Origin of the sequence: Aquabacterium sp. J223, assembly GCF_024666615.1 — a bacterium.
In the GTDB taxonomy this organism is placed as follows: Bacteria; Pseudomonadota; Gammaproteobacteria; order Burkholderiales; family Burkholderiaceae_C; genus J223.
In genome coordinates this window covers 778,001-833,470 of record NZ_CP088297.1, presented here as the reverse complement: position 1 = coordinate 833,470, position 55,470 = coordinate 778,001, and the positions used below count along the sequence as shown (strand labels likewise).

Annotated in this window: 50 protein-coding genes, 2 pseudogenes and 1 riboswitch (2 of these 53 only partly in view); of the genes and pseudogenes, 16 read left to right on the top strand and 36 right to left on the bottom strand. The window is 72.8% G+C overall.

The genetic code is table 11. The annotated features are described in order from the left end of the window. Positions 1 to 1,960, bottom strand: partial view of a cyanophycin metabolism-associated ABC transporter gene (locus LRS07_RS04020; protein ID WP_409450592.1) — the 5' portion only. 404 nt of this gene lie to the left of the window's left edge; only the first 1,960 of its 2,364 coding nucleotides appear in the window; its start codon is at positions 1,958 to 1,960; its stop codon lies beyond the left edge, outside the window. A gap of 178 nt (positions 1,961 to 2,138) precedes the next feature. Between LRS07_RS04020 and LRS07_RS04015 the strand changes: the two genes are divergently transcribed. Both LRS07_RS04015 and cphA read left to right on the top strand, forming a co-directional pair. Continuing rightward, positions 2,139 to 4,388 carry a cyanophycin synthetase gene (locus tag LRS07_RS04015; protein ID WP_260500722.1) on the top strand — a complete coding sequence of 750 codons (2,250 nt, stop codon included), beginning with the start codon at positions 2,139 to 2,141 and terminating at the stop codon, positions 4,386 to 4,388. A gap of 32 nt (positions 4,389 to 4,420) precedes the next feature. Then, a complete protein-coding gene (gene cphA, locus LRS07_RS04010) occupies positions 4,421 to 7,006 on the top strand; it encodes a cyanophycin synthetase (RefSeq protein WP_260500721.1) in 2,586 nt (861 codons plus the stop codon). A gap of 48 nt (positions 7,007 to 7,054) precedes the next feature. Here cphA and LRS07_RS04005 read toward each other — a convergent pair whose 3' ends face one another. Genes LRS07_RS04005 through LRS07_RS03980 form a run of 6 tightly spaced genes read right to left on the bottom strand, consistent with a single transcriptional unit; the run spans position 7,055 to position 12,607 of the window. Continuing rightward, complete coding sequence (locus LRS07_RS04005) at positions 7,055 to 8,239, bottom strand: class I SAM-dependent rRNA methyltransferase (RefSeq protein WP_260500720.1); 1,185 nt, start codon at positions 8,237 to 8,239, stop codon at positions 7,055 to 7,057. Positions 8,240 to 8,259: 20 nt separating this feature from the next. Further along, positions 8,260 to 9,210, bottom strand: coding sequence for a tyrosine recombinase XerC (locus LRS07_RS04000; RefSeq protein ID WP_260500719.1), 951 nt, complete (start codon positions 9,208 to 9,210; stop codon positions 8,260 to 8,262). Positions 9,211 to 9,217: 7 nt separating this feature from the next. Next, complete coding sequence (locus tag LRS07_RS03995; protein WP_260500718.1) at positions 9,218 to 9,907, bottom strand: DUF484 family protein; 690 nt, start codon at positions 9,905 to 9,907, stop codon at positions 9,218 to 9,220. 15 nt (positions 9,908 to 9,922) lie between these two features. Further along, positions 9,923 to 10,780 carry a diaminopimelate epimerase gene (dapF, locus tag LRS07_RS03990; RefSeq protein ID WP_260500717.1) on the bottom strand — a complete coding sequence of 286 codons (858 nt, stop codon included), beginning with the start codon at positions 10,778 to 10,780 and terminating at the stop codon, positions 9,923 to 9,925. 10 nt (positions 10,781 to 10,790) lie between these two features. Further along, positions 10,791 to 11,729 (bottom strand): lysophospholipid acyltransferase family protein, encoded by a 939-nt coding sequence (locus LRS07_RS03985; RefSeq protein WP_260500716.1) that lies wholly within the window; start codon positions 11,727 to 11,729, stop codon positions 10,791 to 10,793. Continuing rightward, positions 11,726 to 12,607 (bottom strand): lysophospholipid acyltransferase family protein, encoded by an 882-nt coding sequence (locus LRS07_RS03980; protein ID WP_260500715.1) that lies wholly within the window; start codon positions 12,605 to 12,607, stop codon positions 11,726 to 11,728. The genes LRS07_RS03985 and LRS07_RS03980 overlap by 4 nt, the downstream gene beginning before the upstream one ends. 211 nt (positions 12,608 to 12,818) lie before the next feature. On the opposite strand from LRS07_RS03980, the gene metK reads away from it, so the two are divergent. Further along, positions 12,819 to 14,003: a methionine adenosyltransferase gene (gene metK, locus LRS07_RS03975; protein ID WP_260500714.1), complete on the top strand. Its 1,185-nt coding sequence runs from the start codon at positions 12,819 to 12,821 to the stop codon at positions 14,001 to 14,003. Positions 14,004 to 14,057: 54 nt separating this feature from the next. Here the strand turns inward: metK and LRS07_RS03970 are convergent, their stop codons facing one another. Beyond that, positions 14,058 to 14,738 carry a P-loop NTPase family protein gene (locus LRS07_RS03970; RefSeq protein ID WP_260500713.1) on the bottom strand — a complete coding sequence of 227 codons (681 nt, stop codon included), beginning with the start codon at positions 14,736 to 14,738 and terminating at the stop codon, positions 14,058 to 14,060. Between the two features lie 137 nt (positions 14,739 to 14,875). Next, positions 14,876 to 14,950: riboswitch (S-adenosyl-L-homocysteine riboswitch) on the top strand. Positions 14,951 to 15,044: 94 nt separating this feature from the next. Here LRS07_RS03970 and ahcY point away from each other — a divergent pair. Genes ahcY through metF form a run of 3 tightly spaced genes read left to right on the top strand, consistent with a single transcriptional unit; the run spans position 15,045 to position 18,095 of the window. Beyond that, complete coding sequence (gene ahcY / locus LRS07_RS03965) at positions 15,045 to 16,478, top strand: adenosylhomocysteinase (protein WP_260500712.1); 1,434 nt, start codon at positions 15,045 to 15,047, stop codon at positions 16,476 to 16,478. Positions 16,479 to 16,485: 7 nt separating this feature from the next. Then, positions 16,486 to 17,244: a TlyA family RNA methyltransferase gene (locus tag LRS07_RS03960; protein WP_260500711.1), complete on the top strand. Its 759-nt coding sequence runs from the start codon at positions 16,486 to 16,488 to the stop codon at positions 17,242 to 17,244. 14 nt (positions 17,245 to 17,258) lie between these two features. Next, positions 17,259 to 18,095, top strand: a complete 837-nt coding sequence (gene metF, locus LRS07_RS03955; protein WP_260500710.1) for a methylenetetrahydrofolate reductase [NAD(P)H] — start codon at positions 17,259 to 17,261, stop codon at positions 18,093 to 18,095. Positions 18,096 to 18,101: 6 nt separating this feature from the next. Here the strand turns inward: metF and LRS07_RS03950 are convergent, their stop codons facing one another. Further along, the gene (locus LRS07_RS03950; protein WP_260500709.1) at positions 18,102 to 18,734 is read right to left on the bottom strand and encodes a 5-formyltetrahydrofolate cyclo-ligase; all 633 of its coding nucleotides are present in this window, start codon (positions 18,732 to 18,734) and stop codon (positions 18,102 to 18,104) included. A 36-nt stretch (positions 18,735 to 18,770) separates the two neighbouring features. On the opposite strand from LRS07_RS03950, the gene LRS07_RS03945 reads away from it, so the two are divergent. Beyond that, complete coding sequence (locus tag LRS07_RS03945) at positions 18,771 to 19,184, top strand: TfoX/Sxy family protein (RefSeq protein WP_260500708.1); 414 nt, start codon at positions 18,771 to 18,773, stop codon at positions 19,182 to 19,184. Here LRS07_RS03945 and LRS07_RS03940 read toward each other — a convergent pair. Then, positions 19,108 to 19,473 (bottom strand): DUF2917 domain-containing protein, encoded by a 366-nt coding sequence (locus tag LRS07_RS03940; protein ID WP_260500707.1) that lies wholly within the window; start codon positions 19,471 to 19,473, stop codon positions 19,108 to 19,110. The genes LRS07_RS03945 and LRS07_RS03940 overlap by 77 nt on opposite strands. Before the next feature lie 109 nt (positions 19,474 to 19,582). Here LRS07_RS03940 and LRS07_RS03935 point away from each other — a divergent pair, with 109 nt between their 5' ends. The 4 genes and pseudogenes from LRS07_RS03935 (at position 19,583) to LRS07_RS03920 (ending at position 24,743) form a co-directional block, all read left to right on the top strand. Further along, entirely contained in the window at positions 19,583 to 20,545 is a 963-nt protein-coding gene (locus LRS07_RS03935; protein ID WP_260500706.1) for a LysR substrate-binding domain-containing protein, read from the top strand. A gap of 134 nt (positions 20,546 to 20,679) precedes the next feature. Next, entirely contained in the window at positions 20,680 to 22,734 is a 2,055-nt protein-coding gene (locus LRS07_RS03930) for a lytic transglycosylase domain-containing protein (protein ID WP_260500705.1), read from the top strand. 10 nt (positions 22,735 to 22,744) lie between these two features. After that, complete coding sequence (locus tag LRS07_RS03925) at positions 22,745 to 23,410, top strand: glutathione S-transferase (protein WP_260500704.1); 666 nt, start codon at positions 22,745 to 22,747, stop codon at positions 23,408 to 23,410. A gap of 105 nt (positions 23,411 to 23,515) precedes the next feature. Next, positions 23,516 to 24,743: pseudogene (locus LRS07_RS03920) on the top strand (multifunctional CCA addition/repair protein). 15 nt (positions 24,744 to 24,758) lie between these two features. On the opposite strand, the gene LRS07_RS03915 reads toward LRS07_RS03920, so the two are convergent. The 25 genes from LRS07_RS03915 to LRS07_RS03795 form a co-directional block, all read right to left on the bottom strand. Beyond that, on the bottom strand, positions 24,759 to 24,950 hold the full coding sequence (locus LRS07_RS03915; protein WP_260500703.1) for a DUF2905 domain-containing protein: 192 nt from the start codon (positions 24,948 to 24,950) through the stop codon (positions 24,759 to 24,761). Positions 24,951 to 24,970: 20 nt separating this feature from the next. Further along, positions 24,971 to 26,587, bottom strand: coding sequence for a GMC family oxidoreductase (locus tag LRS07_RS03910; RefSeq protein WP_260500702.1), 1,617 nt, complete (start codon positions 26,585 to 26,587; stop codon positions 24,971 to 24,973). Next, positions 26,584 to 27,354, bottom strand: coding sequence for an alpha/beta fold hydrolase (locus LRS07_RS03905; RefSeq protein WP_260500701.1), 771 nt, complete (start codon positions 27,352 to 27,354; stop codon positions 26,584 to 26,586). Before LRS07_RS03905 ends, LRS07_RS03910 begins: the two co-directional genes overlap by 4 nt. Positions 27,355 to 27,434: 80 nt before the next feature. Beyond that, positions 27,435 to 28,391: an acetamidase/formamidase family protein gene (locus LRS07_RS03900; protein ID WP_260500700.1), complete on the bottom strand. Its 957-nt coding sequence runs from the start codon at positions 28,389 to 28,391 to the stop codon at positions 27,435 to 27,437. 34 nt (positions 28,392 to 28,425) lie between these two features. Next, complete coding sequence (locus LRS07_RS03895) at positions 28,426 to 29,319, bottom strand: carbohydrate ABC transporter permease (RefSeq protein WP_260500699.1); 894 nt, start codon at positions 29,317 to 29,319, stop codon at positions 28,426 to 28,428. Positions 29,320 to 29,329: 10 nt separating this feature from the next. Further along, positions 29,330 to 30,256 carry a carbohydrate ABC transporter permease gene (locus tag LRS07_RS03890; protein ID WP_260500698.1) on the bottom strand — a complete coding sequence of 309 codons (927 nt, stop codon included), beginning with the start codon at positions 30,254 to 30,256 and terminating at the stop codon, positions 29,330 to 29,332. Beyond that, positions 30,253 to 31,662, bottom strand: a complete 1,410-nt coding sequence (locus LRS07_RS03885) for an extracellular solute-binding protein (protein ID WP_260500697.1) — start codon at positions 31,660 to 31,662, stop codon at positions 30,253 to 30,255. The genes LRS07_RS03890 and LRS07_RS03885 overlap by 4 nt, the downstream gene beginning before the upstream one ends. 31 nt (positions 31,663 to 31,693) lie before the next feature. Next, positions 31,694 to 32,878, bottom strand: coding sequence for an ABC transporter ATP-binding protein (locus LRS07_RS03880; RefSeq protein WP_260500696.1), 1,185 nt, complete (start codon positions 32,876 to 32,878; stop codon positions 31,694 to 31,696). Beyond that, positions 32,878 to 33,954 (bottom strand): ABC transporter ATP-binding protein, encoded by a 1,077-nt coding sequence (locus LRS07_RS03875; protein ID WP_260500695.1) that lies wholly within the window; start codon positions 33,952 to 33,954, stop codon positions 32,878 to 32,880. Before LRS07_RS03875 ends, LRS07_RS03880 begins: the two co-directional genes overlap by 1 nt. A 186-nt stretch (positions 33,955 to 34,140) precedes the next feature. Continuing rightward, positions 34,141 to 34,860 carry a phosphoribosyltransferase gene (locus tag LRS07_RS03870; RefSeq protein WP_260500694.1) on the bottom strand — a complete coding sequence of 240 codons (720 nt, stop codon included), beginning with the start codon at positions 34,858 to 34,860 and terminating at the stop codon, positions 34,141 to 34,143. Beyond that, positions 34,847 to 35,995, bottom strand: a complete 1,149-nt coding sequence (locus LRS07_RS03865) for an oxamate carbamoyltransferase subunit AllG family protein (protein ID WP_260500693.1) — start codon at positions 35,993 to 35,995, stop codon at positions 34,847 to 34,849. The genes LRS07_RS03870 and LRS07_RS03865 overlap by 14 nt, the downstream gene beginning before the upstream one ends. Then, positions 35,995 to 36,765 (bottom strand): ABC transporter ATP-binding protein, encoded by a 771-nt coding sequence (locus LRS07_RS03860; RefSeq protein ID WP_260500692.1) that lies wholly within the window; start codon positions 36,763 to 36,765, stop codon positions 35,995 to 35,997. Before LRS07_RS03860 ends, LRS07_RS03865 begins: the two co-directional genes overlap by 1 nt. After that, positions 36,762 to 37,511, bottom strand: a complete 750-nt coding sequence (locus LRS07_RS03855) for an ABC transporter ATP-binding protein (protein ID WP_260500691.1) — start codon at positions 37,509 to 37,511, stop codon at positions 36,762 to 36,764. Before LRS07_RS03855 ends, LRS07_RS03860 begins: the two co-directional genes overlap by 4 nt. Beyond that, positions 37,508 to 38,500, bottom strand: coding sequence for a branched-chain amino acid ABC transporter permease (locus LRS07_RS03850; RefSeq protein ID WP_260500690.1), 993 nt, complete (start codon positions 38,498 to 38,500; stop codon positions 37,508 to 37,510). The genes LRS07_RS03855 and LRS07_RS03850 overlap by 4 nt, the downstream gene beginning before the upstream one ends. Beyond that, a complete protein-coding gene (locus LRS07_RS03845) occupies positions 38,497 to 39,357 on the bottom strand; it encodes a branched-chain amino acid ABC transporter permease (protein WP_260500689.1) in 861 nt (286 codons plus the stop codon). Before LRS07_RS03845 ends, LRS07_RS03850 begins: the two co-directional genes overlap by 4 nt. After that, entirely contained in the window at positions 39,357 to 40,571 is a 1,215-nt protein-coding gene (locus LRS07_RS03840) for an amino acid ABC transporter substrate-binding protein (RefSeq protein ID WP_260500688.1), read from the bottom strand. Before LRS07_RS03840 ends, LRS07_RS03845 begins: the two co-directional genes overlap by 1 nt. Before the next feature lie 60 nt (positions 40,572 to 40,631). Further along, positions 40,632 to 41,462: a phytanoyl-CoA dioxygenase family protein gene (locus LRS07_RS03835; protein WP_260500687.1), complete on the bottom strand. Its 831-nt coding sequence runs from the start codon at positions 41,460 to 41,462 to the stop codon at positions 40,632 to 40,634. 14 nt (positions 41,463 to 41,476) lie between these two features. After that, a complete protein-coding gene (locus tag LRS07_RS03830) occupies positions 41,477 to 42,688 on the bottom strand; it encodes an amino acid ABC transporter substrate-binding protein (protein WP_260500686.1) in 1,212 nt (403 codons plus the stop codon). A gap of 22 nt (positions 42,689 to 42,710) precedes the next feature. Next, the gene (locus tag LRS07_RS03825) at positions 42,711 to 43,154 is read right to left on the bottom strand and encodes an SRPBCC family protein (RefSeq protein ID WP_409450591.1); all 444 of its coding nucleotides are present in this window, start codon (positions 43,152 to 43,154) and stop codon (positions 42,711 to 42,713) included. Continuing rightward, the gene (locus LRS07_RS03820; protein ID WP_260500684.1) at positions 43,118 to 43,762 is read right to left on the bottom strand and encodes a (2Fe-2S)-binding protein; all 645 of its coding nucleotides are present in this window, start codon (positions 43,760 to 43,762) and stop codon (positions 43,118 to 43,120) included. Before LRS07_RS03820 ends, LRS07_RS03825 begins: the two co-directional genes overlap by 37 nt. Next, entirely contained in the window at positions 43,759 to 44,571 is an 813-nt protein-coding gene (locus LRS07_RS03815; protein ID WP_260500683.1) for an FAD binding domain-containing protein, read from the bottom strand. Before LRS07_RS03815 ends, LRS07_RS03820 begins: the two co-directional genes overlap by 4 nt. Next, positions 44,568 to 46,967 carry a xanthine dehydrogenase family protein molybdopterin-binding subunit gene (locus tag LRS07_RS03810; protein ID WP_260500682.1) on the bottom strand — a complete coding sequence of 800 codons (2,400 nt, stop codon included), beginning with the start codon at positions 46,965 to 46,967 and terminating at the stop codon, positions 44,568 to 44,570. Before LRS07_RS03810 ends, LRS07_RS03815 begins: the two co-directional genes overlap by 4 nt. Continuing rightward, entirely contained in the window at positions 46,964 to 48,259 is a 1,296-nt protein-coding gene (locus tag LRS07_RS03805; RefSeq protein ID WP_260500681.1) for an amidohydrolase/deacetylase family metallohydrolase, read from the bottom strand. Before LRS07_RS03805 ends, LRS07_RS03810 begins: the two co-directional genes overlap by 4 nt. Positions 48,260 to 48,275: 16 nt before the next feature. Then, positions 48,276 to 49,058, bottom strand: coding sequence for a GntR family transcriptional regulator (locus LRS07_RS03800; RefSeq protein WP_260500680.1), 783 nt, complete (start codon positions 49,056 to 49,058; stop codon positions 48,276 to 48,278). A gap of 89 nt (positions 49,059 to 49,147) precedes the next feature. Further along, positions 49,148 to 50,266 carry a class I SAM-dependent methyltransferase gene (locus LRS07_RS03795; RefSeq protein WP_260500679.1) on the bottom strand — a complete coding sequence of 373 codons (1,119 nt, stop codon included), beginning with the start codon at positions 50,264 to 50,266 and terminating at the stop codon, positions 49,148 to 49,150. Between the two features lie 43 nt (positions 50,267 to 50,309). Between LRS07_RS03795 and LRS07_RS03790 the strand changes: the two are divergent. From LRS07_RS03790 to LRS07_RS03775, 4 genes and pseudogenes are all read left to right on the top strand, one after another. After that, positions 50,310 to 51,093 (top strand): annotated as a pseudogene (locus tag LRS07_RS03790) (SDR family oxidoreductase). Positions 51,094 to 51,107: 14 nt separating this feature from the next. Continuing rightward, positions 51,108 to 51,506 carry a dihydroneopterin aldolase gene (locus LRS07_RS03785; RefSeq protein ID WP_260500678.1) on the top strand — a complete coding sequence of 133 codons (399 nt, stop codon included), beginning with the start codon at positions 51,108 to 51,110 and terminating at the stop codon, positions 51,504 to 51,506. Continuing rightward, on the top strand, positions 51,503 to 52,510 hold the full coding sequence (gene ttcA, locus LRS07_RS03780; RefSeq protein ID WP_260500677.1) for a tRNA 2-thiocytidine(32) synthetase TtcA: 1,008 nt from the start codon (positions 51,503 to 51,505) through the stop codon (positions 52,508 to 52,510). Before LRS07_RS03785 ends, ttcA begins: the two co-directional genes overlap by 4 nt. Before the next feature lie 61 nt (positions 52,511 to 52,571). Beyond that, a complete protein-coding gene (locus tag LRS07_RS03775; protein WP_260500676.1) occupies positions 52,572 to 53,243 on the top strand; it encodes a DUF4136 domain-containing protein in 672 nt (223 codons plus the stop codon). Between the two features lie 13 nt (positions 53,244 to 53,256). Here the strand turns inward: LRS07_RS03775 and LRS07_RS03770 are convergent, their stop codons facing one another. Then, a complete protein-coding gene (locus tag LRS07_RS03770) occupies positions 53,257 to 54,201 on the bottom strand; it encodes a DUF6279 family lipoprotein (protein WP_260500675.1) in 945 nt (314 codons plus the stop codon). A 3-nt stretch (positions 54,202 to 54,204) separates the two neighbouring features. Here LRS07_RS03770 and glmU point away from each other — a divergent pair, with 3 nt between their 5' ends. Continuing rightward, positions 54,205 to 55,470: the 5' portion of a bifunctional UDP-N-acetylglucosamine diphosphorylase/glucosamine-1-phosphate N-acetyltransferase GlmU gene (gene glmU / locus LRS07_RS03765; protein ID WP_260500674.1), read on the top strand. 99 nt of this gene lie beyond the right edge of the window; 1,266 of the gene's 1,365 nt are visible here — the first part of the coding sequence; the start codon lies at positions 54,205 to 54,207; its stop codon lies beyond the right edge, outside the window.

The following is a 55,470-nucleotide window of genomic DNA, read 5'->3' as shown; positions in this document are numbered from 1 at the left end:
GCTGGCGCTCGCCGCCGGACAGGCCCTGGCCGCGCTCGCCGACCAGCGAGTCGTAGCCCTGCGGCAGCCGCAGGATGAACTCGTGCGCATGCGCGGCGCGGGCTGCGGCCACGATCTGCTCGCGGGTGGCGTCGGGCCGGCCGTAGGCGATGTTCTCGGCGATGGTGCCGAAAAAGAGGAAGGGCTCCTGCAGCACCAGGCCGATGTGGCGGCGGTAGTCCGCCACCGCGAAGCGGCGCACGTCCACGCCGTCGAGCTGCAGGGCGCCGTCGGTGGGGTCGTAGAAGCGGCAGATCAGGTTGACCAGGGTGCTCTTGCCCGAGCCGCTGTGCCCGACCAGGCCGACCATCTCGCCGGGCCGGATCTCCAGGTCCAACCCGCGGATGACGGTGCGGCTGCCGTAGCGGAAGCCCAGGCCCTTCAGGCTCAAGGCGCCCTCGACCCGCGCCACCTTCACCGGCTGCGCCGGGTCGGGCACGCTGCTCTGGTGGTCGAGGATGTCGAAGATGCGCTTGGCCCCGGCCGCCGCCTTCTGCGTCACCGAGACGATGCGGCTCATCGAGTCCAGCCGGCCGTAGAAGCGGCCGATGTAGGCGATGAACGCCGTCAGCACGCCGACGGTGATCTGCCGCTGCGACACCTGCCAGATGCCGAAGCCCCACACCACCAGCAGGCCCAGTTCGGTGAGCATGGACACCGTGGGCGTGAACAGGCTCCAGGTGCGGTTGAGCCGGTCGTTGACCTGCAGGTTGTGGACGTTGGCCTCCTTGAAGCGCTGCGACTCGCGCGCCTCCTGGGCGAAGGCCTTGACCACCCGGATGCCGGGAATGGTGTCGGCCAGCACGTTGGTCACCTCGCCCCACACCCGGTCGATGCGCTCGAAGCCGGTGCGCAGCCGCTCGCGCACGGTGTGGATCATCCAGCCGATGAAGGGCAGCGGCAGCAGCGTGACCAGCGCCAGCCAGGGGTTGATGGAGAACAGGATGACGGCGGTCATGCCGATCATCAGCACGTCGGTGGCGAAGTCCAGCGCGTGCAGCGACAGGAAGACGTTGATGCGGTCGGTCTCCGAGCCGATGCGCGCGATCAGGTCGCCGGTGCGTTTGCCGCCGAAGTAGTCGAGCGAGAGCTTGAGCAGGTGGTCGTAGGTGGCGGTGCGCAGGTCGGCGCCGATGCGTTCTGACACCAGCGCCAGCAGGTAGGTGCGGGCCCAGCTCAACACCCAGGCGAACAGGGCTGCCGCCAGCAGCCCGCCGAGGTACAGCGTCACCTTGCCGCGGTCGATGGCCTGGCCGTTCTGGAACGGGATCAGCACCTCGTCCATCAGCGGCATCGTCAGGTAGGGCGCCACGAGGGTGGCGCCGGTGGAGGCCAGCGTCAGCAGGAAGCCGGTGAGCAGCTGCCATCGGTAGGGCCGGGCGAAGCGCCACAGCCGCAGCAGCACCCAGGTCGACGGCACCGTCACCGGCTCGCGGTCGCAGGCGGGGCAGTCCTCGCTGTCCGGCGGCAGGGCGGCGCCGCAGCGGGCGCACAGGCCCTCGTCGTCCGCCTCGGCTGCCACGCCCGCCGCCCGCGCCTGCTGCACCCGCGCGAAGCGGTCGGCCAGGCGCAGCGCCTGCGCCTGCAGCGCCAGGGTGAAGCGCCAGGTCGCCAGCCGCCGGCCGTCGGAGCACAGCTCCAGGCTGCCGACCCCGGCGTGGTCGCTCAGCTTGAGCTGCAGGCCGGGGACGAGCGCCCATTCCTGCAGCGCAGAACCGTCGGCCTGCCACAGCAGCCGGCGGTCGGTGAGCAGGAGTTCGCCGTGCCCGAAACGCAACCCGGTGGCTTCCCCGAGCAGGTCAACCGACAGCGCGGCCTGGGCGTTCTCGTTCCCAAGCAGGTTCGCTTCCAAGGTCCCGCCGGCCGCCGTGTCCATCCCAAGCGGCGTCGTGATCGGGGTCTTGGGAGGGTGATGTGGCATGGGTTGACGTCGCTTTAAGCCCCCGTACCGGGGTTTTTTGCGGCCGAAGCGGCGAATTCTCGCCGATTTGGTCACGAATGATCGCCGTCCCACCCCACATCGCCGCGAAACGGCAGCGCTTGTGCCCGGGTTGACCGGGCCGGCGCCAAGACACAAGACAACCGCTGGGGACTCCCCGATGAACCCGAAGAACGACATCCAGCTGCTGCGCATCAACTATTTGCGCGGCCCCAACCTCTGGACCTACCGACCGACGCTGGAGGTTTGGCTGGACCTGGGCGAACTGGAAGAGCTGCCCTCCAACAAGCTGCCCGGCCTGAACGACCGGCTGGTGGCCTGGCTGCCGCAGCTGGCGGAGCACCACTGCGGCGTCGGTGAGCCGGGCGGTTTCCTGCAGCGCCTGACCGAAGGCACCTGGGCCGGCCACATCCTCGAGCACGTGGTGATCGAGCTGTTGAACCGTGCCGGCATGCCCACCGGGTTCGGCCAGACCCGCAGCACCACCCGGTACGGCGTCTACCGCATGGTGTTCCGCGCCCGCGACGAGCAGGTGGCCCGTGAGGCGCTGGCCTGCGGCCACGGCCTGCTGATGGCGGCGATCAACGACCTGCCCTTCGACGTCGCCGCGGCCATCGAGCGGGTGCGCGAGAAGGTGGACGGCTGCTACCTCGGCCCCAGCACGCAGAGCATCGTCAACGCGGCCACCGACCGCCGCATCCCGCACATCCGCCTCAACGACGGCAACCTGGTGCAGCTGGGCTACGGCAAGGCGCAGCGCCGCATCTGGACCGCCGAGACCGACAAGACCAGCGCCATCGGCGAGGCCATCGCCGGCGACAAGGCGCTGACCAAGCGCCTGCTCGCCACCTGCGGCGTGCCGGTGCCGGAAGGGCGGCGCGTGGCCTCGGCCGAGGAAGCGTGGGAAGCCGCCCAGGACATCGGCCTGCCGGTGGCGGTGAAGCCGCGCGACGGCAACCACGCCCGCGGCGTCAGCCTCGACCTGCGCGAGCGCGACGACATCGAGGCCGCCTACGAGCTGGCCTATGGCCAGGGCAGCAGCGTGATGGTCGAGCGCTACATCCGCGGCGACGAGCACCGGGTGCTGGTGGTCGGCGGCAAGGTGGTCGCCGCCACCCGCGGCGAATCGGCCTGGATCACCGGCGACGGCCAGTCCACCGTCGAGCAGCTCATCGCCTCCCAGATCAACAGCGACCCGCGCCGCGGCGACACCGAGGACTTCCCGCTCATGCCCATCCGCCTCGACGACCCCGAGACCTCGGTGCGCCACGAGCTGAAGCGCCAGGGCCTGGCCGGCGATGCCGTCGTCGAGTCCGGTCGCCGCGTGCTGGTCATGCGCAACGGCAACCTGTCCATCGACTGCACCGACGAGGTCCACCCCGAGGTCGCGCACCTGGCGGTGCTGGCCGCCAAGGTGGTGGGCCTGGACATCGCCGGCATCGACATGGTCTGCGAGGACATCGGCCGCCCGCTGCACGAACAGGGCGGCGCCATCGTCGAGGTCAACGCCGGCCCCGGCCTGCTGATGCACCTGAAGCCGGCGCAGGGCATGCCCCGGCCGGTGGGGCAGGCCATCGTCGACCACCTCTTCCCGGCACAGGACAGCGGCCGCATCCCCATCGTCGGCATCGCCGGCGCCAAGGGCACCGCCACCGTCGCCCGCCTGGTGGCCTGGCTGGTCCACCTGCACGGCCGCAAGGTCGGCCTGGCCTGCCAGGACGGCCTGTTCCTCGGCAGCCGCAAGGTCGAGCGCGGCCCGAGCAACGACCACGCCAGCGGCGAGCGCCTGCTGATCAACCGCGAGGTGGAGACCGCCGTGCTGGAAGCCGGCGCCCGCTCCATCCTGCGCGACGGCCTGGCCTACGACCGCTGCAGCGTGGGCGTGGTGACCGACCTCGGCGGCGCCGAGCAGCTGGCCGAGTTCGACGTGCACGACACCGAGCAGGTGGCGCGGGTGCTGCGCACCCAGGTCGACGTGGTGCTGCCGGACGGGGTGGCGGTGCTCAACGCCGGTGACGAACGCATCGCGGCCATGGCCCGGCTGTGCGACGGCGAGGTCATCCTCTACGCCGCGGACCCCGCCAACCCGGCGCTGGCCGCCCACCGCGCCGAGGGCGGCCGTGCCGCCTTCATCCGCGGCGAGCGGTTGGTCTTCGCCCAGGGCGCGACCGAGACGCCCTTCGCTTCGCTGTCGGCGCTCGGCCGGCGCCACGGCGCCGCGCGCGCCGCCCAGTGCCGGTTGTCCGTGCTGGCCGGCGTGTCGGCCGCCTGGGCGCTGGGCATCGCGCCCGAGCTGATCGCCATCGGCCTCGAGACCTTCGACCCCACGCTGCCCGAACTGGGCCGCGCCCCGGCCGCGGAAGCCGACGCCCCGGCCGACGCCCTGACCGCCGAAGTCGCCGCCGCCTGAGGCGACCGACCCGCACCGAACGCCACAACGCCATGAACATCTCCCGCGTGCGCGCCCTGCGCGGCCCCAACCGCTGGAGCCGCCACACCGCCATCGAGGCCACCGTCCACTGCGAGGCGGCCGAATGCGCGCTGGCCACCCAGCCCGGCCTGGAGGCCCGTGTGCGGGAGCGCTTCCCGCAGCTCGGCACCCTGCGCCCCACCGGCCGCGACCCGCAGCTGTCCGTCGCCCATGTGCTGGAGGCGGCCGCGCTGTCGCTGCAGGCGCAGGCCGGCTGCCCGGTGACCTTCAGCGCCACCGTGCCCACCGCCGAGGCGGGCACCTACCACGTGGTCGTCGAGTACAGCGAGGAATGCGTCGGCAGCCTCGCCTTCGAGCTGGCCGAGCAGCTGCTCAACGCCGCCAGCGCCCAGGCGCCGTTCGACCACGAGGCCGCGGTGGCGCGGCTGCGCGAGCTGGACGAGGACGAGCGCCTCGGCCCGAGCACCGGCTCGATCGTCAACGCCGCGCTCGCCCGCCACATCCCCTTCACCCGCCTGACCAGCGGCAGCCTGGTGCAGTTCGGCTGGGGCGTGAAGCAGCGCCGCATCTGGGCCGCCGAGGTCGATTCGACCAGCGCGGTGTCCGAGTCGATCGCCCAGGACAAGGACCTGACCAAGCGCCTGTTGCACGCGGCCGGTGTGCCGGTGCCGATGGGCCGCCCGGTGGCCACGCCCGACGAGGCCTGGACCGTGGCGCAGCAGATCGGCCTGCCGGTGGTGTGCAAGCCGCAGGACGGCAACCAGGGCAAGGGCGTGACGGTGAACATCACCAGCCGCGACGCGCTGGACGCCGCCTTCGCCAGCGCGGCCGAATTCGGCAGCGTGATGGTCGAGAAGTTCCTGCCCGGCGACGACTTCCGGCTGCTGGTGGTGGGCGACCAGTTGGTGGCCGCCGCGCGCCGCGACCCGCCGCAGGTCTGCGGCGACGGCCGCCACACCGTGCGCGAGCTGGTCGACCTCGTCAACGCCGACCCGCGGCGCGGCGAGGGCCACGCCACCTCGCTGACCAAGATCCGCTTCGACGACATCGCCGTCGGCCGGCTGGCGCTGCAGGGCCTGACGCCCGAGTCGGTGCCGGAGAAGGGCCAGCGCGTCGTCCTGCGCAACAACGCCAACCTGTCCACCGGCGGCACCGCCACCGACGTCACCGACGACGTGCACCCCGAGGTGGCCGCCCGCGCCATCGCCGCGGCGCAGATGGTCGGCCTGGACATCTGTGGCGTCGACGTGGTGTGCGAGACGGTGACCAAGCCGCTGGAGGCGCAGTCCGGCGGCGTGGTCGAGGTCAACGCCGCGCCCGGCCTGCGCATGCACCTGGCGCCGTCCTACGGCAAGGGCCGGGCGGTGGGCGAGGCCATGGTCGACCACCTGTACCGGCGCGGCGACGACGGCCGCATCCCGCTGGTCGCCGTCACCGGCACCAACGGCAAGACGACGACGGTGCGGCTGATCGCCCACCTGTTCGCCGCCGCCGGCAAGACCGTGGGCATGACCAACACCGACGGCGTCTACGTCGGTGGCCGGCAGATCGACTCCGGCGACTGCTCCGGCCCGAAGAGCGCCAAGAGCGTGCTGGCGCACCCGATGGTCGACGCCGCCGTGCTGGAGACCGCCCGCGGCGGCCTGCTGCGCGAAGGCCTGGGCTTCGACCGCTGCGCGGTGGCCGTGGTCACCAACATCGGCGAGGGCGACCACCTGGGCCTCAACCACCTGCACACCGCCGAGGACGTGGCCGGCGTCAAGCAGGTCATCGTGCAGAACGTGGCGGCCGACGGCTACGCGGTGCTCAACGCCGCCGACCCGCTGGTGGCGGCGATGGCGGCCCAGTGCCCGGGCAGGGTCATCTTCTTCGCCGCCGACCGCAAGCTGCCGCTGATGGCCGCGCAGATGGCGCAGGGCCTGCGCACCGTGCACCTGGACGGCGACGCCATCGTCGCGGTCGAGGGTGCCTGGCGCGAGCGGCTGCCGCTGGCCGACATCCCGATCACCCGCAGGGGCACGGTGGGCTTCCAGGTGCAGAACGTGATGGCGGCGGTTGCCGCGGCCTGGGCCGTCGGCCTGGACTGGGACACCGTGCGCCGCGGCCTGGCCACCTTCGTCAACGATGCGGACAACGCGCCGGGCCGCTTCAACGTCATGGACTACCGCGGTGCCACCGTGATCGCCGACTACGGCCACAACCCGGACGCGATGCGCGCCCTGGTGGCCGCGGTGGAAAGCCTGCCGGCGACCCGCCGCTCGGTGGTGATCAGCGGCGCCGGCGACCGTCGCGACGAGGACATCCGCGCGCAGACGGCCATCCTCGGCCGCGCCTTCGACGAGGTGGTGCTGTACGAGGACGCCTGCCAGCGCGGCCGCGCCGACGGCGAGGTGGTCGGCCTGCTGCGCGAGGGCCTGCGCGACGCGCCGCGCACCCGCCACGTCGACGAGGTGCGCGGCGAGTTCAAGGCGGTGGACCTGGCGCTGTCGCGCCTGCAGCCCGGCGAGCTGTGCCTGGTGCTGGTCGACCAGGTCGACGCGGCGCTGGCACACCTGGCCCAACGCTGCGCCGAAGCGAACGCCGCGGTCGCCGCCTGAGCGTCGTGACCCCGACCAGCGGCCCGCCTCGTGCGGGCCGCGGCGCTTTCAGGCCTGCTTGAGCAGCGCCAGCCCCTTCAGGTACTCGCCTTCGGGGAACACCAGCGTGGTGGGGTGGTCGCAGGCGCCCTCCAGGCGGGCCAGGATGGCGGCGTCGACCTCGGCGTCGATGCCGGCGCCAGCGACGATCTTGTGGAACAGGTCGGCGCCGATGCCGCCGGAACACGAGAAGGTGAGCAGCAGCCCGCCCGGCTCGAGCAGTTTCAGCGCCAGGCGGTTGATGTCCTTGTAGGCGCGCGCCGCGCGCTCGGCGTGGTGGGCGGTGGGCGCGAACTTCGGCGGGTCGAGCACGATGGCGTCGAAGCGCCGGCCGGCCTTCAGCGCGTCGCGCAGGAAGGTGTTGACGTCCGCGTCGGCCACCTCCGAGCGCGACGGCTCGAAGCCGTTGAGCGCCACATGCGCCTGCACCCGCTGCAGCGCCGGCGCCGACGAATCGACGCTGGTCACCTGCGCGGCGCCGCCCTGCAGCGCGGCGATGGCGAAGCCGCCGGTGTAGCTGTAGCAGTTGAGCACTTGCCGGCAGCCGAAGTGCCGCACCCACTCGGCGAAGCGGCGGCGGTTGTCGCGCTGGTCGAGGTAGTAGCCGGTCTTGTGGCCGTGCGCCACGTCCACCGTCAGCCGCCAGCCGTGTTCGTGCATCGTGAGCTCGGTCGGCCCGTCGCCACGCAGCCAGCCGCTGGCCGCCGGCAGGCCCTCCAGCGTGCGCACGTTGGCGTCGGAGCGTTCGTACAGCCGGGCGCTGCCGCTGAGCTTGAGCAGCGCGTCCGCGATCACCGCCTTCCAGCGTTCGGTGCCGGCGGACAGGAACTGCGCGCTCAGGGTGTCGGCATAACGGTCGACGATCAGGCCCGGCAGGCCGTCGGCCTCGCCGTGCACCAGCCGCACGCCGTCGCTGTCGATGGGCAGCCGCTGCCGCAGCGCCAGCGCGGCGGCCAGCCGGCGCTCGAAGAAGGCGGCGTCGATGCGCTCGCCTTCGTCGAAGCTCCACGCCCGCACGCGGATCTGCGAGCTGGGGCTGAACGCGCCCCAGGCGAGGAAGGCACCGTCGTGGGCCTCCACCCGCACCGTCTCGCCGGCGTCGCCGCCGCCCTTCTGGATGCTGCCCTGGAAGACCCAGGGATGGCGGCGCTGCAGCGAGCGCTCCTTGCCCTCGCGAAGCCGGATCGATTTCATCCGGCCATTGTCATCGTCGGCTACTTCTTCTTCGCCCGCGGGTGCGCCGCGTCGTACACCTGCGCCAGGTGCTGGAAGTCGAGCCGGGTGTAGACCTGCGTGGTGCGGATGCTGGCGTGGCCCAGCAGCTCCTGCACCGCGCGCAGGTCGCCGCTGGACTGCAGCAGGTGCGAGGCGAAGCTGTGGCGCAGCATGTGCGGGTGCACCGGCACCGGCAGTCCGGCCTGCTGGCCGATGGCGCGCAGCCGGGTGCGCACCTGGCTGGTCGACAACCGGGTGCCGTGCCGGGTGACGAACAGCGCCGGTTCGTCCGGCCGGGCCAGCTCGCCGCGGCAGGCCAGCCAGGCCCGCACCGCCGCCAGCGCCGGCGGCCCCAGCGGCACGCTGCGCCGCTTGCGGCCCTTGCCCAGCACGTGGGCGGTGGCGTCGTCGAGGTCGATCCAGCCGGCACCGGCCCGGTCGTTGGGCCGCAGGTCGAGCCCGACCAGCTCCGCCACCCGCAGGCCACCGCCGTAGAGCAGCTCGACCAGGCAACCGTCGCGCGCCGACAGCGCCGGGTGCAGCGCGTCGGGCACCTGCTCGGCCAGCGCCACCGCCTGGTCCACCGACAGCGCCTTGGGCAGCGGCCGGCCGGCCTTCGGCGCGCGCACGCCCTGCACCGGGTTCTGCGCCAGCGCCGGCTCGCCCAGCGTTCGCCCGTGACGGCCCCACCAGGCGTAGAAGCCGCGCCAGGCCGACAGCAGCAGCGCCAGGCTGCGCGGGCCGAGCCCGCCGGCATGGGCCTCGGCCATCCAGCGCCGCACGTGGTGCGGCTGCACGTCGGCCAAGGCGAGGGGCAGCGCCTCGGCCGCCGACTGCAGGCGGGCCAGCGCATCGGCGTAGGCCGTCAGCGTGCGGTCGGCCAGCCGCTTCTCGTGGCGCAGGTGGTCGAGGTAGCGCAGCACGCGCGGCTCGCTGGGCGTGCCGGCCATGGCGCGCTCAGGCCGCGGGCGGTGGCAGAAGCCGCGACAGCCCGGCGGCCGCGATCTCGCCGATGCGCATCAGGAACTCGGTGCCCATGTCGGCGCTGTAGCGCGTGGGGTCGGGCGAGCCCAGCACCAGCAGGCCGACCGCGTCCTCGCTGCTGCCGTGGCGCAGCGGCACCATGGCCAGCGAGGCCACCGTGGCCGCGTCGTCGAGCCAGGTCGCCGCCTCGAAGCCGGCGTTGGGGCCGCAGTAGGGCATGGTGAGGCTGGAGGCGAAGCTCTTGACGTCGTCGCTGGCGCCGACCGCCCAGGCGGCGTCGGCATGCAGGGGCGCCACCCGCCACAGCTTGAGCGCCGCCTGCGGGATGAGGAACTGGTGCTTCAGCTGGCCCACCAGCACCTCCGGCAGTTGCGCCGCGTCGGTGGTCAGCAGCAGCGACCGCGTCCAGCGGTGCAGCCGGTCCGCGATGGCCACGTTCTCCTGGCCGTTGCGGATCATCTCGACGATCTTGAACTCCAGGCCCTTGATCTTGTCGCGCAGCATTTCCATCTGCCGCTCCTGCAGCGAGACGGCCCGCTGCCCATGCGGGCTGGTCAGCTGCACCGAGGCCAGCAGCTCGGCATGGCGCTCGAAGAACCCCGGCGTGTTGGCCAGGTAGTTGGCGATGTCGTGCTCCGTGATGCCTCGCACGTCAGCAGTCATGTTGGCCCTTCGTGTTCACAGCTCGATCTCTCCTTCAAAGACGGTGACGGCCGGCCCGGTCATCAGCACCGGCGAGTGCCCGCCCGCCCATTCGATGCGCACCGCACCGCCGCGGGTCTCGACCTCGACCGCGGCGTCCAGCCAGCCCAGGCGGATGCCCGCCACCACCGCCGCGCAGGCGCCGGTGCCGCAGGCCAGCGTCTCGCCGGCGCCGCGTTCATAGACGCGCAGCTTGACGTGGCCGGGGTCGACCACCTGCAGGAAGCCCGCGTTGACGCGCTTGGCGAAGCGCTCGTGGCCTTCGATCTGCGGGCCTTCCAGCCCCACGGGGGCATGGGCCACGTCCTCGACCCGGCGCACCGCGTGGGGGTTGCCCATGGACAGCACCGCCACCTCGACCGCGTCGCCGTCGGCCAGGGCCAGCGGCCACAGCTCGAAGCCGTTGACGGTGCGCGGCGTGAGGCCGGACGCATCGAACGGCAGGTCGGCATGGGCGAAGCGGGGCGGCCCCATGTCCACCGTCACCCGGCCGTCGTCCTGCAGGTGCAGGTCGAGCCGGGCGTTGACGGTCTCGACCCGCACCCGGCGCTTGTCGGTCAGGCCGTGCTCGTGCACGTAGCGCACGAAGCAGCGCGCGCCGTTGCCGCAGTGCTCCACCTCGTCGCCGTCGATGCCGTTGAAGATGCGGTAGCGGAAGTCCACCCCCGGCGTTTGGCTCGGCTCGACGAACAGGATCTGGTCGGCGCCGACGCCGAAGCGGCGGTCGGCCAGGCGGCGCAACTGCTCGTTCGACAGCGACAGCGGACCGCGGGTGGCGTCGAGCACGACGAAGTCGTTGCCCGCGCCGTGCATCTTGGTGAAGCGCAGCTTCATGGTCCGCGGATTATCCGCCCGGGACCTCGTACAACGACGGCTGGCCTGGCGGCCGCGTCTTGAAGCGCTTGTGCACCCACAGGTACTGCGCCGGGTTGGCGCGCACCTCGTCCTCGATCCAGCGGTTCATGCGCGCCGCGTCGGCCACCGGGTCGTCGGTGGGGAAGTCGGCCCACGGCTCGCCGAAGCGCACCGTCCAGCCGGCGCCCTGCGGGTGCTCGGCCCCGCGCATGCGCACCACCACCGGCTGCACCGCCATGCCCAGCGCGCGGGCCATGCGCGAGGGCGCCAGCAGGGTGGCCGCCGGCACGCCGAAGAAGGGCACGAAGGCGGCGTCGCGCTCGCCGAAGTCCATGTCCGGCAGGTTGAGGAAGAGGTGGCCGTCGCGGATGGCGCGCATCAGCGGCCGCGCGGTCTCCCGGCGCGAGAACAGGATGCCGCCGTTGAAGCGCAGCCGGCCGCGGCGGATCGCCTCGTCGAAGACCTCGTTGCTCTGGGTCTGGTACATCGAGACCACCGGGCGGCGCTGGCCCAGCTGGCTGGCGGTGCCGGCCGCCTCCAGCCCGACGAAGTGCGGCACCAGCCACATCACCGGCTGCTGCGGATGGCGCTCGGCGAAGCCGATGTCGCCTTCGATGACCAGGTGGCGCTGCAGCCGCCCGGCACTGGCGAACCACAGCAGGCCGCGTTCGAGCAGGCTGCGCGCCAGCCATCGGAAATGGGCGCGGGCGATGGCCTCGCGCTCGGCCTCGGGCAGGTCCGGCAGGCAGAGCTGCAGGTTGCGCAGCGCCACCCGCCGCCGGGCGCCGGCCAGGCGGTAGAGCAGGCGGCCGACCCCGCGGGCCAGCGCGTCCTGCAGGCCGAACGGCAGCCAGTGCAGGCACCACAGCCCCACGATCACCACCTGCGCGGGCCAGCGGCGCAGTGCCCTCGCCACTGTCGACGTCATGCCACCGACCCGAAGATGCCGGGCAGGCCCCGCGGGTGCTTGTAGCGGTCGTAGCCCCAGAGGTACTGGCCCGGGCATTGCGCAATCACCCGCTCCATCTCGCGGTTGATGGCGCTGGCCGCGGCCAGTTCGTCGTCGGCGACCCGGTCCAGCGGTTCCGCCGGCGCCGACACGTGCAGCACGTGGCCGCGGCCACGCGGCAGCCGCTCGCACCACATCAGCACCACCGCGGCGCCGGTCTGCCGCACCAGGCGGTGCGCCAGCGTCATGGTGTAGGCCGGGTGGCCGAAGAAGGGCGCCCAGACGCCCAGGCCCTCGGGCGGCACCTGGTCGGGCAGCAGGCCGACGGTCTCGCCGGCGCGCAGGGCCTTCAGCATCTGCCGCACCCCTGCCAGCGACGCCGGTGCGGCCTTCATGCCCGGCCGCTCGCGGCCCCGGCGCTGCAGGTCGCGCAGCCAGTCCTGCCGCGCCGGTCGGTACAGCACCGTGGCCGGCGCCAGGTGGCCGAAGCGCTCGGCATAGGCCTGGGCACAGACCTCGAAGGACCCCATGTGCGGCGTCAGCACCAGCAGGCCGCGGCCGGCCGCCAGGCCCTGCTCGATCAGCGCCTCGCCATGCCAGCGGCAGCCGCCGGCCAGGCGCGCGTCGTCGTGCGGGCGCAGCCACAGCCAGGGCAGTTCGGCCAGCATGCGGCCGGCTTCGGAAATCGCCTGTCGGCGCTGCGCCGGCGTGACGCCGCCGCGGCGGGCGTTCTCGGCGAGCAGGCGGCGGTAGCCGGGCGAGGCCCACCACGCGCACCAGCCGAGGAAACCGCCGAGGGCGTGCAGGAACGGCAGCCGGCGGCGGGCCAGCCAGCGGGCGATGGACAACTGCGGCAACGGGCTTCCTATAATCTGCGGCAGTCGCCGAGTTAACTGAACAACTTGCGGGGCGACTCGAGCGGCCGGTGTGACAACCGGTCCCAAGGCGTGCAGCGATGCGGGCCTTGCAAGTACCGCTAAAGCGTTCGCCGCTTCCCGGGCAGTGCAGTCGCCTCCGGGGCCTCGGCGACGCGAGGCTCCCTCAACTGCAACCCAGGAGTTTAAGGAAGTGGCGAACGACTATCTCTTCACCTCGGAGTCGGTCTCCGAAGGCCATCCCGACAAGGTCGCCGACCAGATCTCGGACGCGATCCTCGACGCGATCTTCCAGCAGGACCCGCGCAGCCGCGTCGCCGCCGAGACGCTGACCAACACCGGCCTGGTCGTGCTGGCGGGCGAGATCACGACCAACGCGCACGTCGACTACATCCAGGTCGCGCGCGACACGATCAAGCGCATCGGCTACGACAACACCGAGTACGGCATCGACTACAAGGGCTGCGCGGTGCTGGTGGCCTACGACAAGCAGTCGAACGACATCGCGCAGGGCGTGGACCACGCCAGCGACGACCACCTGAACACCGGGGCCGGCGACCAGGGCCTGATGTTCGGCTACGCCTGCGACGAGACGCCCGAGCTGATGCCGGCGCCGATCTACTACGCGCACCGGCTGGTCGAGCGCCAGGCGCAGCTGCGCAAGGACGGCCGCCTGCCCTTCCTGCGGCCGGACGCGAAGAGCCAGGTGACGATGCGCTACGTCGACGGCAAGCCGCACTCGATCGACACCGTGGTGCTGTCCACCCAGCACAGCCCCGACCAGAGCGAGACCGCGACCAAGCTCAAGCCCAGCTTCTACGAGGCGGTGATCGAGGAGATCATCAAGCCGGTGCTGCCCAAGGAATGGCTGAAGGAGACGAAGTACCTGGTCAACCCGACCGGCCGCTTCGTCATCGGCGGCCCGCAGGGCGACTGCGGCCTGACCGGCCGCAAGATCATCGTCGACACCTACGGCGGCGCCTGCCCGCACGGCGGCGGCGCGTTCTCCGGCAAGGACCCGAGCAAGGTGGACCGCTCGGCCGCCTACGCCGCGCGCTACGTGGCCAAGAACGTGGTCAAGGCCGGCCTCGCCCGGCAGTGCCAGGTGCAGGTCGCCTACGCCATCGGCGTCGCCCGGCCGATGAACGTCACCGTCTACACCGAGGGCACCGGCGTCATCCCCGACGAGAAGATCGCCGCCCTGGTGCAGGAGCACTTCGACCTGCGGCCCAAGGGCATCATCCAGATGCTCGACCTGCTGCGGCCGATCTACACCAGGACCGCCGCCTACGGCCACTTCGGCCGCGAGGAGCCGGAGTTCTCGTGGGAGAAGACGGACCGGGCCGAGTCGCTGCGCCACGCGGCAGGCCTGAAGTAGCCGCACCGCGCCTGCCATGGACAAGGGCCGCCGCGTGCGGCCCTTTGTCATGGCTCAGACGCCCAGCGCGTCCAGCGCCTCGCCGCTGCGGTGCAGCCACAGCTTCAGCCGCTGGCGGTCGAGCAGGCCGAGGGCGCCCGGCTGCAGCGCGGCCCAGAAGCTGGCACCCTGGCCGTCGACCTTCTGCAGCAGCGCATCGGGCAGCTTGCGCAGGCGGAGGGTGCGGGCCCCGGCGGCCTCGGCACGCGCGAGCAGGCCGCTGTCGGTCAGCTGCTCGAAGCCGTCGCCGCGCACTTCGTTCAGCACCACGACCAGCGGCAGGCCGGCGTTCGGCCCGTCCAGCCAGCGCTGCAGCGGCGGCAGCGAGTCGCGCCCGCTGTCCAGCACGTGCCAGACGGTGATGCCGGCGCCGACCTCGGCCGCCACTTCGGCGACGCCGGCGTCGTGGAACCAGCGGTCGAGCGAGGCCTGCGTCTGTGCGGCCAGGTCGACCACCACGTTCAGGTCCGGGTCGGCCGCGGCGGCCTCCAGCACCCGGTCCAGGCTGTCGTGGCCGTCCAGCGGCGCGGGTTCGGCGTAGTCGGCGTAATAGCGCAGCAGCGAGCCGTGCGAGCGGTCGGTGTCGAAGCAGCGCAGCGGCTTGGCGCGGTCGATCAGGTGCTGGGCCAGCAGGCGGGCGAACAGCGACTTGCCGACGCCGCCTTTCTCGCCGCCGACGAAATGGAGGTGACTCATGGGAGGAGGGCCGGCCGTGGCCGGCCGTGCGGGGGAAGGAGGGAAGGGCGAACCGCCAAGCAAGATTCACGCAGCGGGCGCGCATCATCCCCCAGCGGCGGACCCGGCCATGCCCGCCGCTGCTAGGATGCGCACCCAGTTCCGAGGAGCGTTGCAAGGTCGCCCCCCGACCCCAGGCTCGGAACGCTTGCATGCAACGGCGCTCACCCGCATCGTCTCGTCGTGGGTGAGTGGCGGCCGCCAGGCGGCCTTCGACTGTCTCTCCCTCGGCAGGCGGCGGGTTCCCAGATCCACGGAGCCACCTTCATGAACGCTGTCCTCAAGCCGCTGCACGACACGCAGTACGCCATCGCCGACCTGTCGCTCGCCGACTGGGGCCGCAAGGAATTGACCATCGCCGAGACCGAGATGCCGGCGCTGATGGCCATCCGCAAGGAATACGCCGCCAGCCAGCCGCTGAAGGGCGCGCGCATCACCGGCTCCCTGCACATGACCATCCAGACCGGCGTGCTGGTCGAGACCCTGCAGGCGCTGGGCGCCGAGGTGCGCTGGGCGTCGTGCAACATCTTCTCGACGCAGGACCACGCCGCCGCCGCGCTGGTGGCCGCCGGCACCCCGGTGTTCGCCTACAAGGGCGAATCGCTGAAGGACTACTGGGACTACACCCACCGCATCTTCGAGTTCGGGCCCAAGGGCTCGAAGGCCGAAGGCCCGAACATGATCCTCGACGACGGCGGCGACGCGACGCTGCTGATGCACCTGGGCAAGAAGGCCGAGACCGACCCGTCGGTGATCGCCAACCCGGGCAGCGAGGAAGAGCGCGAGCTGTTTGCCTCCATCAAGGCCAAGCTGGCCGAGGACGGCACCTGGTACAGCCGCAAGAGCGCGCAGATCCTCGGCGTGACCGAGGAGACGACCACCGGCGTGCACCGCCTGAAGGAGATGAGCGCCAAGGGCACGCTGATGTTCCGCGCCATCAACGTCAACGACTCCGTCACCAAGAGCAAGTTCGACAACCTCTACGGCTGCCGCGAGTCGCTGGTCGACGGCATCAAGCGCGCCACCGACGTGATGATCGCCGGCAAGATCGCCGTGGTGGCCGGCTACGGCGACGTGGGCAAGGGCTCGGCGCAGGCGCTGCGCGCGCTGTCCGCCCAGGTCTGGGTGACCGAGATCGACCCCATCAACGCGCTGCAGGCGGCGATGGAAGGCTACCGCGTGGTGACGATGGAGTGGGCCGCCGACAAGGCCGACATCTTCGTGACCACCACCGGCAACAAGGACGTCATCACCCACGACCACATGAAGGCGATGAAGCACAACGCCATCGTGTGCAACATCGGCCACTTCGACAACGAGATCCAGGTCGCCGCGCTGGAGCAGTACCAGTGGGAGGAGATCAAGCCGCAGGTGGACCATGTGATCTTCCCGGACGGCAAGCGCATCATCCTGCTGGCCAAGGGCCGCCTGGTGAACCTGGGCTGCGGCACCGGCCACCCGAGCTACGTGATGAGCAGCTCCTTCGCCAACCAGACGCTGGCGCAGATCGAGCTCTTCACCAAGCCCGACGCCTACCAGGTTGGCGAGGTCTACGTGCTGCCCAAGCTGCTGGACGAGAAGGTCGCGCGGCTGCAGCTGACGACGCTGAACGCGCAGCTCACCGAGCTGACGCCCGAGCAGGCGGCCTACATCGGCGTGAGCCCGCAGGGCCCGTTCAAGCCCGACAGCTACCGGTACTGATCCGGCGATGCGCGCCGACCAGCTGCTGGTGCACAGGGCCCTGGTGCCCACCCGGTCGGCGGCGCAGCGGCTGATCGAGCGTGGCGCCGTGCGGTGGCGGGGCCCCAAGGGCTGGGCCGTCGTCGGCAAGGCCGGGCTGGACGTGCCGGAGGACGGCGAGGTCGAGATCACCGACGACGCGGAGCTGCGCTTCGTGTCGCGCGGCGGGCTCAAGCTCGAAGGGGCGCTGAAGCGCTGCGGCCTCGACGTCGCCGGCTTCACCTGCCTCGACCTCGGGCAGAGCACCGGCGGCTTCACCGACGCGCTGCTGCAGGCCGGCGCGGCGAAGGTGGTCGGCATCGACGTGGGCCACGGCCAGCTGCACCCGAGGCTCGCCGCCGACGCGCGCGTCGAGCCCCACGAAGGCCTGAACGCGCGCGACGTGCGCGGCAGCGGCTTCGCCGCCGCACACGCGGAGCACAGCTTCGACCTCGTCACCGGCGACCTGTCGTTCATCACCTCCACGCACGTGCTGCCGACGATGGTGGCCTACCTGAAGCCGGGCGGCCACCTGCTGCTGCTGGTCAAGCCGCAGTTCGAGCTGCAGCCGGCGCAGATCGGCAAGGGCGGCATCGTGAGGGACCCCGCCCACTTCGCGGAGGTGGAGACCCGCCTCTGGCAGGCCTGCAAGGGCTTAAGCCTCCACGTGCAGCAGTACTTCCGCAGCCCGATCCAGGGCGGCAACGGCAACACCGAGTTCTTCGTGTGGGCGCGCCAGCCCGCGTGAACGGCACCGCATCCATGACCATGACCCCGCTTCCGATCAGCCTGGAGTTCTTCCCGCCCAAGACGCCCGAAGGCGTCATCAAGCTGGCCGGGGTGCGCGAGCAGCTCTACGCGCTGAAGCCGCAGTTCTGCTCGGTGACCTACGGCGCGGGCGGCTCCACGCAGGACGGCACGCTGGCCGCGGTGCGCGCCATCCTCGCCGAGGGCCGCGAGGCGGCGCCGCACTTCTCCTGCATCGGCGCCGAGCGGGCCTCGGTGCGCGCGACGCTGGCGCAGTTCCGGGCCGACGGCATCCGCCGCATCGTCGCCCTGCGCGGCGACCTGCCCTCGGGCTACGGCGGGTTCGGCGAGTTCCGCTACGCCAGCGACCTGGTGGCCTTCATCCGCGCGGAGACCGGCGACCACTTTCACGTGGAAGTCGCGGCCTACCCGGAGATGCACCCCCAGGCGCGCAGCCCGCGCGACGACCTGGCCGCATACCTCGCCAAGGTGAAGGCGGGTGCCAGCTCGTCGATCACGCAGATGTTCTTCAACTCGGACGCCTACTTCCGCTTCGTCGACGAGGCGCACGCGCTGGGCGCCGACATCCCGGTGGTGCCGGGCATCATGCCCATCACCAACGCCAGCAACATCATCCGCTTCGCCGACGCCTGCGGCGCCGAGATCCCGCGCTGGATGCGGCTGCGGCTGCAGGGCTTCGGCGATGACGTGGAGTCGATCAAGGCCTTCGGCCTGGACGTCATCACCGACCTGTGCGACCAGCTGCGCACCGCCGGCGTGCCGGGGCTGCACTTCTACACGATGAACCAGTCCGGTCCGGTGCTGGAGATCTGTCGGCGGCTGGGGTTGTAGCCCGCGTCAGCGGGTCGCCGGTGGCGGCGCGTCGCGCTCCCACACGCAGCCGTCCTCCGTCAGCATCGCGTCCAGCGGCACGTCGTGCGGCTCCGGCTGCAGCCAGGGCAGCCAGCCGTGGCCATAGCCCACGCCGACGGTGAAGGGCTTGGGCTGCAGCGTGGCCAGCGTGCGGTCGTAGAAGCCGCCGCCGTAACCCAGTCGCACGCCGTGGGGCCCGAAGCCCACGCAGGGCACCAGCAGCAGCTGCGGCTCGAAGGCCTCGGTGTCCTTGGGCTTGGGGATGCCGTAGGCGTCGTCCTCCATCGGACAGCCGGGGTACCAGACGTGGAAGCGCAGCCGCCTGGTGTCGCGGTCGATCACCGGCAGGCCCATGCGGCGCTTCGGGTCGGCCTCGCTCCAGCGGTACAGCGCGGGCAGCGCGTCGAACTCGCCCTTGATCGGCCAGTAGGCGCCGATGGTGGTCTCCTGCCGTCCGACCAGCCACACGCGCAGGCTGCGCTGCAGGTTCACCGCGCGCTCGTGGCGGTCCACCATGGCCTGGCGCTCCGCCTGCAGTTGCTTGCGCAGCAGCTTCTTGTCCTGGTTGAGCGTGAAGGGCAGGCCCGGGACGCCGGGAGGCGGTGACGGCGTGTTCATGGCCCGGGATTGTGCCGGGCCTGGCAGACTGGCCCCATGGCCGCGCCGCCCTTCGTCGAGCACTGCATCGAGCTGATGTCCACCGCCGGCGCGGTGCGGGCCAAGCGGATGTTCAGCGGCCACGGCCTGTACCTGGACGGCGTGTTCGTCGCGCTCATCGTCGGCGAGGTGCTGTACCTCAGGACCACCGACACCACGCGTCCCGCCTTCGAGGCGGCCGGCTGCCGACCCTTCGCCTTCACCAAGGCCGGCCGCACCATGGAGACGAGCTACTGGTCGGCCCCGGCCGAGGCGCTGGAGTCCCCGCCGGCGCTGCAGCCGTGGCTGGCGATGGCGCTGCAGGCGGCGCTGGCCGCCCGCAGCGCCACGCCGGTCAGGCGGCCCCGGTCGGCAGCGCGCCGCGCGGCAGGCGCCGGCGCCACCACGCCCGCACGCGGCAAGCGATCCTGAACCAGCCCGGCGCCGGCTGCGGCAGCGGCGCCAGCAGCAGCTCGAAGGCCGCCTCGGGCCAGCCTTCGACCACCGCCGACGCGCCGGCCGGCAGCGTCCAGCGCTCGCCGGCGGCCAGCCAGTGGTCGCCCACCGCGCCCGGCGGGTCGGCGGTCAGCCACAGCCGGCCGCTGACCACCCGCAGGCAGGTCGGCTGGCGCTGCGCCGGAATGCGCCGCGCCCGGCCGGCGGCCAGGACCCAGGCGGGCGCCGTCGATCCTTGAGCATCGGTCATCAATCGGCGGGCCATGGCAGACTCCTTCGATCTGCGGCAATCCCGAAGCGGGCTGCCAGGACGATCGATTCTCGTCAGCGGCGGCCGGCTGTCCAATGAGGTCGAGCGCCTTCACTCATTCCCGATGCGCATCAATCCACTGCGCTCCCGACCGTTGGCCATCGGCCCGTTGCGCGCCTTCGAGGCGGTCGCGCGGCTGTCCAGCTTCCGCGCCGCGGGGGACGAGCTGTTCCTCACGCAGTCGGCCATCAGCCGACAGATCCGCGCGCTGGAGGACGAACTCGGCGCGCCGCTGTTCAACCGCGGCACCCGGCATGTGGAGCTGACGGCGGCCGGCCACACCCTGCTGCGTGCGCTGGCCCCGCTGCTGGCGCGGCTGGACGGCACGGTGCGCCAGATCCGCAGCGCCCGCGCCCGCCAGCGGGTGAGCCTGAGCACGCTGGCCTCCTTCGCCTCGCTGTGGCTGCTGCCGCGGCTGCAGGACTTCCAGCGCCGGCACCTGGACATCGACATCCGCATCTCGGCCAGCGACAACCTGGTCGACCTGGACGACGCGGAGCTGGACCTGGTCATCCGCCACTGCCGCGACGGCACCGCACCGGCCGGCGCCCGCAAGCTCTTCGGCGAGGTGGTGACGCCGGCCATCGGCACCGCGCTGCAGGCGCTGGCCGCGCGCGGCGAGGCGCCGCCGCTGTTGCAGCCCGACGACCTGGCCGGCCACACCCTGCTGGAGGAGGACGACCACCACCCGGCGTCGGCCTTCCTCAGCTGGCGGCACTGGCTGCAGCAGCACGGCCTGCCCGGGCTGGAGCCGGCGCGCTGGCTGTACCTCAACTTCACCTACCAGCAGGTGCAAGCCGCACTGGCCGGCCAGGGGGTGACGCTGGCCCGGGTCGGCCTGGTGGCCGACGCCCTGCAACGCGGCGAACTCGTCGAGCCCTTCGGGCCCGGCATGCGGGTGCCCGTGCCCTGGGCCTACTGGGTGGCGCCGACCACCGAAGGCGCCCACCGGCCCGAGGTGCAGCGCTTCGTCGACTGGGTCTGCGAGCAGGCGGCGCAGACGCGGCTGGCCACCGGCGAGGCCTGACCACGGCGCCCTCCGGCGCGCACGATGTCGCGCGCCGACACCACACGGTGCCCGCGATGCCGACCCCGCCGATGCGCCTGCGCTAAATTGCCCTGCGTCACGCCCTGAAACCGTCCGCCGCCCGCCGCCGCCGAATGCGCCCTGCTGTCCTCCCGCTGTTGTCCGGCCTGGCCGCGGCGTTGCTGTCCCTGGCCTGTGCCCTCGCGCCCCTGCCGGCGTCGGCGCAGGCCACGCCCTTCCCCGCCCCACCCGGCACCACGGTGCGCGACCCGCTGGTGCAGGAGGCGCGCGAGGCCTGGGGCCGCCGCGACCGCGTGCGGCTGTCGGCGCTGAAGGCCGCCGCGCTGGCGATGAACCACCCGCTGGCGTCGTGGGTGGACTACTGGGAGATCACCCCGCGGCTGGGCGAGGTGGGCGTGCCCGAGGTCGAGGCCTTCTACGCCCGCTGGCCCGGCAGCTACGTCGAGGACCGGCTGCGCAACGACTGGCTGCTCGAACTGGGCCGTCGCCGCGACTGGCCGGCGCTGGCGCGCGACTTCCCGCGCTTTCGCATGAACGACGACCGCCAGGTCACCTGCTACTGGCTGATCACCGAGCACCTGGCCGGGCGCAACGTGCGCAACGAAGCGATGGCCGCGTGGCTGGCGCAGCGCGAGGGCGACGACGGCTGCGCGCTGATGGCCGCCACGCTGCACCAGGCCGGCGTGCTGCGCGACGACGACGTCTGGCGCGGCCTGCGCCAGGCGGTGGAGCTCAACCGCCGCGGCTGGGCGATGAAGGCGGCGCCGCTGCTCGGCTCGCCGGCCACTGGCGCGATGGCCGAGGTGCTGGACCAGCCGCAGCGCTGGCTGAGGCGCGGGCCGCGCATGGGCCGGGCCTACGACGAGCTGGGCGCGCTGGCGCTGATCCGCGTCGCCGGCGGCGACCCGGCCGCCGCCGCCGCGGCGATGGAGGAGCGCTGGGAGCGGTCGATGCCGCACGCGCTGGCCGGCGACGTCTGGGCGCAGATCGCCAAGCAGTCGGCCTGGCGCCTGCTGCCGGAGGCGCTGCCGCAGTACCAGCGCGCGGTGGCCACCAAGCTCAAGGGCCGGCGAGACACGCTGGACTGGGGCGACGACCTGCTCGGCTGGTACGCCCGCGCCGCACTGCGCAACGGCCGCGGTGCCGAGCGCTGGACCGCGGTGCAGCAGGCCATCGACGCAATGAGCCCCACCGAACAGCGCGACCCCACCTGGGCCTACTGGAAGGCGCGCGCCCTGCGGGCGCTGGCCAAGCCCGGGCCGGACGGCGACGCCCAGCGCGCCGAGGCCCAGGCCGCGCTGCAGGCCGTCGCCTCGCCGCTGCACTTCTACGGCCAGCTCGCCGCCGAGGACCTGGGCCAGCCGCTGGCCCTGCCGCCGAAGCCGGCGCCGGTCACCGCCGCCGAACGCGAGGCGGCGCGCAGCACCGCCGGCCTGCAACGCGCGCTGCAGCTGATCGCGCTCGGCCTGCGCAGCGAGGGCGTGCGCGAATGGAACTTCATGCTGCGCGGCCTCGACGACCGCCAGCTGCTGGCCGCCGCGCAGTGGGCCTGCGAGCGCGAGGTCTGGGACCGCTGCATCAACTCCAGCGACCGCACCCGCGCCGAGGTCGACCTCGACCAGCGCTACCCCATGCCCTTCCGGCAGGACGTGATCGCGCAGTCGCGCGAGACCGGCATCGACCCCGCCTACGTCTACGGCCTGATCCGGCAGGAGTCGCGCTTCATCCTCGACGCGCGTTCGCACGTCGGCGCCTCCGGGCTGATGCAGGTGATGCCGGCCACCGCGCGCTGGACGGCCAGGAAGCTGGGCCTGGCCTTCACGCCGGACATGATCACCGACCGCGAGATGAACCTGCGCATCGGCACCGGCTACCTGAAGCTGGTGCTGGAGGACTTCGGCGGCTCGCAGGCGCTGGCGGCCGCGGCCTACAACGCCGGCCCCAGCCGGCCGCGCCGCTGGCGCGAGGGCCCGGTGCTGGAACCGGCGATGTGGGCAGAGAACATCCCGTTCAACGAGACGCGCGACTACGTCAAGAAGGTGCTGGCCAACGCCGCGATCTACTCGGCGCTGATCAAGGGCGAGGCGCTGGCGCTCAAGGGCCGGCTGGGCAGCGCCATCGGTCCGCGCGAGGGGCCGCCCAACCCGCTGGATGCCGAACTGCCCTGAAGGGGGTGCCATGAAACTGTTCGTCGGCGACCGCAACCTGTCCTCCTGGTCGATGCGCCCCTGGGTGCTGATGCGCGCCCTGGGCCTGGCCTTCGACACCGAAGAACTGCGCATCACGCCCGGCCTGTCGGAGGCCGACAGGGCGCGGCTGCGCGCCCTCGGCGGGCCGGCGCGGGTGCCGGTGCTGGTGCTGGACGACGGCGCGGTGGCCTGGGACAGCCTGGCCATCGTCGAGACGCTGGCCGAGTGCTTTGCCGACCGCGGTGTCTGGCCGGCCGACGCCCGCGCCCGCGCGCAGGCCCGCAGCCTGTGCGCCGAGATGCACAGCGGCTTCGCCGCGCTGCGCGGCCACTGCCCGATGAACATCGCGGCCACGCTGCCCGAGATGGGCGAATGCGTCTGGGCCGCCAACCCCGCGGTGCGCGAGGACCTGCAGCGCATCGACGAGGCCTGGCGCACGGCGCTGCAGGCCCACGGGGGGCCCTTCCTGTTCGGCGACCGCTTCGGCGCGGCGGACGCCTACTTCGCGCCGGTGGTGTCGCGCGTGCGCAGCTACCGGCTGCCGCTGAGCAGGCCGGCCGCCGCCTACGCCGAGCGGCTGTGGTCCACGCCCGCGGTGCAGGACTGGGTGCAGGCGGCCATCGCCTCGGTGCAGCGACCGGTCGACGAGGGCTGACCATGGCCGCGCCGGCGCACTGGCGGGCCGAGCGCCGGGCCGCTCCCAAGCCGGCCCGCATCCCCGCGGGGATCGGCCGACGTACCCGTCGGGCGAGGGGCGGGCATGAAACGGTACGTCGTCGGCGGCGCGGTGCGCGACGAACTGCTCGGCCTGCCGGTGCAGGACCACGACTGGGTGGTGGTCGGCGCCACGCCCGACGAGCTGCTCGCCGAAGGCTACGAGCCGGTGGGCCGCGACTTCCCCGTCTTCCTGCACCCCCCAGACGCACGAGGAGCACGCGCTGGCCCGCACCGAGCGCAAGACCGCGCCCGGCTACCGCGGCTTCGTCGTGCACACGGCACCCGACGTCACGCTGGAGGAAGACCTGCAGCGCCGCGACCTCACCATCAACGCGATGGCGCGCGACGACGAAGGCCGCTTGGTCGACCCCTACGGCGGCCGGCGCGACCTGCAGGCCAAGGTGCTGCGCCACGTCAGCCCCGCCTTCGCCGAGGACCCGCTGCGCATCCTGCGCGTGGCCCGCTTCGCGGCGCGCTTCACCGACTTCACCGTCGCGCCCGAGACGCTGGACCTGATGCGCGCCATGGTCGAGGCCGGCGAGGTGCAGCACCTGGTGCCCGAGCGGGTGTGGAAGGAGGTGTCGCGCGGGCTGATGGAGGACAAGCCGTCGCGGCTGTTCGACGTGCTGCGGGCCTGCGGCGCGCTGGCGGTGCTGGCGCCGGAGGTCGACCGCCTGTGGGGCGTGCCGCAGCCCGAGGCCCACCACCCCGAGGTCGACACCGGCGTGCACCTGATGATGGTGCTGGACCTGGCGGCGCGGCTGCAGGCGCCGCTCGCCGTGCGCTTTGCCTGCCTGGGCCACGACCTGGGCAAGGGCACGACCCCGGCCGAGGTGCTGCCGCGCCACCTGGGCCACGAGGGCCGCAGCGTGACGCTGGTGCAGGGGCTGGCCGAGCGCTGGAAGGTGCCCACCGCCTGCCGCGAGCTGGCCGAGGCGGTGGCGCGCGAGCACGGCAACGTGCACCGCAGCGGCGAGCTCAACGCCGCGGCGGTGCTGCGCCTGCTCGAACGCTGCGACGCGCTGCGCCGGCCCGATCGCTTCGACGAGTTGCTGCTCGCCTGCGAATGCGACGCCCGCGGCCGGCTGGGCCTGGAGGACCGGCCCTACCCGCAGCGCCCGCGGCTGGCGGGCGCGCTGCGCGCGGCGCTGTCGATCGACGCCGCGGCCGCGGCCGCCGAGGCGATGGCCCGCGGCGCCCAGGGCCCCGCGGTGGGCGAAGCGGTGCGGCGGGCGCGGCAGGCGGCCATCGAGGCGGCGCTGTCGAGCTGACCCGTCACGGCCGGCTCAGAGCACCCAGCCGATGAACCCCGCGATCAGGCTGAGCAGCAGGCTGGACGCGAACGGCAGCCAGACCTCGCGACCGCGCCAGCGGAAGTGCAGGTCGCCCGGCAGCCGGCCCAGGCCGACCTTGCGCAGCCAGCCCTGCAGGCCGTTGAAGATGAGGAAGGCGGCGAGGAAGACGAGCAGCCAGCGCATGCCCCCAGTGTCACACCGGCTCAGGGCGGCGCGGCCAGCCCGTGCGCCGCGTGCAGGATCTGCGCCGCCCGCTCGGCGATGACCACGGTGGGCGCCATGGTGTTGCCGGTGGCGATGGACGGCATGATCGACGCGTCGGCCACCCGCAGGCCGGCCACGCCGTGCACGCGGAGTTGGCCGTCGACCACCGACTCGCGGTCGTCGCGGCCCATGCGGGCGGTCCCGCTCTGGTGGAAGTAGGTGCCCGAGGCGTCGCGCACGAAGCGCTCCAGCGCCGCGCCCGTCAACGGCCCGGGAAAGGCCTCGCGCGCACGAAACGGCGCCACCGGCGCGGCGTTGCCGATCTCCCGGCACAACTCGACGCAGCGCACCAGCGCCCGCACGTCGGACGGCTCGGACAGGAAGTTGGCGTCGATCAGCGGCGCGTCGCGCCAGTCGGCGCTGGCCAGCCGCACCTGCCCGCGGCTGTCCGGCCGCGCCAGGCCGGGCGCCAGCGTCCAGGCGTGGGCCGCGCCCGACGGCACGTCGAACTGCAGGGCCACCGCCTCGCTGGCGAAGGGCGTCTCCTCCAGCACCGGCATCAGGTCCGGCGTGCGCCGCGACGCCTCGCTCTTGGCGTAGAACACGAACTCGGCGGCGTTGTTGCGCGGCGGCTCCGGCGTCACGTAGGTCCAGCAGCAGCCGGCCAGCAGGATGTGGTCCTGGAAGTGGCGGCCCACCGCCGGCAGGTGGCGGCGGGTGGCCAGGCCGTGGCGGCGCAGCACGGCCGCGTCGCCGAGGCCCGACAGCATCAGCAGCTTGGGCGTGTTGATGGCGCCCAGCGAGACCACCACCTCGCGGCCGGCGGTCACCCGGTGCGGGCGGCCGCGGCGCACGAATTCCACCCCGCCGCAGCGCAGGCCGTCGCCCGCGCCGTCGAACAGCAGCTGCGTCACCTCGGCGCACAGCAGCACGTCGAGGTTGGGCCGGCCCAGCACCGGGTGCAGGTAGGTGGCGGCCACCGACTCGCGGGCGTTGCCGTCGCGCACCAGCAGGTTGGCCAGGCCGCAGCCGCCGTCGCCTTCCATCGCCGCGCCGTTGATGTCGTCCACCGCCGGGATGCCCAGCGCGTCGGTGGCCTCGATCAAGGCCGGCACCAGCGGCACCGGGTCGCGCGGCGGCTCGACGTTGAGCAGCCCGCCGCGGCCGCGGCGCTGCGCATCGGGCGGGCCCTGCCAGTCCTCGATGCGGCGGTAGATGGCCAGCACCGAGGCGTAGTTCCAGGCCGGGTCGCCGGCGGCCTCGGCCCAGTCGTCGTAGTCGTGGCGGTGGCCGCGCGCCCAGATCGAGCCGTTGATGCTGGAACCGCCGCCCAGCACCTTGCCCATCGGCAGCACCGGTGTGCGGCCGTTCAGCGTCGCGCTGGGCTGCGCGCGATAGCCCCAGTCGCGTTCGCTGCCGATGTTGGACATCCACCGCGTGGTGTCGATCACCGCCGGCACCTGGTCGCTGCCGCCGGCCTCGATCAGCAGCACGCTCACGCCGGGGTCGTCGGACAGCCGGCGGGCGATGACGCAGCCGGCGGTGCCGCCGCCGCAGACGACGAAGTCGTAGTGGTCGCGGGCGCCGTCGGCGTAGGGGCGGCGCGGCGGCGTCATGCGGCGGCGGGGCCGGCGCCGAGCCGGGCGGCCACGTCGCACAGCACGTCGGCCAGGGCCTGCGGCGCGCTGAGGAAGGGCGAGTGGTCGGCGTCGAGGCTGTAGACGTGCTCGCAGGGCGTGCGCTGCACCATCAGCCGCTGGTAGGCGGGCGACACCGCACGGTCGTCGCGCCCCTCGACGTAGAAGCGCCGCACGCGGCCGAAGCCGTCGTCGGTCAGCGGCGGCGGCTCGGCGTAGACCGCGGTGGCCTGCGCCGTCAGGCGCGACGCCGCCCAGGCCGCGTCGGCGGGCGCGCAGCGGTGGTAGAAGACCGGCGCCGCCGCCTCGACGGGAAAGGTGGCCCGCGTGCCGTCGGCCGACACCTCCATGTGCTTCAGCACCAGGTCCTCCACCTGCAGGTGCGCGGCGGCGGCGAGGAAGGACTGCAGCGTCTGCCCGCGCGGCAGCAGCAGGCCGTTGACGTACACCAGGCCGGCCAGCCGCGCCGCCTCGCGCTCGGCCACCGCGCTGGCGACGATGCCACCCATGCTGTGGCCGACCAGCACCACCGGCGCGCCGGCGCGGTCGGCCTCGGAACGCACCACCGCCGCGATGGCGTCCGCATAACCGGCCAGGTGCGCGCGGTCGCGGCCGGCCGCGTCGTCGCCGCTGCCCGGCAGGTCGGGCGCCACCGCCCGGTGGCCGGCGGCCTGCAGCCGGGGCAGCAGGTCGCGCCAGCACCAGGCGCCGTGGAAGGAGCCGTGGACGAGGACGAAGGTGCTCACCGCACGACCCTCCGGTCGCTGTGTGCCGACCTTCGGGACGGCGGCACGCGCCCTCTTCGGAGCGGCGGTGCGGGGAGCGGTCATGCGGGAGCCAACAGGTTGGGCAGCGCCGACTTGGGCAGCATGCAGTGCACGCCCTTGTTGACGTCCACCATCTGCGTGACGCGCAGGTCGGCGGCGATGCTGCACAGCGTGTAGGCGTCGACCGCCGGCAGGCCGGACAGCTCGGTGATCCAGGCGATCATCTGCCGCAGGGCCTGCCGCGCCGCGTCGTCCAGGTCCTCGTTCAGGCCCATGGCGATGTAGTGCGTGGCCGTCTCGGCGCGCGGCAAGCGCAGCTGCAGGTCCTTGCGCACGACGAACTCGAAGGTGCCGGTGAGGCTGGTCTCGATGGCGGTGAGGCAGACCTCGCCGTCGCCCTGCGCGGCATGGCCGTCGCCCGCGGAGAACAGCGCGCCGCGGTTGAACACCGGGAAGTAGACGGTGGTGCCGGCGGTCAGCGCCTTGTTGTCGAGGTTGCCGCCGAACTCGCGCGGGATGATCGACGTGACGCGGCCGTACTGCGGCGGCGGGGCCACGCCGAAGTTGCCGAAGAACGGGTCCAGCGGCAGCTCCAGCCCCCAGGGCAGGCTCGCCGTGCGCTTCGTCCGGTCCAGCGGGATGTGCAGCCGGCGCGACAGCGGGAAGTCCTCCGGCAGCGTGCCGAGCAGCGGCTCGATGATGTTCCAGCCCCAGTCCTGGCGCAGCGTCACGTCGTGGATGCGCACCTCCAGCACGTCGCCGGGCTCGGCGCCCTCGACGTGGACCGGCCCGGTGAGCAGGTGCGGTCCCGAGCCGCGCGGGCTCTCCGCCAGGACCGCGCGGTGCTCGGGCAGCAGCAGCGCGGCGTCGGGGTGCAGGTCCTCCGGCTCGCCGGACAGGGTGTCGATGGTCACCGTGTCGCCCGAGGCGATGTGCAGCACGGGGGCGCGGGCGGCGTCCCAGTAGCCCCAGTGGACGGTCTCGGCGGTGGCAGGCAGGTGGTGGTGGGAGGCCATGTGGTGTCCAGGCAGGGGGGAGTGGAGGATCGGCTCAGCCCTTGACGGCGCCCATGGTCAGGCCGCGCACGATCTGCTTCTGCAGCAGGAAGACGGCCAGCAGCACCGGCACCAGCGCCGCCATGCCGACCACCGCCATCTCGCCCCAGCGCACGCCCTGCGCGGTGATGAGCAGCGGGATGGCGACCGGCAGCGTCTTCACCTCCTGCCCGCCGAGCATGAAGGCGAACAGGAACTCGTTCCACGCGAAGATGAAGCACAGCATGGCGGTGGAGACGATGCCCGACTTGAGCAGCGGCAGCACCACCCGCAGGAAGACGGCGAAGCGGGTGTGGCCCTCCACCATCGCCGCCTCCTCCAGTTCCACCGGCAGGTCGCGGCAGAAGCTGCGCAGCACCCAGATGTAGAACGACAGGTTGAAGGTGAGGTAGGCCACCGTCAGCCCGACGAAGGTGTCGAGCAGTTCGAGCTGCGAGAAGATCAGGTAGAACGGGATGACCAGGCAGATCGGCGGCGCCATCCTGGTCGCCAGGATGAAGAGGAAGAGGTCGTCGCGCGCCCGCAGCTCGAAGCGCGCGAAGGCGTAGGCGGCCGGCGTGCCGACCAGCACGACGAGCAGCGTGCTGGCGCCGGCCAGCGCGATGGACCACAGCAGGTAGCGCAGGAAGCCGAGGTCGATGACGTAGGCGAAGTGCTTGAGCGTCGGCTCGAAGCGCCAGACCGTCGGCCGGGCGAACATCAGTTCGTCGGGCTTGAAGGCCATCGCCGCCAGCCACGCCACCGGGAACAGCAGCAGCGCGGCCAGCAGCGCGGTCAGCAGGGTCCAGCCGATCGAGGACCGCGGGCCACGGGTCGGCGACGCCGGCGCCGCGGCCGTCGGCGCCTCCGGCCGCAGGGCGGGCTCGACCGTCGACAGGGTGGAACTCATGGCCAGGTCCTCAGAAGGCGTTGAGCCGCTTCTTTGCCAGCTGGTAGAACAGGTTGCACACGACGAAGAAGGCCAGCCACACCAGCACCGCCAGCGCCGCGGACTCGCCGATGCGCCACTGCTCGAAGGTCATCTTGTAGGCGAGGATGCTCGGGCTCTCGGTGCTGACGCCCGGGCCGCCCGAGGTCAGGATGAAGATCGAGTCGAAGACCTTGAAGGCGTCGATGAAGCGCAGCATGCCGATGACCACCAGCAGCGGGGTCATCATCGGCAGCGTCAGGCGGAAGAAGGTCTGGAAGGCGTTGGCGCCGTCGACCGCCGCGGCGCGGTACGGCTGCAGCGGCAGCGCCTGCCGGCCGGCGAAGAAGGCCAGCATCATGAACGGCGTCCACTGCCAGACGTCGACCAGCGCCAGCGCCACCAGCGCGTGGTCGGCGGAGGCGAACACCGACGTGCCGGCCAGCCAGCCGAAGCGCTCGATCAGGTTGTGCGACAGCAGGCCCCAGGAGCCGGCCAGCATGACCTTCCACAGCAGCCCGACGACGATGGGCGCCATCATGCTGGGGATGAAGAGCAGCGGCAGCCAGACGCTGCGGCCCCACACCGCCTGGTTGAGCACCAGCGCGCCGCCGAGCCCGAGCACGAACTCCAGCGGCACCGCGATGGCCATGAACACCGCGGCCACGCGCAGTGCGTTCCAGAAGCGGTCGTTGGCCAGCAGCCGGGCGTAGTTGTCCCAGCCGTTCCACTCGCCGACCTGCCCGTACGCGACGTCGTGGACGCTGAGGTAGACCGCGTAGCAGAACGGCACCAGGCTGACGATGACCAGCACCGCCAGCGCCGGCGCGATCAGCGCGTACGGGTAGGCGGCCGTGTCGCTGAAGCGCCGGCGGCCCGCGGGCGGCACCGTCGTCGCGGCGGTGGCGGCCAGCGTCACAGCGCGCACTTCTTGCAGATCGCCAGCATCTTCTCCTGGCCCTGCTTGGCGCCCTGCTCGGGCGTGAGCTTGCCCTGCCCCACCTGCTGCACGATCGGACCCAGCGCGTCGTAGATCTCGAAGATCTTCGGCACCTTGGGCTTGGCCTCGGCCACTTCCATGGTGCTCTTCATCGCGCCGTAGAAGGCCGCCTGCGCGCCGCCGAACTGCGGCATCTGGAAGGTGGACTGGCGGATCGGCACACCGCCCTTGCCCGCCTCGACCAGCTTGCGCTGCGTGTCCTTGTCGACCAGCCACTGCAGGAAGAGGAAGGTGGCCGGCTTGTTCTTCGACGCCCGGTTCATCGCGATGGTCGACGGCTCCGACGCGGCGCTGCGCTTGCCCTTGTGGTCCGCATTGACCGGGATGCCGGCGTAGGTGAACTTGCCGGCCAGCGGCGAGGCGCCGGGCTTGTCGATGCCGAGCACGAAGTCGCTGTAGGCGATGGCCTGGGCGGCGATGCCGTTGCCCATCACGGTGGGCACGTCGACCAGCGAGTACTCGGCCTGCCCCGGCGGCGAGTACTTCCACATGCGCTGCCACAGGGTGAGCGCCTGCACGTTCTGCGGCGAGTCGAACACCGGCACGCCGGCGGCGTCGAACAGGCCGCCGCCGTAGTTCTTCAGCATGTTCTCCCACACCGACACCAGGGTCGCGCCGCCGGTGATGCCCTCGTGCAGGATGCCGTAGAAGTCGGTCTTCAGCGGCTGCCCGGCCAGCGTCTGGCCGGCCTTGCGGGTGAAGAACTCGCCGATGTCGAGGAACTGCTTGAAGTCCTTCGCCGGCCCGAGGTCGTAGCCGTACTTGGCCTTGAAGGCGCTCTTCTCGCCGGGGTCGTTGAGCAGGTCGGCGCGCGCCCAGTACACCATGTTGTAGTTCCAGTTCAGGAAGCCGTACGTCTGGCCCTTGAACTGGGTGAGGCTGCGGTTGGCCGGCTCGATGAGGTCCTTCAGGTCCAGCGCCGGGTTCATCAGCTTGCCGTCCTTCATCAGGGCGTCCAGCGGCTCCAGGGCGTTGCCCGCCAGCATCTGGCCCATCTGCACGCCGTGCAGCATCACCGCGTCGTAGTAGCCGCGGCGCGACAGCAGGTCGGCCTGGCCCTTGTTGATGACCTCGAAGTGGTTGAGCAGCTCGTACTCGACCTTGATGCCGGTCTCCGCGGTGAACTGCGGCACCAGCGTCTTCATCGCCTCCTGCAGCGGCGTGATCTCGTCGAGCACGCGGATGGTGGTGCCGGCATAGGGCTTGGCCGCTTCCTTGTAGGACCAGGTCTGGGCCTGCGGCGCGGCGCAGGCGATCGCCAGCGCCGCGGCGACCAGGGTCCGGCGCATCGTCCGTTCGCCAATCGGGTGGTGGGTGGTGTTCATGCTTTCTCGCTCCTGTGAAATCGGATCGGGGCTACACCGCGGCGAGGGGCACCGCGAAGGGCGCGCCGTCGTGGACGACCAGGTCGCCGGTGCCGGCGCTGAAGCCGAGCGCCCCCTGGGGATCGAAGGCCAGCGCCACGCGCTGGCCGATGGCCCACGACACCAGGCCAGGCAGCTTGGCCTTGACCCGCACCGTGCCGACCGCCACCGTCAGCAGCGTGTGCTTGCCCAGCGGCTCGACCGCGTAGACCTCGCCGTGCAGGGCGTCCGCCGGCGCGGCGTCCGGCGGCAACGGCCGCAGCGCCGTCGGCCGCAGCCCGAGCAGGCCGCCGCCGGCCAGCGCACCGGCGAAGCGGCCGTGCAGCGCCGCCGACGCCGGCTGCGGCGGACCACCGGCCAGGCGCACCTGCCCGGGCAGGCCCTCGACGAAGTCCAGCGGCACGATGTTCATCGCCGGGTCGCCGATCAGCCGGGCCACGCGCACGTTGGCCGGCCGGGCCACCACCTCGTCCGGCGTGCCCACCTGCTGCAGCCGACCTTCGATCAGCACCGCCACGCGGTCGGCCACGGCCAGTGCCTCGATGCCGTCGGGCGTGAACCAGAGCGTGGCCTGCGGCTGCCGGCGCTGCCGCCGGCGCAGCGCGGCGCGCAGGCTGTGGCGCAGGCGCGCGTCGAGGTGGCCGATCGGCTCGTCGAGCACGAACAGCGACGGCGCCTGCACCAGCGCCCGGCACAGCGCCACCCGCTGCTTCTGGCCGCCGGACAGCTGCGACGGCATGCGGTCGCGCAGCGCCGACATCTCGGTCAGCGCCAGCACCTCGTCGATCCGCGCCGCACGCTGCGCCGCATCCCACCGTCCGCCGCTGGTGGGTGCCAGCAGCGGCGAGGCGATGTTCTGCGCCACGCTGCGCGTCGGGTACAGCGCATAGGACTCGAACATGTGCGCCACCCGCCGGCTGCGCGCCGGCCAGCCGTCGATGCGCTGGCCGGCGAGCGCGATGCGGCCGGCGTCCGGCCGCTCCAGGCCGCTCAGCAGCCGCGCCAGCGTCGACTTGCCCGCGCCCGACGGACCGGTCACGGCCAGCACCTCACCCGGCGCCACCGACAGGTTCACGTCGTCGACGGCCACCGTCGGGCCGAACCGCTTGCACAGGCCGGCGATCTCCAGCACGCCCGGCGCGACCCCCTCGCCGGACGGCGCTTCGCGGGTCGCCATCAGCACGGCCGCCCCCGGTTCAACGCGACGCCGCTCTCCGCATCGAAGACATGCAACCGGGCGGCCGGCAGCGTGCACGACAGCGTGTCGCCGGTCCGCCAGGGCGATGGCGACGGCTGCTCGGCATGCAGCCGCCGACCGCCGGCGACCTGCACGGTCAGCACCTCGCGGTCGCCGCAGCACTCGCGGTCCAGGACCTCGCCGTCCAGGCGCAGCGCCGGCCCGGTCTCGGCGGGGCTGCCGAGCACCACGTCCTCGGGACGGATGCCGAGGTCCACGCGCCCCCCGGCGGCCGACAGCGCCAGCGCCAGCGATTGCGCCGCGTCGCCCACCAGGTGCACCCGGCCCGCCGCGGCATCGTGGACGGCGTCGAGCAGGTTCATCGGCGACTCCCCGATGAAGCCGGCGACGAAGCGGTTGGCCGGTCGGACGTAGAGGTCCTCCGGCGTGCCGACCTGCTGCAGCACGCCGTCGTTCATCACGGCGATGCGGTCGGCCATCGCCATCGCCTCGGTCTGGTCGTGCGTGACCAGCACCGAGGTCAGCTTGGCCAGGCTCTGCAGGCGGCGGATCTCGGTGCGCAGCACCACCTTCTGGTCGGCGTCCAGGTGCGACAGCGGCTCGTCGAACATCACCAGCGCCGGGTCGCGCACCAGCGCCCGGCCGATGGCCACCCGCTGCTGCGCGCCGCCGCTGAGCGCGCGCACCGGCTGGTCGAGCAGCGCCTGCAGGCCGAGCAGGTCCACCGCCTCGCCGACCTTTCGCCGCACCAGCTCGCGCGGCACGCCGCGCACGCGCAGCGGGAAGGCGATGTTCTCGAAGGCCGAGAGGTGCGGGTACAGGGCGTAGTCCTCGAAGACCATCGCCACGTTGCGGGCGGCGGCGTCGTGCGCGGTGACGTCGGCGCCATCGAACTGGATCACGCCGGAGGTCACCGGCTCGATGCCCGCCACCATCTTCAACGTCGACGACTTGCCGCAGCCGGACGGGCCGAGCAGCGCGAGCATCTCGCCCTGCGGGCAGTGCAGGTCGAGCCGGTGGACCGCGTAGGAACGCCCGTCGTACGACTTGCTCACACCTCGGAGTCGGACCTCTGCCATGCCACCGACTTCGCAACATCCATGCCGCTGAAGGGCCGGCCTTCACGGGCTCATGGCGGTGGGACGCGGCCTCGGAAGGCACCAACAGCGACCGCTCCACCGGCCCCTGCGCCACATCGGATCATCTTCAGGATCCCGATTGGGGCGCGGGCTGCGCGCGCGTCAGCGCGACCGCGGCCACCAGCCGTCGTCGCGGCGTTCGAGCAGGGGCGAATCGAACACCCCGTGCACCTGTGCGGACCGTGCCTCGCCGAGGGTCTCGCGCCAGGCGTCGCCCTGCCGCATGGCCACCAGCAGGCCGACGACCTGCAGGCCCAGGCCTTCGAGCAGCCGCCACGCCTGCAGCGCGGTCCGCCCGCTGCTGACCGCATCGTCGACCAGCAGCGCACGGCGGCCCTGCAGCAGCGGCAGTTGGTTCGGGTCGAGGTACAGCCGCTTGCCGGCCCCCGGCGTGGTGATGGACGACACCGGCGTGGACAGCGCCTCGTCGTACCAGAACTTGCGGGAGTAGCCGAGCGGCACCCAGCGCGGGTGGCTCAATCCTTGAGCCACACCGGGCGCGAACACCATGCCCAGCGTCGGCAGGCCGACGACCACCTCGGCCCCCAGCGGCCGTGCCAGCGCCAGCATGGCCGCCGTGAGGCGGTCGACCACGGCGAAGGACGCCTGGTTGGCGATGAGCGAGGCCACCGCATGGTCGGCCGACAACGGCAGGCGACGGATCGGCAGCCGCAGCACGTCGCCGTCGGGCAGCGCGACGGGCACGCCGTGACGCCAGGGCGGCGACAGCCGCCCGTGCCAGTCCGACGCGGGCTCGATGCGCTGCCAGAAGGACGTCGTCGGCACCGTGGCCGACGGGTCGTCCGGCTCAGGCGTGGCCATGCACCGCCTGCGCGAACAGCGAGCGCGGCGGCCGGTACAGCCCGCGGCCGACGAAGCCGCGGCGGCCGTCGGCGCCCAGCATGGCCAGCGCCACCAGCGGTGGCCGCCCGGTCGCCACCACCCTCGCCGCATCGAGCGCCACCGGGCGCTGCAGCAGCGGGTGCGGTGCGGCGAGCAGTGCCTCGGCCAGGGTTTCATGGTCCGCCGGCAGGTGGCCGTCGAAGGCCTGCAGGGGCTCGGGCGCGCCGGCCAGCGCCAGGCCGCCGCAGCCCAGCAGGTCGATGACGGCGCTGTCGCCGATGGCCCCGCAGACCGCGGCGTCGCCGGCCGTGTCCAGCCGCCGGCCCTGCGGCGGCTCGGCCGCCGTGGTGATCCAGCGCCCCGGGTCCGAGGCCAGGGCGATGCCGAAGCGCTCGCCGTTGCCGCCGCCGCGCGTGACCAGCGTCGGCGCGTCGCCCTGCTCGGCGGCGCGCAGCACCGCGGCGCTGGCCGCCATCCACACCGTGAGGAAGAACAGCGGGGTGGCGGTCAGCGCCTGCGCCAGGGCCGGCTCGCCGCACGACGCGACCCAGGCGGCCAGCGCCTCGTTGGCGGCGGTGGTGCGGCTGTGCAGGTCGTCGCCGTGCGCCAGACCGTGGGCGGCCAGGGGCAGCAGCGGCAGGGGGCCGCGCGCGGCCAGCAGGCGCCGCCACAGCGGCGCCTGCTGCGCGTCACGCTCGCGCAGCCGCGGCAGCAGCGCCGGATCGCGCATCCCCATGCGGGTGTCCGGCCCGCCCAGCGTGGACAGCGGCGCCTGCACGGTGGGGCCGCCCGGCTCGCCGACCGCGAACAGCGGCGTCGTGGCGGACACCACCGCCGCCAGCGGCACCACGCAGCCGCGCGACTGCGCCGGCGACAGCCGCAGCACGCCGCGCCGCACCTGGGCCTCGGCGTCCTCGGCGCTGGCGGCCCAGCCCTCGTGCAGCGCCGTCATCACCGCCGACGACAGCAGCACCGGCGGCGGGTCGCAGGGATCGGCCAGCGGCGGCCCGGCGTGCAGCAGCTCCCGGTCGGCCAGTCCCAGCGCCTCGCCGGCCGCGGCCACCCCCAGCAGCCGCGGCCGCGCCGCGAGCAGGCGGTCGACGGCACCGGCCATCACAGGCCCATGTAGGCGGCCCGCACGCGCGGGTCGCGGGCCAGCTCCGCGCTCGGGCCGGCGAAGGCCACACGGCCGGTCTCGACCACGACCCCGCTGTGCGCCAGCTCGAAGGCGGTGAACACGTCCTGCTCGACCAGCAGGATGGTCAGGCCGGTGCGGTTGATCTCGAGCAGCGACTGCGACAGCTTCTCCACCGCGCGCGGCGCCAGGCCCAGCGACAGCTCGTCGATCATCAGCAGCGTCGGCCGCGACATCAGCCCGCGGCCGATGGCGCACATCTGCTGCTCGCCGCCGGACAGCGTGGTGGCGTCCTGCTGCTGGCGGTCGTGCAGGATGGGGAACAGCGAGAACACCTGGTCGAGGTCGCGCTGGATGTCGGCGCGGGCATCCCGCCGCAGGTAGGCGCCGAGCAGCAGGTTGTCGCGCACCGACAGGCCGCGGAACAGGCGCCGGCCCTCGGGCACGTGCGCGATGCCGGCGCGCAGCACCGCCTCGGCGCTGGCGCCGGTGAGGTCCTGGCCGGCGAAGTGGATGTGGCCGCTGCGCGGCCGCAGCAGGCCGGAGATGGTGCGCAGCAGGGTGGTCTTGCCGGCGCCGTTGGAGCCGACGACGCAGGCGATCTCGCCCGCCCGCACCACCAGGTCGACCCCCCACAGCACCTGCACGTCGCCGTAGCCGGCCTGCAGGTTCTGCAGTTGCAGCAGCGGCACGGCGCCAGTGCCGGCCGTCCGGTCCTCCACCGGCCGGGCCTCCATCACGTCGCTCATGCCGCGGCCATCCTTTCGGCGTACTTGGTGCCGAGGTAGGCCTCGATCACCTTGGGGTCGGCGGCCACCCGCTGCGGCTCGCCGCGGGCGATCAGCTCGCCGTGGTGCAGCACCAGCAGTTCGTCGCACAGCGAGAACACCACCTTCATGAGGTGCTCGATCAGCAGGATGGTCACGCCGCGCGCGGCGATCGCGCGGATGAGGGCGATGGCCTCGACGATCTCGGCGCTGTTGAGCCCGGCATTGACCTCGTCGAGCAGCAGCAGCTTCGGCCGCATGGCCAGCGACTTCGCGAGTTCCAGCCGCTTGCGCGACGGCAAGGTGAGCGATGACGCCGGGCGATCCGCCAGCGGCGCCAGGCCGACGAAGCGCAGGTGCTCCATCGCCTGCTCCGCGGCCTGCGCGCGGTTGGCCGCGCCGCCGGCGTACAGCGCGCCGGCGACGACGTTCTCCAGCACCGTCATCTGCGGGAAGGGCTGCACGATCTGGAAGGTGCGCGACAGCCCGCGGCGCGCCGACTCGAAGGGCCGCTGGCCGCTGACGTCCTCGCCGGCAAAACGCAGCCGGCCGGCGTCGGCCCGGTGCACGCCGGTGACCAGGTTCACCAGCGTGGTCTTGCCGGCGCCGTTGGGACCGATGAGGCCGACGATGCGCCCCGGCTGCAGTTCGAAGCCGACGTCGTGGATGGCGGCGACGCCGCCGAAGCGCTTGGTCAGCCCCTGGACCACCAGCAGCGGCTCGCTCATGATCCCTCTCCCTGCGGCGTCGGCTGGCGACCCAGGGCGGCGGGCGCCGACGACGGGGCCGGGGCCGGCGCGGTCTTCCTCGACGGCCGGCGCAGCCGCCCCAGCAGGCCGCCCGGCAGGAAGAAGATCAGCAGCACGACGACGATGCCCAGCGCCGCCTGGTTGTAGTCGAGGAAGCGCGACCACACCGTCTGCTCGATGAGCACGAAGCTGGTCGCCCCCACCACCGGTCCCAGCAGCGTGCCGGGGCCGCCGAGCAGCACCATCACCGGCACCTTCAGCGTCATCAGGATGGAGAAGGCGTCGGTGGGGGCGATGTAGGCGGTCCACGACGCCGAGATGGCGCCCACCGTGCCGCACAGGAAGGCCGACAGCGTGAAGCCGATGGTCTTGTAGCGCACCACGTCCACGCCGACCATGTCGGCCGCGTCCTCGTTCTGCTGGATGCACTGCAGGCCGAAGCCCAGCCGGCTGCGGTGCACCAGCACCGTCATCGCGAAGGCGATGACCATCACCGCGAACAGCGCGTAGAAGAACACGCGGCCGGCGAACGCCGGACCGCCGGGCAGGATGGGCAGGTTCAGCCCCTCGCCGCCGCCGGTGAGGCCCGACCACGACGAAGCCACCAGCCGCAGCACCTCGACGATGGAGATGGAGCCCACCGCAAAGTAGTGGCCCTTCATGCGCAGCAGGCCCCAGCCCAGCAGCGCGGCGAAGGCGCCGGTCACCACCGTGGCGCCCACCCAGGCCGCCACCATCGGCCAGCCGGCGTTCTGCAGCAGCGCGCCGGCGTACGAGCCGAGGCCGACGAAGGCGGCGGTGGCGAAGGACGGGTAGCCGGCGTAGCCGCCGATGATGTTCCACGACAGCGCCAGCGCGCAGAACAGGCAGACGAAGCTGGCCTGCTGCACCACGTGGTTGTCGCCGACCCAGGGCAGCAGCGCCAGCACCAGGGCGAAGACGGCGAACAGCACGAGGGAGCGGTTCATTCGTACCCCCGGCGCCCGAGCAGCCCGGTAGGCCGGGTCATCAGCAGTCCCAGCATCAGGACGAAGCCGATGAGCACCGCGTTCTGCGGGCCGAACCAGTGGCCCGACAGCGATTCGATGAGGCCGAGCGCCATGCCGCCCACCAGCGCACCCGGGACGGTGCCCAGGCCGCCGATGACACAGACCACGAAGGCCTTGCCCAGCAGCAGGCCCGACAGGTTGGTGGTGACGGGGAAGACCATCGCCATCAGCGCGCCGCAGGCGCCGGCCAGGCCGGCGCCGATGGCGAAGGTGGCGGCGTAGATGCGGTTGATGCGGATGCCCATCAGCGCGGCGGCGTCGCGGTCCATGCGCACCGCGACGATGGCGCGGCCGGCCCGCGAGCTGCGCATCACCCCGTACAGCAGCGCGGTCAGCGCCAGCGCCAGCGCGAAGGCGACGACCCGGTCCCAGGCGATGACGACGTCGCCCAGCACCAGCGTGCCCAGGTCCAGCGTCACGCGGCGCGGCGTGGCGTCGAACAGCACGTTCATCGCGTTGTAGAGGATGAGGTCGAGGCCGAAGGTGAGCGTCAGCGTGGTCAGCACCGGCCGCTGCACCAGCCGGTTGACCATGCCGGCCTGCAGCGCCCAGCCGAGGGCGAACAGCAGCGCCGACACCGGCAGCAGCGCCACCAGCGGATGCACCTGCCAGTGCAGCCAGGCGAAGTAGGTGAGGTAGCCGCCGAGGATGATCATCGAGCCGTGCAGCATGTTGATCACGTTGAGCACGCCCCACACCAGCGAGAAGCCCACCGCCAGGCACGCGTACAGCGCGCCCAGCGTCAGGCCGTTGACGAGCACCTGGAGGTAGACCATCAGACGCCGTCGGGCATGGTCGTCAGCGAGCCGGCCTTGATGGCGGCCGGGAACAGCGGGACCACCTTGCCGTTCTGCACCTGGATGATGGGCAGGTCGCGGCCGCCGTTCATGCCGTTGGCGCCGAACTTGATGGGGCCGTAGAAGGTGGTGATGTCCAGCGCGGCGAGCGCGTCGCGCACCTTGGCCTTGTCGAGGGTGCCCGCCTTCTCGATCGCCTTCTGCAGCGCGATGAGCGCGGCGGCCGCCGAGGCGTGCACGTAGTCGGGGTCCTTCTTCTCGCGCGCCAGGAACTCCTTGTAGAAGGCCTCGGTGGAGCCGAACACGTCGTCGGACTTGTAGTTCAGCGAGTGGTGCCACCACGACGCGCTGGTGACGCCGTTGGCCTGCTTGCCCAGCGCGTCGATGAACTCGCGGTAGGACGGGCCGGTCACCATGGTGACGATGGGCGCCGCCAGCTTGATGTCGCCCATCTGCTTGCGCGCCAGCACCAGGTCCTGGGTGTAGCCGGAGACGAAGATCCACTGCGGCGCGGCGGCCTTGATCTTCGACAGTGCGGCCGCGTGGTCCAGCGTGCCGACGGGGTAGAACTCGCTGTAGACCACCTGCAGGCCGGACGCCTCGGCCGCCGCCTTCATCTCGGTGGCCATGGCGCGCGGGAAGACGTCTTCGCGGCCGAGGATGGCGATCTTCTTGACGCCGGGGATCAGCCGGGTGAACAGGCTGGTCATGTTCTGCACGATGCCGCCGTTGGGCGCCAGCGTGCCGAACAGGTACTTGTAGCCCTGGTTGAACACCGACTCGCTGGACGCCACCGACGCCATCACCGGCACGCCGTAGCGCTCGGCCACGCCGGCCACCACCTTGGTGTGGCCGGAACCGAAGGGCGAGGTCAGGAAGTCCACCTTGTCCTGTGTGATCAGGCGCTCGGCGATCTGCTGGGCGCGCTTCTCGTCGGACTGGTAGTCGTAGGTCAGCAGCTCGACCTTGAGCTTGCGGCCGCCGACCGCGATGCCGCCGGCGGCATTGACCCGCTTGAGCCACATGTCGTAGGCGACCTGCTGCTTCTTGCCCTCGTCGGCCAGGCCGCCGGTCAGCGCCAGCGGCGCGCCGATGCGGATGACCTCCTGGGCCTGGGCGGCCAGGGCCAGGCTGGCCGCCCCGAGGGCGACGGCGGCACGCAGCAGCGCACGGTGGAAGGTTCTGCGGGACATGGGCGGAACTCCTGGATGGATCGATGGGGGGAGTGGACGGGGACGGGGACGGGGACGACGTCAGGGGGCCGGCGCCATGTCGGACGCCTGCTTCACTTCGCCGTCGCGGTAGGCGCCCCAGGACGACTGCAGCTGCGCCATCGCCACAGGGTCGAGGTCGAAGCGCGGCAGGTCGTCCGGCTGCCAGTGGCCGTGCACGTCGCGCCCGCGCACCAGCGTCGCGCGGCCCCGCCCCTTCACCGGCCGCACGTGCGCCGGGATGAAGAAGAAGGCGAAGCCGATGCGCCGGGCGGTGGAGCGGTTGGGCAGCGAGCTGTGCGCCGTCTGCTCGTGGTGCAGCGAGAACTGGCCGGCGTGCAGCGGCATCTCCACCGCCTGCGACTCGTCGATGCCCATCAGCGCCTGGCCCTTGGCCAGCATGTTGTCCTTGGCATGGGTCTCGACGTGCTTCAGCGCCGGGCCGCGGTGGCTGCCGGGCAGCACGCGCAGGCAGCCGTGCAGCGACGACGCCTCGGTCAGCGCCACCCAGGCGGTCACCTCCTCGTGCGGGGTGAGGCCGAAGTAGGCCGAGTCCTGGTGCCAGGACACGTAGCGGGGGTCGCGCCCGTCCTTGGCGAAGATGGACGCGCCGAACAGCAGGATGTCCGGGCCGATGAGGTCCTCCACCGCGTCCAGCAGCGCCGGGGCGGTGGCGATCTCCATCAGCCAGGGGAAGGCCAGGTGGCCCTTGATCTTGAGCGTGCGGTTGGCGTCGTGGCCGACCTGGCGTTCGTAGGCCTCGATGCGCTCGCGGTAGGTCGCGGCCTGCTCGGGGGAGAAGAGGTCGAAGGGGAAGGCGTAGCCCTGCTCCCGGAACTGGCGGTGCTGGGCGTCGGTGAGGACCTTCGGCATGGCGCGCTCCCCGGTCACTTGGCCGTCGCCGCCAGCGGCTTCAGCGCCGCCTGCTGCATGTCCAGCGGGAACAGCACCATCGGCTTGCCGCCCTGGATCTGGATGATGGGCAGGTTGCGGTTCTCGTTCATGCCGTCGCCGCGGAACCGGATCGGGCCGTAGAACGTCTGCAGGTCGGTCTCGGCGATGGCCTTGCGCAGCGCGTCCGGCGACAGCGAGCCGGCCTTCTCGATCGCCTTCTGGATGACGATCAGCGCCGCCGCCGAGGAGGCATGCACGTAGTCGGGGTCCTGGCCGGTCTTCTTGCGCACCGCGTCGGCGAAGGCCTGGGTGGTGCCGAACACGTCGTCGGCCTTGTAGGTCTGCGACGGGTGCCACCAGGTGGCGGAGGTGACGTTCTCGGCCAGCGGGCCCAGGCTGTCGACGAACTCGCGGTAGGCCGGGCCGGTGATCATGGTCACCACCGGCGCCGCCAGCCGCAGGTCGGCCATCTGCTTGCGCACCAGCACCAGGTCCTTGGTGTAGCCGGTGACGAAGATCCAGTCTGGCGCGGCGGCCTTCATCTGCGTCAGCGCGGCGGCATGGTCGAGCGTGCCCACCGGGTAGAGCTGGTTGTAGACCACCTCGTAGCCGGCCTTCTGCGCCTGGCCGGCCATGGTGGTGGCCATGACCTTGGGGAAGACGTCGTCGCGGCCGAGCACGGCGATGCGCTTGGTGGCCGGCAGCTTGTCCTTGACCTGCGCCAGCATGGCGTCGATGAGGCCGATGGACGGCGCCAGGGTGCCGAACAGGTTCTTGTAGCCCTGGTTGTGCACCGGCTCGGCCGAGGCCACGGCCACGATGGGAATGCCGTAGCGCTCGGCCACGCCGGCCACCACCTTGGTGTGGCCGGAGCCGAACGGCGCCGTCATGACCTGCACCTTGTCGACGTTGATCAGCCGCTCGGCCAGCTGCTGCGCGCGCTTCTCGTCGGTCTGGTAGTCGTAGAACACCAGCTCGACCTTGCGCTTCTGGCCGGCCACGGCGATGCCGCCGGCGGCGTTGATGCGCTCCAGCCACAGCTCGTAGGCGGCCTGCTGCTTCTTGCCTTCGTCGGCCAGGCCGCCGGTGAGCGCCAGCGGCGCGCCGATGCGCACGGCCTCCTGCGCGGGGGCGAGCGCCGGCAGGCCGGCGGCCACCAGGAGCAGGGCCTTCAGGCCGAGGCGGCGGAGGGAATCGTGGGGCATGACAACTCCTAGGGTCGGGACATCAGGGCTTGTCGGGGGCGCCGGCCCAGCGCTTCTTCAGCGCCTGCACCAGCAGGCCGCCGGCGGACAGCGGCGCGGTCGCCTCGCCGGGCGCCGGCTCGCCCTCGGGCGACGCCGCCAGCCGGGCCTGCAGCCGGGCGGCGAACTGCGCGCTCAGGGCGCCGGCGATCTCGCGCACCAGCGCGCCGCGGCTGAACTGCGCCAGCGCACCGGTGAGGGCGTAGTCGACGTCCACCACCACGGTGGTGCCGCCGCCGGGCCCGTCGGCGAGCGCGAAGTCGGCCACCCCCTTGACCCGCGACTGGGTGCGGCGGTCGGCGGCCGCGCCTTCGAAGCGGCCGCGGCGGGCCGCCTCGTCCAGCGACAGCGTGCCCTGGCCCTCGAAGCCGGCGGTGATGGGGCCGAGCTTCACCTCCATGCGCAGCGGCGCGCGGCCGTCGGCCACGGGGCCGGTGAGCGCGGCGCCGGGCAGGCAGTCGACCAGCAGGCCCAGGTCGTGGAAGGCCGGCCACACCGCGTCCGGCGGCAGCGCCAGGTCGAAGCGCTGTTCAAGCTGCACCGGCGGCCTCCGCGGTGGCGGTGGGGGGCGGTGCGCTGCTCGGCCAGCACCCGCTGGATGGCGCGCACGATGCCGCGGTAGCCGGTGCAGCGGCACAGGTTGCCCGACAGCTCCAGGCGGATGCGGGCCTCGTCGGCCTGCGGCAGGCGGCGCACGATGTCGCGCGCGGTGACCAGCATGCCGGGGGTGCAGTAGCCGCACTGCAGCGCGTGCTCGGCGCTGAAGGCCTCGCGCAGGCGGGCCATCACCTCGTCGTCCGCAAAGCCCTCGATGGTGCGCACCGCGCGGCCCTCGCAGGCCACGGCATAGGTGATGCACGAGCGCGCCGGCGCGCCGTCGAGTTCGACGGTGCAGGCGCCGCAGACGCCATGCTCGCAGCCGAGGTGCGTGCCGGTCAGGCCGTGGTGCTCGCGCAGGTGGTCGGCCAGCGAGCAGCGGTCGTCCGCGTCCGCGGCCGCGGGCCGCCCGTTGAGGTGCAGGGTGATGCGGGTCATGCGATCGACAGCTCCACGCCGAGCCGGCGCAGCAGCGTGCGGTGGCGCTGGCGGTCGACGTCGTCGTCCACCCCGGCGGCGTCGAGCAGCGCGTCGGCCCGCGACGGCTCGCGCAGCAGCGCCAGCGCGTCGTCGCCGGCCACAACCTGCGGCATGCCGGGCAGCGCGCCCAGCACCACGCGGGCGATGCCGCGCGAGGCGTCGAGCCAGGCGGCGGCCAGCGCCTCGGCGAACTCGCCGGGCTTGCGGCAGACCTTGCGGTAGGCCCAGCGGGCGGCGGGCGAGAAACACGGCACCTCGACGGCGGCGAGCACCTCGTCGGGGGCCAGCGCGGTGGTGAAGGCGCCGAGGAAGAAGTCGCCGGCGCGCAGCGTGCGCTCGCCGCCCGGGCCGGCCAGGACCAGCGTGGCGTCGAGCAGGGCCATCGTGCTGACCCAGTCGGCCGCCGGGTCGGCGTGCGCCAGGCTGCCGCCCAGCGTGCCGCGGTTGCGCACCGCGCGGTAGGCGATGCCGGCGGCCACGTGGGGCAGCAGGCCGCGGGTGACATCGGGCAGCTCGCCGTCCTCGAGGCGGGCATGGGTGACCGCCGCGCCGATGCGCAGCGCGTCGCCGCGCAGCGCCGCCCCGCGCAGGGCCGGCAGGCGGCTCAGGTCCACCAGCAGCGGCGGCTGCGCCAGCCGCAGGTTGAGCATCGGGCCCAGCGACTGCGTGCCGCCCACCGGCTTGGCCAGGCCGTCGGCCTCGGCCAGCAGCGCCAGCGCCTGCGGCAGGTCCTGCGCGGCGTGGTAGGCGAACGGCGCGGGCTTCATGCGGCGACCCCCGCGCGGGCGCGGCGGGCCCGGGCCAGCGCCTGCAGCACGCGCCGCGGCGAGGCCGGGCACTCCAGCAGCTCGGCGCCCAGCGGCGCCAGGGCGTCGTTGATGGCGTTGACGATGGCCGCCGGCGGCGCGATGGCGCCGCCCTCGCCCACGCCCTTCTGACCGAACTCGGTGTAGGGCGAGGGCGTCTCCAGGTGCTCGATGCGCACCGGCGGCAGCTCGGTGGCGCCGGGCAGCAGGTAGTCGGCCAGCGTGGAGGCCAGCGGCTGGCCCTCGGCGTCGTAGGGCATCTCCTCGTACAGCGCGGTGCCGATGCCCTGCGCCAGGCCGCCGAGGATCTGGCCGTCCACCACCATCGGGTTGAGCAGCACGCCGCCGTCCTCGCAGACGACGTAGTCGAGGATCTCGACCGTGCCCAGTTCGGTGTCCACCGCCACCACGCAGGCATGCGCGGCGTAGCTGAAGGTGCCGGTGTCGCGGCGGGCCTTGTAGCCGGCGGCCACTTCCAGCCCCGCGGGGTCGAGGCCGGCCGGCAGGCGCTGCGGCTGGCGGTACCAGGCGTGCGCGACCTCGGCCAGCGTCAGCCGCTGTCCGCTGGCCGGGTCGGTGACGGCGCCGTCGCCCAGCCGCAGGCCGTCGGCCGGCACGGCCAGCAGCGCGGCGCCGATGGCCAGCACGCGCTGCGCCAGCGTCTTGCACGCGGTGGCCACCGCGCCGCCGGACATCACCGCGCAGCGCGAGCCCCAGGTGCCGGTGGAATAGGGCGACAGCGCGGTGTCGCCGTGCACCAGCCGCACGTCGGCCTCGTCGATGCCCAAGGTGCTGTGCGCCACCTGGGCCATGGTGGTCTCCAGGCTCTGGCCGTGCGAATGGGCGCCGAGGCGCAGCTCCAGCCGGCCGTCGGGCGTCAGCCGCGCGTTGCAGCCCTCGTGGCCGGGCACCATCGGGATGCCCCAGCCGGAATAGACCGAGGTGCCGTGGGCCGCCTGCTCGCAGTAGATCGAGTGGCCGAGGCCGATGCGGCGGCCGTCGGGCTCGCCGGCGCGCTGACGTTCGCGCCAGCGGTCGACGTCCAGCGCGGCCAGGGCGCGGCGCAGGGCCTGCGGGTAGTCGCCGGAGTCGAAGTGCTTGCCGGTGATGTTGTCGTAGGGCATGGCCTCGGGCGGCACCAGGCTGGCCAGGCGAACCTGCTCCGGCGGCACGCCGGCTTCGCGTGCCACCAGGTCCAGCATCACCTCCAACGCGAAGCACACGCCGGTGCGGGCCACGCCGCGGTACGGCAGGATGGGCGGCTTGTTGGTGGCCACCGACCAGGTGCGGCACTGGAAGGCGTCCATCACGTAGGGGCCGGGCAGGATGGAGCCCACCTGCGCCGCCTCGAGGCAGGCCGCGAAGGGGTAGGACGAGTAGGCGCCGGAGTCCACCGTCGCGTCGCAGTCGATGGCCAGCAGGCGGCCGGACGCGTCGGCGTACAGCGTGATGTCGTAGTGGTGCTCGCGGCAGTTGGTGTTGGCCACCAACTGCTCGCGCCGGTCCTCCAGCCAGCGCACCGGCCGCTTCAGCTGCAGGGCCAGCCAGCCGAGGCACACCTCCTCCGGCAGCAGGATGCCCTTGTAGCCGAAGCCGCCGCCGACGTCGGGCGAGACGACGCGGATGCTGGCCTGGTCCAGCCCCAGGCATTCGGACAGGCCGGCGCGGTTGATGTGCGGCATCTGCGCCGCGCTGTGCATCACCAGCTGCTCGAGGCGGGTGTCCCACTGGCAGACGACGCCCCGGCCCTCCATCGGCGCCATGCTCTGCCGCGCCGTGCGCAGCTGCCGCCGCACGACCACCGCGGCCCGCGCCTTGACGGCGGCCAGGTCGTCCTTCACATGGGTGTGCAGGAAGACGTTGTCACCCCATTCGTCGTGCACCAGGGCCGGCGGTGCGTCGCGCGCGGCCAGCATGTCGACGACGGCGGGCAGGTCCTCGATGTCGACGACGACCTCGGCCGCCAGGTCCTCCGCCTCGGCGCGGGTGGCGGCCACGCACATGGCGATCGGCTCGCCGGCCTGGCGCACCTTGCCGCGCGCCAGCGGCCACTGCTCGCTGGGCTTGAACCCCGGCAGCGTGGTGTTGGCGCGGATGGGCTGCACGCCGCGCAGGTCGTCCATGGTGAAGACGCGGTGCTCGGCCCCCGCGGGCTTGTGGACGGCGAGCAGCCGGCCGTGCGCCACCGGCGAGCGCACGAAGGCCACCTCCAGCATGCCGGGCAGGCGCAGGTCGCCGACGTACTGGCCCTCGCCGCGCAGGAAGCGCGCGTCCTCCTTGCGGCGCAGCGAGGCGCCCACGCCATGGCCCGGTGCGGCCACCCGCTCGGCGATGTGCTGCTGGTCGCTTTCGTTCATGCAGCGGCCCCGCCGAGCACCTCCAGCGGCGGCAGGATCGAGGCGTCCGCGTCGAAGCGCCGGCCCTCTCGCAGGCAGAAGTCGGGCGTCAGCGCGCGTTCGCCGACCAGCTGCGTGCCCTCGTTGTCCTTCAGCGCGAAACGGCCGCGCCGGTCGTGCAGCACGGTGATGTCGGCCGGGTGGCCGGGCTTCAAGGTGCCCAATTCGTCGGGCAGGCCGAAGACCTCCACCACGTTGCAGGTGACCATGCGCACCACCTGCGCCAGCGGCAGGCCCAGCGCCAGCATGGCGGTCATCGCGGAGGCCAGCGAGAAGCGCTGCTGGCCGAAGAACATGTGCTCCTTGTCGGGGTGCTCGTCCGGGGTGCCGGGCGCCCGGGGCACGGCGGTGTTGTAGCCGTGCATGTCGGCGCCGAGCGTGTGCGGCACGATGCCCGCGTCCAGCGCGATGCGCGCCATGCGGTAGCTGAAGTGGGAGCCGTGGCCGACGTCGACCTTCAGGCCGCGCGCCAGCGCCTCGCGCACGATGGCGTGCACCTGGCCCTCGCGGTTGACGAAGCCGCCGGGATGGCGGGTGAACGGATGCGCCAGGATGTCGCCGGCCTTGAGCAGCGGCACCACCTGCGCCAGGATGGTGTCGGGGTCGACGCCGTTGGTGCCCTCTTCCGGCAGCGGCCAGAGCTGGCCGAAGTGGATGTACAGCGGCAGGTCGGCGCGGCGGGCGATCTCGGCCGACTGGCGCATCACCTCGATGCCCCAGCGGGCGAAGCCGCCGAGCTCGGCGTGGGCCTTGAAGCCCTTGACGATGTCGCGGTTGGCGAGCGCCGCCTTGACGGTGGCGTCGACGTCCAGGCAGTCGGGCTTGTAGAGCGAGGGGTAGTAGTGGCCCTCCATGCCGCCCACCAGGTAGGCCGACAGGTAGGCGAAGACGCGGCTGGCCTTGGGCTTGACGACGTACTCGCGGAAGGCGGGCAGCGTCATGCACGACGGGCCACCCTGGTCGATCAGCGTGGTGACGCCGGACCGGACGCCGCAGAGGTCGGCCTCCAGCCCGAAGCGGCCGGTGACGTGCTCGAAGACATGGGCGTGGGTGTCGATCATCCCGGGGATGACCAGCCGGTCGCGGACGTCGAGGCGCTGGGCCGCCGTCCACGGCGAGGCGCCCGCCGGCTGCAGCGCGGCGATGCGGCCGCCGCGGATGGCGATGTCGTAGGCGCCGTCCAGGCCCTGCGCCGGGTCGACCAGGTGGCCGCCGGCGAGGACGATGTCGAAGCTCGTGTGAGGGGTCGTCATGCGCGCACTCCGGGGGTCACGCGGGGGTCGGGTCCTGCCGGCGCGCGGCCGCCTGCGACAGCCGGTGCAGGGTGATGTGGCGGATCTCGGCGCGCGAGGCGTCGATGTGGGCGCGGATCAGCAGCTCGGCGTCGCCGCTGCGCCGGGCGATGAGCGCGCGCAGCAGCTTGGCGTGCTCCTCGTAGGCGGAGACGATGCGCTCCGGCGCGATGAAGTCGAGCCGGCGGATGATGCGAATGCGCTCGGTCAGGTCGGCGTGCGTGCGGTGCATCTCCACGTTGCCGGCCAGCGCGACCAGGGTGCCGTGCAGCCGCTCGTCCTCGCGCGCGACCACGTGGCCGTCGAGCACGCGCTGGCGCTTGGGCACCAGCCAGAAGGCGCACAGCTCTCGCAGGTCGGGCGCCGGATCGAGGGCGCACAGCCGGCGCACCGCGATCAGCTCGATCTGCGTGCGGAAGTCGTAGAGGTCCTCGTAGTAGCCCAGCTCGAAGGGCTTGACCTGCCAGGAGGCATGTCCCTCCAGCCGCACCAGGTAGCCCTCTCGCGCCAGCACGTGCAGCGCGAAGCGCAGCGGCGTGCGCGACACGCCCAGCCGGTTGGCCAGCTCCTGCTCGGCGTACCGCTGGCCGGGGGCCATGCGGAACTCGAAGATCTCGTCCTTGATGCGGGCGTAGGCATGCTGCGCCAGCGTGGACTTCTCGGCGGCGGCCTCCTCGGTGCCGGCACCCCGAGCGGCCGGCGGCGCCTCGTGCACCAGTTCAAGCGCCTGTCCCGGCTTTCGTGCGGTTCGTTGACCCATCTTGGTACGTCGTTCTGGATCCCGATCTGAAAACCGACCGGGCGCCAGGACTTACGCACCATCCGTGCCATGCGGCACGCGGGAACGACTCAAAGGCGGTGGGTGCGATCGCCCTCGGCGAACCCGAGGGCGTCGAAGAAGCGGCCCCCGGCGCCGAGGCCGATGACCTTGAACAGCTCGCCCATCTCGTGCTCGTGCAGCAGGCGCTGGGCGGCGACGCGGTCCTTCAGGTCGGCGTCGGCCATCAGTTCGACCAGGCCGCTGTTGATGAGGAAGCGGCCCTGCGAGGTGTAGCCCAGCACGGCGAGGCCGGCCTGCTGCGCGGCGACGGCGATGCCGGTGAAGTTGACGTGGGCGGTGATGTCCTTGGCGCCCAGGTCGGCCAGCGGGTCGGTGTCGGCGATGTGCCCTCGGTGGCACATCAGCGTGCCGCCGTGGCGCTGCGGGTGGTAGTACTCGGCCTCGGGGAAGCCGTAGTCGAGGAAGAAGGCGGCGCCGCGCTCCAGCGTGCGGCCGAGGGTGGCGACGAAGGCCTCGGCCTGGCGGTGCACCTCGGTCACCGTGCCGGGCAGGAAGGGCCCGTCCACCGGCGGCCGGGCGTCGGTGGGGCGGTCGGCCCAGTGCAGGCGACCCTGTACCCAGGTCACGCCGCGCTCGTACCAGCGGGCGCCGTCGAAGTGCAGCAGCTGCACCGGCATGGCGTCCAGCACCTCGTTGCCGACCACCACCGCGACCAGCCGGTCGGGCAGCGCGTCCCACCACTCGACGCGTGCGCCGAACCGCTGCAGCCGTTCCTGCTGCCGCGCGCGCAGCGCGCCCGACAGGTCGACGATGGCGTAGCGGCGCACCGCCGGACCGAGCGCGTCCAGCAGCTGTTCGGCCAGCGCGCCGGCGCCGGCGCCGAACTCGACCACCGTGTCGCAGCCGGTCTCGCGCAGCGCCTGCGCGAGCGGCGCGGCCAGGGCGCGGCCGAACAGCGGCGTCAGCTCGGGCGCGGTGACGAAGTCGCTGCCCGACTGCGGCATGGCGCCGAAGACCTGGCGGCCGGCGGCGTAGTAGCCCAGGCCCGGCTCGTACAGCGCCATCGCCATCAGCCGCTCGAAGGACAGCCAGCCGCCGCCGTCGTCGATGGCCTCGCGGACCCGGTCGCCGAGGGCGGCCACTACACTGGCGGATTCGTCCTGCGGCCGCACGCTGTCACTGCCCATGGCCGCATTAGACCGCAGCGTGCCGCACGCGCCGCCCGCCCCCATGACCCGCACCGACCGTCCCGCCGTCCTCGTCACCGGAGGCGCCCGCCGCCTTGGCCGCGAGATCGCGCGCACGCTGGCCGCGGCCGGCTGGGACGTCGCCCTGCACTGCCACCGCTCGGTGGACGAAGCCCAGGCGTTGGCGGCCGACCTGCGCGCGCTGGGCGTCGACGCCGACGTCTTCGCCGCCGACCTGTCGGACGAGGCGGCCTGCCGTGCGCTGCTGCCGGCCGCGGCGGCCCGCTTCCCGCGGCTGCAGGCGCTGGTCAACAACGCCTCCACCTTCGAGCACGACGACGCCTTCTCCACCGGCCCCGCGTCGATGGCCCGCCACTGGCAGGCCAACACCGCCGCGCCGGTGCTGCTGGCGCAGGCGCTGCATGCGCACCTGTCCGCGCCAGCGGGCGGCCAGGGCTGCGTGGTCAACCTGCTCGACCAGAAGCTGTGGAACCCCAACCCCGACCACTTCGCCTACACCCTGTCGAAGGCGGCGCTGCGCGAGGCCACGGTGATGCTGGCCCAGGCGATGGCGCCGCGGCTGAGGGTGTGCGGCGTGGCGCCGGGGGGTGACCCTGCCTTCCGGCCCGATGACCGAGGCCGAGTTCAACCGCGCACACGCGATGACGCCGCTGCAGCGCTCGTCCACGCCCGAGGACGTCGCCCGCGCCGTGCGCTTCCTGCTCGAGTCCCCGGCCGTCACCGGCACCACGCTGCTGGTCGACGGCGGCCAGCACCTGTCGCCGCAGCCGCGCGACGTCTACTACCTGGTCGCCGACCCGACCTGAACCCCCCACCCGCCATGCACAGCCTGCTCAGCCACCCCAGCCTGATGGACTGCCGGCGCCTCTTCCTGCGCGACTACGAGGTGTGGATCAACATCGGCGTGCATGCCTTCGAGAAGACCGGCGAGCAGCGGGTGCTGATCAACGTCGACCTCTACGTGCCGCTGGCCGAGTCGACGCCGAAGGAGGACGAGCTGGACGAGGTGCTGGACTACGACTTCATCCGCCGCACCATCGCCGAGCGGGTGTCCCGCGGCCACATCCACCTGCAGGAAACGCTGTGCGACGACGTGCTGGGCCTGATGCTGGCCCACCCGAAGGTGCGCGCGGCGCGCGTGTCCACCGAGAAGCCCGACGTCTACCCCGACTGCGACGCGGTGGGCTGCGAGGTCTTCGCCGTCAAGGAGGCCGCATGAAGGCGACCCAGCTCCAACCCCCGCGCGGCTCCCACGACGCGGCCGTCATCCGCCGCAGCAAGCCGCTGAAGGAAGAGCACGAGCTCAACAAGCTGTCCAAGCGGCTGCACCGGCAGGTCGGCCAGGCCATCGCCGACTTCAACATGATCGAGGCCGGCGACAAGGTCATGGTCTGCCTGTCCGGCGGCAAGGACAGCTACTCGATGCTCGACATCCTGCTGAACCTGCAGCAGCGCGCGCCGGTGCGCTTCGAGCTCGTCGCCGTCAACCTCGACCAGAAGCAGCCGGGCTTCCCGGCCGACGTGCTGCCGCGCTACCTGGCCGAGCGCGGCGTGCCCTTCCACATCGAGAACCAGGACACCTACAGCATCGTCAAGAAGCTGGTGCCCGAGGGCAAGACGATGTGCAGCCTGTGCTCGCGGCTGCGGCGCGGCATCCTCTACCGCGTGGCCGGCGAACTGGGCGCGACCAAGATCGCGCTCGGCCACCACCGCGACGACATGGTGGTCACGCTGCTGATGAACATGTTCTTCGGCAGCCGGCTCAAGGGCATGCCGCCCAAGCTGGTGAGCGACGACGGCAAGAACGTGGTCATCCGGCCGCTGGCCTACGTGGCCGAGACCGACCTCGAACGCTGGGCCGCGCACCGCCAGTTCCCCATCATCCCCTGCACCCTGTGCGGCAGCCAGGACAACCTGCAGCGGGTGCAGGTGAAGAAGATGATCCGCGAGTGGGAGCGGCAGTACCCGGGGCGCATCGACAACATGTTCAGCGCCATGGGCAACCTCTCGCTGTCGCACCTGATGGACCGGCGGCACTACCCCTTCGAGACGCTGAAGGCCACCGGCGTGGCCGACCCCGAGGGCGACATCGCCTTCGACGAGGACGAGGCGGCCTGCGGGCCGTCCGCCCCGGCCGCGGCGCAGGGGGCGTCGGCGTCGGGCGACGTGGTGCGGTTCCATCCGCGGAACCCGGCGGACGGCGACGACATCGAACCGGCATAGCGCCGGGCATGACAGTCGCCGCTGTCGGCCCGCAGACCGCCCCACTGTCCTGGAGAGCACCATGTCCCGCCTGATGCGCACCGCCGTGCTGGCCGCCGCCGTCCCCCTGGCCGCGATGGGCCTCGCCGGCTGCTCCACCCTCAACGCCGTGCGCAGCGACGTCAGCGCCTTCGGCGACTGGCCGGCCGGGCGCGCGCCGGGACGCTACGTCATCGAGCGGCTGCCCTCGCAGCAGACCGCGCGCGAGACCCCCGTGCTGGAGGCCGCCGCCCGCGCGTCGCTGGAACGCGCGGGCTTCCAGCCGGTGGCCGACCCGGCGCAGGCGCAGGTGGTGGTGCAGGTGGGTGGCCGCATCACCGAGGTGCTGCGGCCCTACCACGGCGATCCGTTCTGGGGTGGGCGCTTCGGTTTCGGCGGCTTCTACGGCCGTGGCGTGGGCGTGGGCATGGGCTTCGGCGCGCCGTTCTACAGCAGCCCGACCTACGACCGCGAGGTCAGCCTGCTGCTGCGCGACCGGGCCAGCGGCCGGGTGCTGTACGAGACGAAGGCCAGCAGCTACGGCGCCACGCCGGGCGACGAGGCGGTGCTCGGCGCGATGTTCGACGCCGCGCTGGAAGGCTTCCCGCAGGCGCAGCCCGGCCCCCGCCGGGTGGCCGTCGAACTGGGCGGCGGCAACGTCATCGGCAGCAGCCGCGTGGTGTCGCCGGCGCCGGCCGCCTCGGCGCCGCGCTGAGGCGCCGCCGCGATCAGGCGCCGCTGACCAGCAGCAGCAGGTCGCCTTCCCAGTCGCGCAGCTTGCGCTGCGCATGCTCGCGCTGCGCCGGGCTCATCGTGTTGTGCATCTGCGCGATGAGCGCGCAGTCGTGTTCGCGGGCGCTGTCCTGCTGCGCACGCCAGGCCTCCCGCGGCGAGTGCAGCGCCTGTTCGCCCAGCCGCCGCAGCAGGGCCTCGGCCTGCGGCTTCAGCGCGGCGACGTTGGCCACGCCGGCGCGCTGCGCCTGCAGGCTGCGCAGGCTGCGCAGCACCTCGGCCTGGGCCGCGCGGCGCTCGGCCAGCCAGGCCTCGCCGTCGTGCGGGCTGGCGGCCAGCGCCTGCCGCAGCCGCTCCTGCTGCGCGCCGTCGAGGGAACCGTAGACCATCTCCAGCCGCTCCTCCCACTGCTTGGCGCGGGCCTTCACACGGTCCTGCGGCTTGGGCGGCAGGAACTTGTCGCGGTACTTGTCGTCGTTCTTGGCGAAGCGCTTTTCCATGCGGTTGAGCTGCTCCGGCTCCAGCGTCAGCGCCAGGTCGGCCAGCGGCGGGATGGCCTGCTGCCAGGCCACCTGGGTCAGCCGCCGGCCCTCGGCCTGCCACCGGCACACCGCCTGCGGGGTGATGGTGGGCTGCTGGGCCTCGACCCGCAGCCGCTCGACGCTCCGGGCGATCTCGGGCAGCTGCTCGGCGCGGTGCCAGCGGAACCACTGGTCGATGGCGCGCTTGGCCTGCCGGCTCTGCGCATCGTCGAAGTCGACGTACCCGTTCAGCCACCAGTAGGCCAGCGTCGGGCCCTGGTTGTAGCCCAGCTTGAGCGCCATGCCGCAGCCGGCCAGCAGCAGCGACAGCGCGATGAAGACGCCGCCGATAATCCGCGACCGTCCCCCCGCCGACCGCCCGGTCGACCGTCCAGTCGTTTGCGAAGAAGGCTGCTCCATCACATGGTCCTCCAGATCGTCATCATGGCCGCCGGCAAGGGCACGCGCATGAAGTCCGCACGGCCCAAGGTGCTGCACCGGCTGGCCGGCCGCGCGCTGCTGGACCACGTGCTCGCCGCCGTGGCGCCGCTGGAGGCGGCGCGCACCGTCGTCATCACCGGTCACGGCGCCGACGCGGTGGAACGGGCAATCGCCGGGCCCAACCCGGGTCCGGCCTTCGCGCGCCAGGAACCGCAACGCGGCACCGGCCACGCGGTGCAGCAGGCGGTGCCGCAGCTGGGCGACGACGGCACGGTGCTGATCCTCAACGGCGACACGCCGCTGATCGCCACCGCCACCGCGCGGGCGCTGGCCGAAGCGGGCGCCGGCACGCGGCTGGCACTGCTCACCGCCACGCTGGACGACCCCACCGGCTACGGCCGCATCCTGCGCGACGGGCAGGGCCGCATCCAGGGCATCGTCGAGCAGAAGGACGCGACGCCCGAGCAGCGCGCCATCCGCGAGGTCTACACCGGCGTCATGGCCGCGCCGGCCGCCTGGCTGAAGCGGGCGGTGATGGCGCTGACCGATCACAACGCCCAGCGCGAGTACTACCTGACCGACCTGGTCGCCGCGGCGGTGCGCGACGGCCTCGAGGTGGTGTCGGCCCAGCCCGCCGACGTGGTCGAGGTGCTGGGCGTGAACAGCCCGGCGCAACTGGCCGACCTCGAACGCCGGCTGCAGCGACGGCAGGCCGAGGCGCTGATGGACGCCGGCGTGCGGCTGGCCGACCCGGCGCGGCTGGACATCCGCGGCGAGCTGGTCTGCGCCGCCGATGTGGAGATCGACGTCGGCTGCGTCTTCGAAGGCCGGGTGGTGCTGGGCGAGGGCGTGACCATCGGCGCGCACTGCGTGCTGCGCGACTGCGAGCTCGGCGCCGGCACCGAGGTGCAGCCGTTCTGCCACCTCGACGGCGCCACCGTCGGCGACGGGGCGCGCCTCGGCCCCTACGCCCGGCTGCGGCCCGGCGCCGACCTCGGCGCCGAGGTGCACATCGGCAACTTCGTCGAGGTGAAGAACGCCACCCTGGCTGCCGGCGCCAAGGCCAACCACCTGGCCTACCTGGGCGACGCCACGGTGGGCGAGCGGGTCAACTTCGGCGCCGGCTCGATCACCGCCAACTACGACGGCGCCAACAAGCACCGCACGGTGATCGGCGCCGACGTGCACGTCGGTTCCAACTGCGTCCTGATCGCGCCGGTGACGCTGGGCGACGGCGCCACCATCGGC

Coding starts and splice junctions, on each gene's coding strand:
- LRS07_RS03800 (WP_260500680.1), bottom strand. CDS start 49,058: ATGGGTCAACGAACCGCACGAAAGCCGGGACAGGCGCTTGAACTGGTG.
- LRS07_RS03880 (WP_260500696.1), bottom strand. CDS start 32,878: ATGGCGACCCGCGAAGCGCCGTCCGGCGAGGGGGTCGCGCCGGGCGTG.
- LRS07_RS03960 (WP_260500711.1), top strand. CDS start 16,486: ATGCGCGCCGACCAGCTGCTGGTGCACAGGGCCCTGGTGCCCACCCGG.
- LRS07_RS03855 (WP_260500691.1), bottom strand. CDS start 37,511: ATGAGCGAGCCGCTGCTGGTGGTCCAGGGGCTGACCAAGCGCTTCGGC.
- LRS07_RS03935 (WP_260500706.1), top strand. CDS start 19,583: ATGCGCATCAATCCACTGCGCTCCCGACCGTTGGCCATCGGCCCGTTG.
- LRS07_RS03985 (WP_260500716.1), bottom strand. CDS start 11,729: ATGACGTCGACAGTGGCGAGGGCACTGCGCCGCTGGCCCGCGCAGGTG.
- LRS07_RS03770 (WP_260500675.1), bottom strand. CDS start 54,201: ATGGAGCAGCCTTCTTCGCAAACGACTGGACGGTCGACCGGGCGGTCG.
- LRS07_RS03900 (WP_260500700.1), bottom strand. CDS start 28,391: ATGGCCTCCCACCACCACCTGCCTGCCACCGCCGAGACCGTCCACTGG.
- LRS07_RS03860 (WP_260500692.1), bottom strand. CDS start 36,765: ATGAGCGACGTGATGGAGGCCCGGCCGGTGGAGGACCGGACGGCCGGC.
- cphA (WP_260500721.1), top strand. CDS start 4,421: ATGAACATCTCCCGCGTGCGCGCCCTGCGCGGCCCCAACCGCTGGAGC.
- LRS07_RS03970 (WP_260500713.1), bottom strand. CDS start 14,738: ATGAGTCACCTCCATTTCGTCGGCGGCGAGAAAGGCGGCGTCGGCAAG.
- LRS07_RS03785 (WP_260500678.1), top strand. CDS start 51,108: ATGCACAGCCTGCTCAGCCACCCCAGCCTGATGGACTGCCGGCGCCTC.
- LRS07_RS04000 (WP_260500719.1), bottom strand. CDS start 9,210: ATGGCCGGCACGCCCAGCGAGCCGCGCGTGCTGCGCTACCTCGACCAC.
- LRS07_RS03930 (WP_260500705.1), top strand. CDS start 20,680: ATGCGCCCTGCTGTCCTCCCGCTGTTGTCCGGCCTGGCCGCGGCGTTG.
- ahcY (WP_260500712.1), top strand. CDS start 15,045: ATGAACGCTGTCCTCAAGCCGCTGCACGACACGCAGTACGCCATCGCC.
- LRS07_RS03820 (WP_260500684.1), bottom strand. CDS start 43,762: ATGACCCGCATCACCCTGCACCTCAACGGGCGGCCCGCGGCCGCGGAC.
- LRS07_RS03925 (WP_260500704.1), top strand. CDS start 22,745: ATGAAACTGTTCGTCGGCGACCGCAACCTGTCCTCCTGGTCGATGCGC.
- LRS07_RS03885 (WP_260500697.1), bottom strand. CDS start 31,662: ATGAACACCACCCACCACCCGATTGGCGAACGGACGATGCGCCGGACC.
- LRS07_RS03910 (WP_260500702.1), bottom strand. CDS start 26,587: ATGACGCCGCCGCGCCGCCCCTACGCCGACGGCGCCCGCGACCACTAC.
- LRS07_RS03915 (WP_260500703.1), bottom strand. CDS start 24,950: ATGCGCTGGCTGCTCGTCTTCCTCGCCGCCTTCCTCATCTTCAACGGC.
- LRS07_RS03850 (WP_260500690.1), bottom strand. CDS start 38,500: ATGAACCGCTCCCTCGTGCTGTTCGCCGTCTTCGCCCTGGTGCTGGCG.
- LRS07_RS03810 (WP_260500682.1), bottom strand. CDS start 46,967: ATGAACGAAAGCGACCAGCAGCACATCGCCGAGCGGGTGGCCGCACCG.
- LRS07_RS03835 (WP_260500687.1), bottom strand. CDS start 41,462: ATGCCGAAGGTCCTCACCGACGCCCAGCACCGCCAGTTCCGGGAGCAG.
- LRS07_RS03805 (WP_260500681.1), bottom strand. CDS start 48,259: ATGACGACCCCTCACACGAGCTTCGACATCGTCCTCGCCGGCGGCCAC.
- LRS07_RS03830 (WP_260500686.1), bottom strand. CDS start 42,688: ATGCCCCACGATTCCCTCCGCCGCCTCGGCCTGAAGGCCCTGCTCCTG.
- metF (WP_260500710.1), top strand. CDS start 17,259: ATGACCATGACCCCGCTTCCGATCAGCCTGGAGTTCTTCCCGCCCAAG.
- dapF (WP_260500717.1), bottom strand. CDS start 10,780: ATGAAGCTGCGCTTCACCAAGATGCACGGCGCGGGCAACGACTTCGTC.
- LRS07_RS03795 (WP_260500679.1), bottom strand. CDS start 50,266: ATGGGCAGTGACAGCGTGCGGCCGCAGGACGAATCCGCCAGTGTAGTG.
- LRS07_RS03945 (WP_260500708.1), top strand. CDS start 18,771: ATGGCCGCGCCGCCCTTCGTCGAGCACTGCATCGAGCTGATGTCCACC.
- LRS07_RS03950 (WP_260500709.1), bottom strand. CDS start 18,734: ATGAACACGCCGTCACCGCCTCCCGGCGTCCCGGGCCTGCCCTTCACG.
- ttcA (WP_260500677.1), top strand. CDS start 51,503: ATGAAGGCGACCCAGCTCCAACCCCCGCGCGGCTCCCACGACGCGGCC.
- LRS07_RS03895 (WP_260500699.1), bottom strand. CDS start 29,319: ATGAGTTCCACCCTGTCGACGGTCGAGCCCGCCCTGCGGCCGGAGGCG.
- LRS07_RS03870 (WP_260500694.1), bottom strand. CDS start 34,860: ATGGCCACGCCTGAGCCGGACGACCCGTCGGCCACGGTGCCGACGACG.
- LRS07_RS03815 (WP_260500683.1), bottom strand. CDS start 44,571: ATGAAGCCCGCGCCGTTCGCCTACCACGCCGCGCAGGACCTGCCGCAG.
- LRS07_RS03940 (WP_260500707.1), bottom strand. CDS start 19,473: ATGGCCCGCCGATTGATGACCGATGCTCAAGGATCGACGGCGCCCGCC.
- LRS07_RS03845 (WP_260500689.1), bottom strand. CDS start 39,357: ATGGTCTACCTCCAGGTGCTCGTCAACGGCCTGACGCTGGGCGCGCTG.
- LRS07_RS03840 (WP_260500688.1), bottom strand. CDS start 40,571: ATGTCCCGCAGAACCTTCCACCGTGCGCTGCTGCGTGCCGCCGTCGCC.
- LRS07_RS04005 (WP_260500720.1), bottom strand. CDS start 8,239: ATGAAATCGATCCGGCTTCGCGAGGGCAAGGAGCGCTCGCTGCAGCGC.
- LRS07_RS03995 (WP_260500718.1), bottom strand. CDS start 9,907: ATGACTGCTGACGTGCGAGGCATCACGGAGCACGACATCGCCAACTAC.
- LRS07_RS03775 (WP_260500676.1), top strand. CDS start 52,572: ATGTCCCGCCTGATGCGCACCGCCGTGCTGGCCGCCGCCGTCCCCCTG.
- LRS07_RS04015 (WP_260500722.1), top strand. CDS start 2,139: ATGAACCCGAAGAACGACATCCAGCTGCTGCGCATCAACTATTTGCGC.
- LRS07_RS03865 (WP_260500693.1), bottom strand. CDS start 35,995: ATGGCCGGTGCCGTCGACCGCCTGCTCGCGGCGCGGCCGCGGCTGCTG.